At 34.3% G+C, this 57,671-nt stretch carries 53 protein-coding genes and 2 riboswitches (1 of these 55 running past the window's edge); of the genes, 44 read left to right on the top strand and 9 right to left on the bottom strand.

Going from position 1 to position 57,671, the window contains the following annotated elements:
* The 5 genes from gcvPB to J2Z80_RS04705 form a co-directional block, all read right to left on the bottom strand.
* A protein-coding gene (gene gcvPB / locus J2Z80_RS04725; protein WP_280953173.1) for an aminomethyl-transferring glycine dehydrogenase subunit GcvPB crosses the window boundary here: on the bottom strand, nt 1–699 show its 5' portion. 753 nt of this gene lie to the left of the window's left edge; the window shows 699 of its 1,452 coding nt (coding positions 1–699); the start codon lies at nt 697–699; its stop codon lies off the left edge, out of view.
* Complete coding sequence (gene gcvPA, locus J2Z80_RS04720) at nt 689–2,044, bottom strand: aminomethyl-transferring glycine dehydrogenase subunit GcvPA (RefSeq protein ID WP_349292576.1); 1,356 nt, start codon at nt 2,042–2,044, stop codon at nt 689–691. The genes gcvPB and gcvPA overlap by 11 nt, the downstream gene beginning before the upstream one ends.
* 30 nt (nt 2,045–2,074) lie before the next feature.
* Nucleotides 2,075–2,449, bottom strand: a complete 375-nt coding sequence (gcvH, locus tag J2Z80_RS04715) for a glycine cleavage system protein GcvH (RefSeq protein WP_209453367.1) — start codon at nt 2,447–2,449, stop codon at nt 2,075–2,077.
* Between the two features lie 12 nt (nt 2,450–2,461).
* Nucleotides 2,462–3,562: a glycine cleavage system aminomethyltransferase GcvT gene (gene gcvT / locus J2Z80_RS04710; protein WP_489884378.1), complete on the bottom strand. Its 1,101-nt coding sequence runs from the start codon at nt 3,560–3,562 to the stop codon at nt 2,462–2,464.
* 68 nt (nt 3,563–3,630) lie between these two features.
* Nucleotides 3,631–3,699, bottom strand: a riboswitch (glycine riboswitch).
* 3 nt (nt 3,700–3,702) lie between these two features.
* Nucleotides 3,703–3,803: riboswitch (glycine riboswitch) on the bottom strand.
* Between the two features lie 135 nt (nt 3,804–3,938).
* Nucleotides 3,939–4,184: a helix-turn-helix domain-containing protein gene (locus tag J2Z80_RS04705; RefSeq protein WP_209453365.1), complete on the bottom strand. Its 246-nt coding sequence runs from the start codon at nt 4,182–4,184 to the stop codon at nt 3,939–3,941.
* Nucleotides 4,185–4,630: 446 nt separating this feature from the next.
* Here J2Z80_RS04705 and J2Z80_RS04700 point away from each other — a divergent pair, with 446 nt between their 5' ends.
* The 20 genes from J2Z80_RS04700 (at nt 4,631) to J2Z80_RS04605 (ending at nt 29,360) form a co-directional block, all read left to right on the top strand.
* On the top strand, nt 4,631–7,405 hold the full coding sequence (locus J2Z80_RS04700) for a cation-translocating P-type ATPase (protein ID WP_209453364.1): 2,775 nt from the start codon (nt 4,631–4,633) through the stop codon (nt 7,403–7,405).
* A gap of 9 nt (nt 7,406–7,414) precedes the next feature.
* Entirely contained in the window at nt 7,415–8,062 is a 648-nt protein-coding gene (locus J2Z80_RS04695) for a potassium channel family protein (protein ID WP_013298397.1), read from the top strand.
* A 70-nt stretch (nt 8,063–8,132) separates the two neighbouring features.
* Entirely contained in the window at nt 8,133–8,795 is a 663-nt protein-coding gene (locus J2Z80_RS04690; RefSeq protein ID WP_015312061.1) for a potassium channel family protein, read from the top strand.
* A gap of 175 nt (nt 8,796–8,970) precedes the next feature.
* On the top strand, nt 8,971–11,106 hold the full coding sequence (locus J2Z80_RS04685) for a sodium-translocating pyrophosphatase (RefSeq protein WP_209453363.1): 2,136 nt from the start codon (nt 8,971–8,973) through the stop codon (nt 11,104–11,106).
* 294 nt (nt 11,107–11,400) lie between these two features.
* Nucleotides 11,401–13,479 carry a ribonucleoside triphosphate reductase gene (locus J2Z80_RS04680; protein ID WP_209453362.1) on the top strand — a complete coding sequence of 693 codons (2,079 nt, stop codon included), beginning with the start codon at nt 11,401–11,403 and terminating at the stop codon, nt 13,477–13,479.
* The gene (locus J2Z80_RS04675) at nt 13,476–14,159 is read left to right on the top strand and encodes an anaerobic ribonucleoside-triphosphate reductase activating protein (protein WP_209453361.1); all 684 of its coding nucleotides are present in this window, start codon (nt 13,476–13,478) and stop codon (nt 14,157–14,159) included. Before J2Z80_RS04680 ends, J2Z80_RS04675 begins: the two co-directional genes overlap by 4 nt.
* A gap of 253 nt (nt 14,160–14,412) precedes the next feature.
* Nucleotides 14,413–14,865 carry a VOC family protein gene (locus J2Z80_RS04670; RefSeq protein WP_209453360.1) on the top strand — a complete coding sequence of 151 codons (453 nt, stop codon included), beginning with the start codon at nt 14,413–14,415 and terminating at the stop codon, nt 14,863–14,865.
* A gap of 25 nt (nt 14,866–14,890) precedes the next feature.
* Nucleotides 14,891–15,592 carry an SDR family oxidoreductase gene (locus J2Z80_RS04665; RefSeq protein WP_209453359.1) on the top strand — a complete coding sequence of 234 codons (702 nt, stop codon included), beginning with the start codon at nt 14,891–14,893 and terminating at the stop codon, nt 15,590–15,592.
* Between the two features lie 15 nt (nt 15,593–15,607).
* A complete protein-coding gene (locus J2Z80_RS04660; protein ID WP_209453358.1) occupies nt 15,608–16,255 on the top strand; it encodes a ThuA domain-containing protein in 648 nt (215 codons plus the stop codon).
* Nucleotides 16,256–16,460: 205 nt separating this feature from the next.
* The gene (locus J2Z80_RS04655) at nt 16,461–17,477 is read left to right on the top strand and encodes a LacI family DNA-binding transcriptional regulator (RefSeq protein ID WP_209453357.1); all 1,017 of its coding nucleotides are present in this window, start codon (nt 16,461–16,463) and stop codon (nt 17,475–17,477) included.
* Nucleotides 17,478–17,556: 79 nt separating this feature from the next.
* Entirely contained in the window at nt 17,557–18,741 is a 1,185-nt protein-coding gene (locus J2Z80_RS04650) for an AGE family epimerase/isomerase (RefSeq protein WP_209453356.1), read from the top strand.
* Nucleotides 18,725–19,900 (top strand): glycoside hydrolase family 130 protein, encoded by a 1,176-nt coding sequence (locus tag J2Z80_RS04645; RefSeq protein ID WP_209453355.1) that lies wholly within the window; start codon nt 18,725–18,727, stop codon nt 19,898–19,900. Before J2Z80_RS04650 ends, J2Z80_RS04645 begins: the two co-directional genes overlap by 17 nt.
* A gap of 38 nt (nt 19,901–19,938) precedes the next feature.
* The gene (locus J2Z80_RS04640; protein ID WP_209453354.1) at nt 19,939–20,931 is read left to right on the top strand and encodes a glycoside hydrolase family 5 protein; all 993 of its coding nucleotides are present in this window, start codon (nt 19,939–19,941) and stop codon (nt 20,929–20,931) included.
* Nucleotides 20,932–21,194: 263 nt separating this feature from the next.
* Complete coding sequence (locus J2Z80_RS04635) at nt 21,195–22,241, top strand: LacI family DNA-binding transcriptional regulator (protein ID WP_209453353.1); 1,047 nt, start codon at nt 21,195–21,197, stop codon at nt 22,239–22,241.
* Between the two features lie 66 nt (nt 22,242–22,307).
* Entirely contained in the window at nt 22,308–23,645 is a 1,338-nt protein-coding gene (locus tag J2Z80_RS04630) for an ABC transporter substrate-binding protein (protein WP_015312051.1), read from the top strand.
* A 90-nt stretch (nt 23,646–23,735) separates the two neighbouring features.
* Nucleotides 23,736–24,725: a carbohydrate ABC transporter permease gene (locus J2Z80_RS04625; protein WP_150200429.1), complete on the top strand. Its 990-nt coding sequence runs from the start codon at nt 23,736–23,738 to the stop codon at nt 24,723–24,725.
* A gap of 18 nt (nt 24,726–24,743) precedes the next feature.
* On the top strand, nt 24,744–25,616 hold the full coding sequence (locus J2Z80_RS04620) for a carbohydrate ABC transporter permease (protein WP_015312049.1): 873 nt from the start codon (nt 24,744–24,746) through the stop codon (nt 25,614–25,616).
* 46 nt (nt 25,617–25,662) lie between these two features.
* Nucleotides 25,663–27,531, top strand: a complete 1,869-nt coding sequence (locus tag J2Z80_RS04615) for a cellulase family glycosylhydrolase (RefSeq protein ID WP_209453352.1) — start codon at nt 25,663–25,665, stop codon at nt 27,529–27,531.
* Between the two features lie 14 nt (nt 27,532–27,545).
* Nucleotides 27,546–28,454: a beta-1,2-mannobiose phosphorylase gene (locus J2Z80_RS04610; RefSeq protein ID WP_209453351.1), complete on the top strand. Its 909-nt coding sequence runs from the start codon at nt 27,546–27,548 to the stop codon at nt 28,452–28,454.
* Nucleotides 28,455–28,466: 12 nt separating this feature from the next.
* Nucleotides 28,467–29,360 carry a 1,2-beta-oligomannan phosphorylase gene (locus tag J2Z80_RS04605; RefSeq protein WP_209453350.1) on the top strand — a complete coding sequence of 298 codons (894 nt, stop codon included), beginning with the start codon at nt 28,467–28,469 and terminating at the stop codon, nt 29,358–29,360.
* A gap of 65 nt (nt 29,361–29,425) precedes the next feature.
* Here the strand turns inward: J2Z80_RS04605 and J2Z80_RS04600 are convergent, their stop codons facing one another.
* On the bottom strand, nt 29,426–29,857 hold the full coding sequence (locus J2Z80_RS04600) for a nucleotidyltransferase domain-containing protein (protein WP_209453349.1): 432 nt from the start codon (nt 29,855–29,857) through the stop codon (nt 29,426–29,428).
* A gap of 127 nt (nt 29,858–29,984) precedes the next feature.
* Here J2Z80_RS04600 and J2Z80_RS04595 point away from each other — a divergent pair, with 127 nt between their 5' ends.
* From J2Z80_RS04595 to J2Z80_RS04575, 5 genes are all read left to right on the top strand, one after another.
* A complete protein-coding gene (locus J2Z80_RS04595) occupies nt 29,985–30,398 on the top strand; it encodes an EamA family transporter (protein ID WP_209453348.1) in 414 nt (137 codons plus the stop codon).
* A 152-nt stretch (nt 30,399–30,550) separates the two neighbouring features.
* Nucleotides 30,551–31,975, top strand: coding sequence for a PTS mannitol transporter subunit IIBC (locus J2Z80_RS04590; protein WP_209453347.1), 1,425 nt, complete (start codon nt 30,551–30,553; stop codon nt 31,973–31,975).
* Between the two features lie 20 nt (nt 31,976–31,995).
* Nucleotides 31,996–34,038, top strand: a complete 2,043-nt coding sequence (locus tag J2Z80_RS04585; protein WP_209453346.1) for a BglG family transcription antiterminator — start codon at nt 31,996–31,998, stop codon at nt 34,036–34,038.
* Between the two features lie 13 nt (nt 34,039–34,051).
* A complete protein-coding gene (locus J2Z80_RS04580) occupies nt 34,052–34,492 on the top strand; it encodes a PTS mannitol transporter subunit IIA (RefSeq protein WP_209453345.1) in 441 nt (146 codons plus the stop codon).
* A complete protein-coding gene (locus tag J2Z80_RS04575; RefSeq protein ID WP_209453344.1) occupies nt 34,492–35,652 on the top strand; it encodes a mannitol-1-phosphate 5-dehydrogenase in 1,161 nt (386 codons plus the stop codon). The genes J2Z80_RS04580 and J2Z80_RS04575 overlap by 1 nt, the downstream gene beginning before the upstream one ends.
* A gap of 63 nt (nt 35,653–35,715) precedes the next feature.
* On the opposite strand, the gene J2Z80_RS04570 is transcribed toward J2Z80_RS04575, so the two are convergent.
* Complete coding sequence (locus J2Z80_RS04570) at nt 35,716–36,279, bottom strand: Uma2 family endonuclease (RefSeq protein WP_209453343.1); 564 nt, start codon at nt 36,277–36,279, stop codon at nt 35,716–35,718.
* Nucleotides 36,280–36,470: 191 nt separating this feature from the next.
* Between J2Z80_RS04570 and J2Z80_RS04565 the strand changes: the two genes are divergently transcribed.
* From J2Z80_RS04565 to J2Z80_RS04530, 8 genes are all read left to right on the top strand, one after another.
* Nucleotides 36,471–39,395 (top strand): sigma 54-interacting transcriptional regulator, encoded by a 2,925-nt coding sequence (locus tag J2Z80_RS04565; RefSeq protein ID WP_209453342.1) that lies wholly within the window; start codon nt 36,471–36,473, stop codon nt 39,393–39,395.
* A 53-nt stretch (nt 39,396–39,448) separates the two neighbouring features.
* Entirely contained in the window at nt 39,449–39,928 is a 480-nt protein-coding gene (locus J2Z80_RS04560) for a PTS sugar transporter subunit IIA (protein WP_209453341.1), read from the top strand.
* A 21-nt stretch (nt 39,929–39,949) separates the two neighbouring features.
* The gene (locus tag J2Z80_RS04555; RefSeq protein ID WP_245301146.1) at nt 39,950–40,234 is read left to right on the top strand and encodes a PTS sugar transporter subunit IIB; all 285 of its coding nucleotides are present in this window, start codon (nt 39,950–39,952) and stop codon (nt 40,232–40,234) included.
* Between the two features lie 10 nt (nt 40,235–40,244).
* Nucleotides 40,245–41,492, top strand: coding sequence for a PTS galactitol transporter subunit IIC (locus J2Z80_RS04550; protein WP_209453339.1), 1,248 nt, complete (start codon nt 40,245–40,247; stop codon nt 41,490–41,492).
* A gap of 92 nt (nt 41,493–41,584) precedes the next feature.
* The gene (locus J2Z80_RS04545) at nt 41,585–42,436 is read left to right on the top strand and encodes a class II fructose-bisphosphate aldolase (RefSeq protein ID WP_209453338.1); all 852 of its coding nucleotides are present in this window, start codon (nt 41,585–41,587) and stop codon (nt 42,434–42,436) included.
* 12 nt (nt 42,437–42,448) lie between these two features.
* Nucleotides 42,449–43,138 (top strand): triose-phosphate isomerase, encoded by a 690-nt coding sequence (locus J2Z80_RS04540; protein ID WP_209453337.1) that lies wholly within the window; start codon nt 42,449–42,451, stop codon nt 43,136–43,138.
* A 16-nt stretch (nt 43,139–43,154) separates the two neighbouring features.
* Nucleotides 43,155–43,676, top strand: coding sequence for a YjbQ family protein (locus J2Z80_RS04535; protein ID WP_209453336.1), 522 nt, complete (start codon nt 43,155–43,157; stop codon nt 43,674–43,676).
* Nucleotides 43,677–43,819: 143 nt separating this feature from the next.
* Nucleotides 43,820–44,107, top strand: coding sequence for a hypothetical protein (locus tag J2Z80_RS04530; RefSeq protein ID WP_209453335.1), 288 nt, complete (start codon nt 43,820–43,822; stop codon nt 44,105–44,107).
* 52 nt (nt 44,108–44,159) lie between these two features.
* On the opposite strand, the gene J2Z80_RS04525 is transcribed toward J2Z80_RS04530, so the two are convergent.
* Both J2Z80_RS04525 and J2Z80_RS04520 read right to left on the bottom strand, forming a co-directional pair.
* Complete coding sequence (locus J2Z80_RS04525) at nt 44,160–44,543, bottom strand: nucleotidyltransferase domain-containing protein (protein ID WP_209453334.1); 384 nt, start codon at nt 44,541–44,543, stop codon at nt 44,160–44,162.
* Nucleotides 44,503–44,934, bottom strand: coding sequence for a HEPN domain-containing protein (locus J2Z80_RS04520; protein ID WP_209453333.1), 432 nt, complete (start codon nt 44,932–44,934; stop codon nt 44,503–44,505). Before J2Z80_RS04520 ends, J2Z80_RS04525 begins: the two co-directional genes overlap by 41 nt.
* 452 nt (nt 44,935–45,386) lie before the next feature.
* On the opposite strand from J2Z80_RS04520, the gene J2Z80_RS04515 reads away from it, so the two are divergent.
* From J2Z80_RS04515 to J2Z80_RS04465, 11 genes are all read left to right on the top strand, one after another.
* Nucleotides 45,387–46,091 (top strand): N-acetylmannosamine-6-phosphate 2-epimerase, encoded by a 705-nt coding sequence (locus J2Z80_RS04515; protein WP_209453332.1) that lies wholly within the window; start codon nt 45,387–45,389, stop codon nt 46,089–46,091.
* A complete protein-coding gene (locus J2Z80_RS04510) occupies nt 46,075–46,926 on the top strand; it encodes a MurR/RpiR family transcriptional regulator (RefSeq protein ID WP_209453331.1) in 852 nt (283 codons plus the stop codon). The genes J2Z80_RS04515 and J2Z80_RS04510 overlap by 17 nt, the downstream gene beginning before the upstream one ends.
* Nucleotides 46,927–46,943: 17 nt before the next feature.
* Nucleotides 46,944–47,831, top strand: coding sequence for an ROK family protein (locus J2Z80_RS04505; RefSeq protein ID WP_209453330.1), 888 nt, complete (start codon nt 46,944–46,946; stop codon nt 47,829–47,831).
* Entirely contained in the window at nt 47,832–49,127 is a 1,296-nt protein-coding gene (locus J2Z80_RS04500) for an ABC transporter substrate-binding protein (RefSeq protein ID WP_209453329.1), read from the top strand. It abuts the gene before it with no gap.
* 61 nt (nt 49,128–49,188) lie between these two features.
* Entirely contained in the window at nt 49,189–50,070 is an 882-nt protein-coding gene (locus tag J2Z80_RS04495) for a carbohydrate ABC transporter permease (RefSeq protein WP_209453328.1), read from the top strand.
* 1 nt (nt 50,071) lies between these two features.
* The gene (locus tag J2Z80_RS04490) at nt 50,072–50,932 is read left to right on the top strand and encodes a carbohydrate ABC transporter permease (RefSeq protein ID WP_209453327.1); all 861 of its coding nucleotides are present in this window, start codon (nt 50,072–50,074) and stop codon (nt 50,930–50,932) included.
* 11 nt (nt 50,933–50,943) lie between these two features.
* Nucleotides 50,944–52,164, top strand: a complete 1,221-nt coding sequence (locus J2Z80_RS04485; protein WP_209453326.1) for an alpha amylase family protein — start codon at nt 50,944–50,946, stop codon at nt 52,162–52,164.
* Nucleotides 52,165–52,176: 12 nt separating this feature from the next.
* Nucleotides 52,177–53,541 (top strand): FAD-dependent oxidoreductase, encoded by a 1,365-nt coding sequence (locus J2Z80_RS04480; protein ID WP_209453325.1) that lies wholly within the window; start codon nt 52,177–52,179, stop codon nt 53,539–53,541.
* Between the two features lie 25 nt (nt 53,542–53,566).
* A complete protein-coding gene (locus tag J2Z80_RS04475; RefSeq protein ID WP_209453324.1) occupies nt 53,567–54,487 on the top strand; it encodes a GNAT family N-acetyltransferase in 921 nt (306 codons plus the stop codon).
* Entirely contained in the window at nt 54,484–56,019 is a 1,536-nt protein-coding gene (locus J2Z80_RS04470; protein WP_209453323.1) for a DUF4127 family protein, read from the top strand. The genes J2Z80_RS04475 and J2Z80_RS04470 overlap by 4 nt, the downstream gene beginning before the upstream one ends.
* 2 nt (nt 56,020–56,021) lie before the next feature.
* On the top strand, nt 56,022–57,611 hold the full coding sequence (locus J2Z80_RS04465) for a glycoside hydrolase family 84 protein (RefSeq protein WP_209453322.1): 1,590 nt from the start codon (nt 56,022–56,024) through the stop codon (nt 57,609–57,611).
* Nucleotides 57,612–57,671 lie beyond the last annotated feature (60 nt).

Here is a 57,671-nt window from a genome sequence, read left to right as displayed (position 1 = left end):
TAGCTTAGCTATTTCTATGATGTTTTTTTCAAAAAGTCCAAGGGTGTTTGGATTTGTCAGCATCAATCCTGCTACATCATCGCCAAGAACTGATTTTAATGCCTCCATATCTATAAGCCCATCGCTTCCAGATTTTATCTCTATTACATCAAACCCCGCTGTTGCGGCGCTGGCCGGATTTGTGCCGTGGGCAGAATCAGGTACTATTATCTTTTTCCTATTGTATTCACCGATGTCTTCAAAGTATGCTTTGATTATCATCATTCCAGTAAGTTCTCCGTGAGCACCAGCAGCAGGCTGAAGTGAAATCCAATCCATTCCTGTTATCTCTTTTAGCATTTCTTGAAGATCGTACATAAGCTTTAAAGCACCTTGGACAGTATTTTCACTTTGCAGTGGATGTATGTTTGTAAATTCTTTAAAGTTTGCAATATCTTCATTTACTTTTGGATTGTATTTCATCGTGCAAGACCCTAATGGGTAAAACCCTTTGTCAACGCTGTAATTTTTATATGACAAATTTGTATAATGCCTTATAACTTCTACTTCGCTGACTTCTGGAAGATTTAATTCTGTATGGCGAAGAAGTTCGTCTGGAATTACATCTTCCAACTGTATATCATCAACATCTAATGGGGGAAGGTTGTATGCTATATGTCCTACTTTAGATACTTCAAAAATAAGCTTATCATAGCTCATCAACTACACCTCCCATAATACTTACAAGTTTGTCGATTTCTGCCTTTGTCCTTTTTTCAGTTACGCAAAGAAGCGCTGCATTTTTGTACTTTTTGTAGTCTTTCTCCAGATTGTACCCGCCGATTATGCCATTATCTAAAAGAACATTGTTTATATCATCTACGCTTTTACCATTGCACACTACTGCAAATTCCATAAAAAATGGCTTATCAAATAATGGTTTAAATTTACTTGTTTTTATTAATTGCTGAAAAGCATAATGAGACTTTTTAAAGCACTGCAGTGCGACTTCTTTGATGCCTTTTTTTCCAAGAGCTGTCATGTATATAGCAGCAGTCAGTGCATTTAATGAGTGATTTGTACATATATTTGAAGTGGCTTTTTCTCTTCTTATGTGTTGTTCCCTTGCTTGAAGCGTCAGTACATATCCTCTTTTGCCGTCAACATCATTTGTTTCACCGATGATCCTTCCAGGTAATTTACGCATAAGTTTTTTCGTTGTTGCCATAAAACCAAGATGTGGACCGCCGAAATTGAGGCTATTTCCAAGAGGCTGACCATCACCTACTGCTATATCTGCACCTATTTCTCCGGGTGTTTTTAATATAGACAAAGATATTGGCTCTACGTACATTATAAGAAGCGAACCATTCTTATGGACCATTTCTTCAACATCTTCAAGATCTTCTATTATGCCAAAGAAATTCGGATTTTGAACAATAAATGCTGCTGTATCACTGTCAAGAGATGATTTTAGAAGCTCTAAATTTACTGTTCCATCTAAATCGTCGATTTCAATTAATTCAATACTGCTGAATCTCATGTATGTATGAAGTACTTTTTTTACTTCAGGATTAAGTGATGAGGACACAAGGACTTTTTTTCGGTTTATTGCATTGGAAGCCATTTTTGCTGCTTCACTGCAGGCAGTGGCTCCGTCGTACATAGATGCATTTGATATGTCCATTCCAGTCAGGTTACAAATCATAGTCTGATATTCAAATATTGCCTGCAAAGTCCCTTGGCTTATTTCAGGTTGATATGGAGTGTACGCTGTATAAAACTCTGGCTTTGATACTACATGTTTAACGACAGATGGTATAAAGTGGTCATAAACACCTGCTCCTAAGAAGCAAATAAGCTCATCTGTCGTTTTAATATCTTTAGTTAATTCTTTTATGCTTTTTATAAGCTCTGCCTCTGACAAAGGCCCTGATATATTAAGCTCTCGTTTTAGCCTTATGTCTTCTGGAATATCTACAAATAAATCTTCAATTGATTTTGCATTTACAGATTCCAGCATTTCTATTTGTTCGGCTTTAGACGCTGGGATGTATTTGTGCACGATACCCACTCCTTTTGGGAAAAATTTTTACTAGTTGCAAAACTCTCTGTATTCACCAGGTGACATAAGCTGTTCTAATTCGCCTTTATCAGTCATTTCAATGCAAATCATCCAGTTTTCGTATGGATCGCTGTTTAAAAGTGATGGATCGTCTGCAACAGATTGATTTACTTCAACGACTTTTCCGCTTATAGGGCAGTAAACATCAGATGCTGCTTTTACTGATTCAACGGTGCCTAATGTATCTCCAGCATTTAATACTGTATCTATTTCCGGAAGTTCTGCATAGACTATGTCGCCTAACGAGTGCTGAGCAAAGTCTGTTATTCCAACGTATGCTTTGTCACCTTCAACTTTTACCCATTCGTGGTTTTTTGAATAGTAAAGACCTTCTAAAATTTTCATAAAAACAACCTCCTATTTTTTGTAATTTTTCTTATAAAAATTTTTGCTTGTCACAAAAGCCTTGTAAGGCTTATTGCGTATTATTATATTTATTTCATTGCCATTGATGGCAAATTGACTTTTTATTAATGCCATGCCTATGTTTTTCTTTAAGGAAGGTGATTGATACCCTGTAGTTACATATCCGATTTTTTCACCTTGTGCGTATACATCATAGCCGTGGCGGGGTATGCCGTTATCTATCATTTCAAAACCTACTATCTTTCTTTTAAGTTCCTCTTGCTTTTGTTTAAAAAGAGCATCTCTACCAATAAAATCTTTCTCTAATTTTACAAAAAAACCTAATCCAGCTTCAAATGGGGTTATATCTTCTGAAAGCTCGTTGCCGTAAAGAGGAAGACCTGCTTCAAACCTTAATGTATCTCTTGCACCTAAACCAGCAGGTTTAATTCCAAATTCCTCTCCAACAGCCAAGACTTTTTCCCACATTGATTGGGCATAATCATTTTTCAAAAATATCTCAAAACCATCTTCGCCTGTATAACCTGACCTTGAGATCAAACAATCTACTCCATCTAGATTGATTTTGTCAAAGTGGTAGTATTTCATGTTGTCCAAGTTGTACTCTGTCATTTTTTCAAGTATCTCTTGAGACTTAGGACCCTGCAATGCCAATTCAGAAATCTCATTTGATATGTTTTTTACATCAATATTGTAGCCGCTTTTATTCTCAATTATCCAGTTGTAATCCTTATCTATGTTACTAGCATTGACCACTAACATGTATTTTTCATTAGAAAATTTGTACACCAATAAATCATCTACTGTTGTGCCATTAGAATAGCACATAGGGGAATACATCGCTTGATAGGCACTAATTTTTGTAATGTCATTTGTAACCATGTAGTTTATGAATTTTTCAGAGTCTTTACCTTCTATTATTATTTCACCCATGTGTGATACATCAAAAAGGCCTGCATTTTTTCTAACAGCCTCATGCTCTTTAAGTATACTTTCATACTGTACAGGCATTGAAAAACCTGCAAATTCTATCATCTTTGCCCCGTATTTCAGGTGTGTATCGTATAATGGGGTTTTTTTAAGGCTATCCAACCGGATCATCCCTTCCTAAGTGAATTTGTCAATAAAAAAGGAATATGAAGACAAATGTCATCATATTCCTCTGTCTCTAGACCTGAGAGTTTCTACACAAAGGTATTGCCCCATCGGTGCCATACGGCTTTCCAGAGTCCCATCAAATAGCGATTAATTTGCCTGAGAGATTTTATGAAGCCATGACACACTTCATATTGCTCCTTCGGCCACCATAATAGGTGTCTCTCGCTATTTTCATCTGGATTTTATTTAATTTCTACTGCTACTATAATTATAGTGTAGTAACTTTATTAATTCAATATAGCGTAATGGAAATAAAATTGATTTACAAAAAATAAAACAAATGATATAATGTTCTAATAAAGAACAAAAATTATTTTTCCAGTCCTAACAACCAATTAGGGCTCACTTTAAGTATTTCAGATAAAGCAAGTAATTCAAAATCGGTAACGATGCGTTTTTGTTGCTCAATTTTAGAAATACTTGCTCTATCTATGTATACTGCCATTGTTTCTAGTTTTGCAGATAATTGTTGTTGGGTTAATTTGTTTTTTAGTCTTATAGCTTTTAAGCGAGGTCCAATAATATTTCGGTTATCATTGTCGAGTATTAATTTCATATTAATCACCTTTGTGCTTAATTAGAACATTTTAAGTGTACCTCAAAATTTACATTTATATGTTCTAATAAAGCACATAATTATTTTTGAAGGAGAATGAAAGATTAATAAAATGTCAACTATAGTAAATCTAATGCTAATAAGTATAGATGTATTTTTCTATAGTTGATTTTTTTATTTTGCATGATTAAGCATTCATGCAATAAATCGAGATTAATAGACAAAATATATAATAGATATCGAATGAATGAAAATGTATAGCTTTAATTGAGCTTTATATGGCTAAATTAAAGCTTTAATATGTCAATTAATAATGTTATACTGGAGAAAAATGTATGAGGTGATTTTTATGCCGTTATGAACTTGTCGTTCCATGCGAATTTTTATATAGAGAACATATTAAATTATAAGGAGGTGTGAAACCTGTTTAATACAGGTTTGCTGCTTTGAAGATTGATGATATATTTAGAATGACAGAAGATGAACTATTTAGTGAACTGAACACATCCATAAAGGGTCTTTCTACAGACGAAGTAAATGAGAGGCTTCAGAAATATGGATACAATGAAATAAAAGAAGTCAAGAAATCATCAATGCTGTCTAGATTCATAGCAAATTTTACACATTTATTGGCGATACTTCTTTGGATAGCCAGCATACTTTCCTTTATAGGTGGCATGCCGCAGCTTGGTTGGGCAATAATACTTGTCATAATTGTAAATGCTTTATTCAGTTTTTGGCAGGAGTTTAAGGCAGAGCAGGCTACAGAAAGCCTTAAAAAGATGTTGCCATCGTATGTGAAAGTGATAAGAAATGGTCGTCAGGAGCAAATTTTAGCACGGGAGTTAGTACCTGGTGATTTGATTTACCTTGAAGAAGGCGATCACGTGCCGGCTGATGCTAGACTTATAGAGGCTTTTGAAATGCGGACTATTAATGCTGCATTGACTGGAGAATCTGAGCCTGTTAGAAGAACATCTGATGTAGTTTTAGATGAAGATGTCTCACTGTTGCAGTCACCAAATATAGTGTTTATGGGAACAAATGTAGCATCTGGTTCTGGAACGGCAGTAGTTTATGCAACAGGCATGAATACTCAATTTGGTAAAATTGCCTCTTTAACGCAGACAATAAGTGTAGAGCAGAGCCCACTTCAAAAACAGTTGACGAGAGTTGCAAAGGTTATTGCACTTTTATCTCTTGTGATGGGTGTATTCTTTTTCCTCTTGGGCTTATTTATGGGAAGGTCCTTAGTTGATACATTTATGTTTGCAATAGGCATTATTACTGCTAATGTTCCTGAAGGATTGCTGCCGACAGTTACATTAGCACTTGCCATGGGTGTACAGCGAATGGCAAAAAGACATGCTTTAGTGAAGAAGCTTTCCAGTGTTGAGACATTGGGTGGAGCGACTGTCATTTGTACAGATAAGACAGGTACGCTAACGCAAAATGAGATGACAGTCAGAGAAATCTGGACTAAAGCTTCATTTTACAATGTAAGCGGTGTAGGATACGAGCCGAAAGGCGATTTTTATGTGGATGACAAAAAGATAGATGTCAAAAATCTTCCTAATGATCTGTCATTGCTTTTAAAAATAGGTTTGCTGTGCAATAACAGCCGGTTAGTTAGGCCTACGGATGAGAATCCTTCTTGGAGTATAATTGGTGACCCAACAGAAGGTTCATTGGTGGTACTGGCGGAGAAAGCAGGATTTACATTAGAAGAAATGTTGAGGGAATATCCAAGGATATCTCAACTTCCATTTGATTCCAGGCGAAAAAGGATGACTTCTATTCATAAGTATGGGAAAGAAATCTACGTATTTACTAAAGGTGCACCAAAAGAAACACTTTCAGTTTGCAATTACATTTTAAGCGACGATGGTGTTAAAAAACTAGAACAGCCGGATATTGACAACATAGTTAAACAGAATGACAAATTTGCTGAATCAGGACTTAGAGTACTTGCAATGGCATATAAAATAATGGATAATGAGAATAAAGAATATACAGTAGAAGATACAGAAACTGACTTAATCTTCGTCGGATTAGTAGCTATGATGGATCCGCCGAGGCCTGAAGTTGAATTGGCTGTTAAGCAGGCTCATAAAGCTGGCATAAAGATTATCATGATAACGGGTGACTACGGATTAACAGCAGAATCTATTGCTAGGAGAATTGGCATAGTAAAAGGACCTAGACCAAGGATAATAACTGGCAATGAACTTGATAAAATGTCAGATGAAGATTTGAAGAAAGAATTGAAGAATAAAGAAATCATATTTGCCAGAGTTGCTCCAGAGCACAAAATGAAAGTTGTTGCTGCATTAAAAGAGATGGGTGAAGTTGTTGCTGTTACTGGTGACGGGGTTAATGACTCACCTGCATTGAAAAGGGCTGACATAGGTATTGCGATGGGCAAATCAGGTACTGATGTTGCAAGGGAAGTTGCAACTATGGTCTTGACAGATGACAATTTTGCTAGCATAGTTAATGCTATTGAAGAAGGTAGAGCGGTTTACGACAACGTAAGGAAATTTATAACATACATTTTTGCGCATTTGACACCAGAGGCTATACCTTATATACTGTTTTCTCTATTTAATATTCCTGTCCCAATAACGGTAATGCAAATATTAGCAATAGATTTAGGAACGGAGACGCTGCCGGCTCTTGCACTTGGAGTTGAGCCGCCTGAACCGGGTGTTATGGATAGGCCCCCTAGATCACCTAAAGAAAAATTATTAAACTTGTCCCTATTCCTAAGAGGGTATGTTTTACTAGGAATAATTAGCTCGATAGCAGTTCTATCAGGTTATTTTTGGGTTTTGTACAGCGGAGGTTGGCACTGGGGCCAGACGCTTCCACTGACAGATCCACTGGCAAGAAAAGCTGCTACAATGAGCTTCTTAGGGATAGTTATTATGCAGGTGGCTAATGTGTTTGCCTGCCGCACTGAAGTTGCTTCTATGTTTAGCGTCAGTTTCTTTAAAAATAGATTATTAAATATTGGTGTAGTATTTGAAATAGTACTTACAGCATTGCTTATATATGTGCCGTTTTTGCAAAAAATATTTGACACATACCCAGTTTCATTAAAGCACTGGTTGTTTTACGTAGCATTTATGCCGATACTTATTGGGGCAGAGGAGATAAGGAAATATATACTTCGCAGGAAAATCGCATCAAATCAGAAGGAGGTGAATGGCTCTATATGAGCCTGATTTATGAATATAATTGTTGCAGGATGTGGCAGGCTTGGAGCTGAGTTAGCTCAGATATTAGATTCTGACGGTAATCATGTTGCTGTTATAGATAGAGACAAAGATGCTTTTAAAAGATTGAAGTCGTCTTTTAAAGGCGAATTTATAGAGGGGATTGCATTTGACAAAGCTACTTTAATAAAAGCTGGCATTGAACATGCTGATGCTGTTGCTTCTACTACTAATGGCGATAATACAAATATTGTTACAGCTTTGATTGCAAAAAAGAAATTTAAAATTCCAACGATAGTAGCCAGGATATACGATCCTATTCGAGCGGAAATATACAGAAAAATGGGTATAAATACGGTTTCACCTACTTTGTGGGGCGCAAATAAGATAAAAGATTTGATATGTCATCCTGATCTTTTTAGAGTATCGTCGTTTGGAAGTGGTGAAGTAGAAATAATTGAAACGGAAGCGACAGCATTCTTGGATGGCCGTCATGTAAGAGATATAGCTATACCATCTGAAATAAATGTAGTCAGCATAGTAAGAGACGGCATAGCACTTATACCAACGCATAGTACGACTTTTAAAAAAGGCGATAAAATATTTATAGCTTTAACAGCTTTCGGGAAGACAAAGATAAAACAAATGCTTATGTCGTAGAGATTTTAATAGGAGGTGAAAGAACCTGACGGGAACAATGCAATAAAGTTTCCAAATAGCAGGTTACGATATGTCGATAATGATTGTTGGTGCTGGACGATTAGGTTCATACCTAGCTCAATTGATGGAGGAAAGAAATGAGAAAGTCGTTGTTGTTGAAAAAGATGAGTCTAGAATTGAAAAACTTAAAAGAGAATTAAAGTGCAATATTGTAGTTGGAGATGGCTGTAATTCAGATACATTAAAAAAGGCAGGGATTATCGGTACTGAGATAGTTGTTGCGGCAACTGGCCATGATGAAGATAATCTTATAATATGTCAGCTTGCCAAATATGAATTTGGTGTATCAAGAGTAGTATCTAGGATAAACAATCCAAAAAATGAGTGGCTTTTTACAAGGGATATGGGCATTGATGCAGCCGTCAGCAGTGCCAGAATTATTGCAAAATTAATTGAAGAGGAGACAGAAATCAGCGGGCTTACGACTGTAATGAATCTTGCAGAAGGGAAAATATCCATTGTCAGAAGCATGGTGGAGAAAGATTCAAAGGCTGCAAATAAGATGATTAAAGATTTGATGCTTCCTGGTAACTGTGTGATAATGTCGATAGTCAGAAGTAATAAAGTTTTGTTGCCAAATGGCAGTACGTATATTTTGCCTGGCGATGAGGTTTTAAGCGTTGTTAGCGATGAGAGCAAGGAAAAACTGAAAGATTTGTTTGATGTGCAATAAAAATAAAATTAAGGTTGATAGCACTTATTTGCTATTAACCTTTTTTGTTTTTGTATGCTGACTGGTCATTAAAAATTTTAAATAATTTATAAAAAAACATGGAGGAATTTTCTTATGTTTGTAGAAATAATACTTAAATAAATATATTAATTAAATATTAAAGGAGATGGTCTAATTGAATTCCTATCTATTTCTAATCTATGGAGTTGTTATTATTGCAGCTCTTGCCATCATTGGTTTTATTAGGTTTATTTTTACACAAGATAAAGGTGACGAGAAGATGCAGCAGATTTCAGACTCCATAAAGGAAGGTGCAATGGCTTTTCTAAACAGGCAGTATAAAACGATAACAGTGCTAGCTTTGATTGTGGCTGTTTTAATCATAATAGCAAATTATTACGGTCATCAATCAGAGGGAGCAGGTGCTGCTATTAGCTATGCATGGCATGTAGGATTGGCCTTTATATCGGGAGCTTTGTGCTCAGCTATATCAGGCTACATAGGCATGTACATGGCAGTTAATTCAAATGTCAGAGCAGCAAGTGGTGCAAGAAAAGGTCTTAATAAAGCATTGCAAATTGCTTTAAGAGGAGGGGCGGTGACAGGCCTTGCAGTGACTGCGCTGTCTCTCTTTGGTGTTGCTACTTTGTTCTTTGCATATGGCGGAGCTTCAGGACAACAGGAATTGGTTAAAAATGCTCCATCATTGATAGTAGGCTTTGGATTTGGTGCTTCATTTGTAGCATTGTTTGCACAGCTAGGCGGTGGTATTTATACAAAAGCTGCTGACGTAGGTGCTGACCTTGTCGGCAAGGTAGAAGCAGGTATTCCAGAGGATGACCCAAGAAATCCTGCAGTAATCGCTGATTTGGTTGGCGATAACGTTGGAGACTGTGCCGGAAGAGGAGCTGACCTTTTCGAGTCAACAGCCGCTGAAAATATAGGTGCAATGATATTGGGTGTAGGCTTGTATCCTGTCTTTGGCTTAAAAGGCATACTATTTCCGCTTGTAGCACGTGCTATAGGTATCATTGCTTCCATCATCGGCATTGTATTTGTAAATACAAAAGACGAATCAAAAGATCCTATGATAGCTTTAAACAAAGGATATTTTATTACGACAATAGTAAATCTAATTGTTCTCTTCTTTGCAGTAAAGGTTATGCTTTCAGGACATTTATCAAATGGTACTGAAGTCAACTATTTACTTCTCTACGGTGCAGCCGTTGCAGGCATACTTTTAAGCTACGTATTTGTATTTTTGACAAATTACTACACATCTATGAGCAAAAGACCAGTTCAAGAAATCGCAAAGGCTTCAACAACAGGTGCTGCGACAAACATTATCACTGGTATCTCAGTAGGTATGGAGTCACCAGCACTTCCAGTCCTGTTTATTTCAGCAGCAATAATTATTGCATATAGGCTTGGTGAGCTTGCACTTCCTAATATAGCAACAGCAGGCTTTTATGGTACTGCTATAGCTACAATGGGAATGTTATCAACAACTGCTTATATATTAGCAATGGATACATTTGGACCTATCACTGACAATGCCGGTGGAATCACTGAAATGTCTGAAGCACCTGAGTCAGTAAGGCTTGTGACAGATAGACTTGATGCATGTGGAAATACGACAAAGGCTTTGACAAAAGGTTATGCAGTAGGATCTGCAGCTTTAGCTACTTTCCTCCTTTTCTCTGCATACCTTGATGAAGTAAAGAAGATACTCGGTAAACCTATCGATTCCTGGTTTGCTGTAGATATAGGTAAACCTGAGGTTTTCATAGGAGCATTTATAGGTGCTATGATAGTATTTCTCTTCAGCTCCACAGCTATAAGGGCTGTTGGCAAAGCGGCCCAATACGTCATACTGGAGGTAAGAAGGCAATTTAAAGAAAATCCAGGCATAATGGAAGGCACATCAAAGCCAGACTATGCAAAAACAGTGGACATTGTTACAAAAGGCGCATTGAAAGAAATGGTTATCCCTGGCCTTATAGTCGTTGTTGCGCCTATATTAGTGGGGATTTTACTTGGCAAAGAATCTGCAGCAGCGTTTTTGATGGTTGGCACTATATCTGGTGTAATAATGGCGTTGTTCCTGAATAATGGCGGCGGTGCTTGGGATAATGCTAAAAAATATATTGAATTAGGTAATTACGGTGGCAAAAAGTCAGAAGCTCATAAAGCAGGTGTCGTAGGTGATACAGTAGGTGATCCATTTAAAGATACGGCAGGTCCTTCCTTGCACGTTTTGATAAAACTTATAAGCACTATCACGTTGGTATTTGCGTCTTTGTTTAGATAAAAATTGCAAATATATTGCAAAAATAAAGGTGGAGTTTAAATGCTCCACCTTTTTATGTTGTACTAATCAATTAAACTGGAGATGAATGTGGAAATGTTTTTTTATATTTGTATTGACGTACCTATATAACAATGATATACTATATATTGATGCTGCGATATTTATATACACAATATATAGAGTTAAAATTAAAAAATTTCAGATATGTGTGCTTATTTAATTAAATGGGTAAATACGGTGCAGCTTTCATGAAGGGATTATTTTTACAAAAGATAATTTAATGGAGGGTTTAAATTGGAAAACATTATGAAGGTTATAAAGAGAAATGGTATGGAAGAAGAATTCAACAAGGAAAAGATAGCTAATGCAATCTATAAAGCGTTTAAAGCAGTTGATGAAGGAGAATACCATGAAGCTATTATGATAGCGGATGAAGTCACAAAGTACATAGAAGAAAATTTTGATGGACATGCAAATGTGGAACAGATTCAGGACATAGTTGAGCAGTTTTTGATAAGGGGTGGCTTTGCAAAAGCAGCAAAAGCATATATCTTATATAGAAAACAGCACCAAGACATAAGAGAATTTAAAAATATGTTTATGGACATTGAGAAGATGGTAGATGAATATATAGGCAAATTGGACTGGAGAGTAAATGAAAACAGCAACATGAGCTACTCACTTCAAGGGTTAAATAACCATATAGCAAGCACGATTACAGCAAATTACTGGTTGAATAAGATATATCCAAAAGAAGTGAGAGACGCACATGTAAATGGTGATTTGCATATCCACGATTTAAGCCTTTTATCAGTATACTGCTGCGGATGGGATTTGAAAGATTTGCTTATTTCGGGTTTTACTGGTGTAGAGGGAAAAGTTCAGAGCAAGCCACCTAAGCATTTTAGGTCAGCTTTGGGCCAGATAGTGAACTTCTTCTATACGCTTCAAGGTGAAGCTGCAGGTGCACAAGCATTTTCTAATTTTGATACTTATTTAGCTCCATTTATATATTACGATAAGCTGTCGTATAAAGAAGTAAAGCAGTCATTGCAGGAATTTATATTTAACATAAATGTCCCAACTAGAGTAGGTTTTCAAACTCCATTTACAAATATAACGATGGATCTCGTTGTTCCTGATATATTAGCTGATGAGCCTGTAATAATTGGCGGCAAAGCCATGAATAGATCATATAAAGAATTTCAAAAAGAAATGGATATGTTAAATATGGCATTTGCTGAAGTCATGATGGAAGGTGACGCAAATGGAAGGATATTTACTTTCCCTATACCGACATACAATATTACAAAAGATTTTGATTGGGAAAGCCCTGTTATAGATAAAATTATGGAGATGACTGCAAAATACGGCCTTCCTTATTTCAGCAATTTTGTCAACAGCGATCTAAATCCTGAAGATGCTCGCAGCATGTGCTGCCGCCTAAGGCTTGACAATAGAGAGCTGAGAAAGCGGGGTGGAGGACTTTTTGGTGCAAATCCTCTTACTGGATCGATAGGTGTTGTAACGATAAACATGCCTAGAATTGGATTTTTATCAAAGACAAAAGAAGAATTTTTCAAAAGATTAGAAAAGCAGATGGATGTAGCTAGGAAGAGCCTAGAGATAAAGAGAAAGGTACTTGAGAATATGACTGAAATGGGTTTATACCCATACTCAAAGTTTTACTTGAGGGATATAAAAAAGAGGTTTGGTTCTTACTGGCAAAATCATTTTAATACAATAGGATTAATTGGCATGAATGAAGCACTTTTAAATTTCATGGGTGTCGGCATAACAAGCGATGAAGGAAGAAATTTTGCTATAGAAGTATTGGATTTTATGCGGCATAAACTGGAAGAATATCAGATGGAATCAAATTATCTTTATAACTTGGAAGCATCACCAGCAGAAGGTGCATCATATAGATTAGCAAAGAAAGACAAAGAATTGTACAAAGGTATAATAGTAGCAGGTGATGATGTGCCGTATTACACGAATTCTACACAGCTTCCTGTCGACTTTACCGAAGACATATTTACGGCTCTTGATTTGCAGGATGAACTGCAGACAAAATACACAGGTGGGACTGTATTTCACGGATTTATCGGTGAAAGCATAAGCGATCCTAAAGTCTGCAAAGAACTAGTAAAGAAGATAGCATACAATTATAGGCTTCCTTATTATACCATTACACCCACATTTTCAATATGTGACAACCACGGTTATATATCTGGAGAGCATTTTAACTGTCCGCAATGTGGCAATGAATGCGAAGTATACAGCAGAGTTGTTGGCTACTATAGGCCACTTCAAAACTGGAATGAAGGCAAGAAAAAGGAATTTGCAGACAGGAAGGAATTTGTAATATGATGTATGATTACATGATGGTGTCGTTGGTAGATTATCCTGGAAAGGTTGCATCTACTGTTTTTACAAGTGGATGCAACTTTACCTGTCCTTATTGTCACAACAGCCAATTGATTGATTTGCAGAAATCTATAAAAAGTGAAGAAGAATTTATAGATTATCTAAAGAAAAGAAAAAATCTCATAGATGGCGTTTGCATAACAGGCGGAGAGCCTACACTTTGGAAAGACTTGAAAAACTTCATTAAAACAATAAAAGATTTGGGATTCAGCGTCAAGCTGGATACAAATGGCTCCAGGCCTAATGTAATAGAAGATTTGCTTAATGATAATCTTTTGGACTACATTGCTATGGATGTAAAAGCACCTAAAAATAAATACGGTTTATTCGTAAAAAACAATGAAGATATAGAGAGAATTGTAAAAAGCATTAATTTAATTAAAAACTCTGGAATAGATTATGAATTCAGGACGACTGTAAATAAAAAATTGCTTTCTACAGATGATTTTTTATCTATAGCAAATATGATATCTGTTTGCAAAAGATATGTACTGCAAAGATACAAATACTCAGAAGGCGTACTAAATAAGGATTTGTGCGGTAAAGAGCAGTGCGACATTGAATATTTGCTAATGATAAAAGAGATGATAAATGATAAAATCGAGGAAATACTAATAAGATAGCATTGTTTAAAAGGAGATTATCTCCTTTTTTTGTTTTAGAAAAAAATCATAAATGGTGTATAATCTAAGTAGATGGTTAAGTTTAAAATTAAGGTTACAAAAACGTGATTTACTTCTATATTTTTTAATGACATTTTTTGAGCATAGTGAAGAAATCGTTATTGAACTTTGATTTATGTGGAATTTTCTCTTAAAATATTGAGAGAAAATCCTTTGAATACATTTAAAATAATTTTCATAGGGGGATGAAATTATGGATAAGAATTTGTTAGGCACTAATATCGTCACACAGATAGGCATAATAGTAAAAGACATTGAGAAAGCATCACAGACTTATGCAGACTTTTTTGGAGTTGAGAAGCCTAAGTGGAATTGGACAGATGGCTACGAGAAGTCACATGCTGAATTTAATGGGAAACCATCTGATGCTCGTGCAAAGCTTGCCTTTTTTGATATGGGTCAGCTTCAAATAGAGCTTATTGAGCCAGATGAAAACATAAGCACTTGGAGAGAGTTTTTGGATACACACGGGGAAGGTGTACATCACATAGCGTTTCAAGTAAAAGACATGGATGAAAAGATAAAAGCATTAGAGAAAAATGAGATGAGCCTAGTCCAAAAAGGCGATTACGAAGGTGGAAGATATGCTTACATAGATACTTTTTCGAAGTTAAAGGTAATCATAGAGCTTTTAGAGAATTTTTAAATGAAGTTGCCAAGGAGGCATCAATATGAACATATTGATAACAGGTGCTAACAGAGGACTTGGAAGACACTTAGTCGAAAAAGCACTTTTAAATAACCATAAAGTATATGCAGGAATTCGAAAAATCAATGATGTTGCATCCGAATTAAAAGCTTTAAAGGATAGATATGAAAAAAAGATGAACTTAATTGAATTGGATGTAAGCGATGAAGAATCTATAAAAAGAGCAGCTATACATGTAAGCAAAGAAGAGGATTCTTTAGATGTTATAGTAAACAATGCAGGTATATTAAAAGGAAGAGGAAAAGAAATAGAAGATTTAGATTATACTGATTTAGAAGATACACTTAAAATCAACTTGATGGGTCCAATGATGGTTGTAAAATATTTTCTGCCGTTATTAAAAAAGGGCAGAGATAAGGTGATAATTAATATATCCTCGGAAGCTGGAAGTTTTGCAAATGCTTATGGTGGTGATTATCCGTATGCTGTATCAAAGGCAGCACTAAATTTCTTTACGGCACAGCTAAAAGATGCCATGAAGGACTACAAAGGGAGAGTTTACGCCGTACATCCTGGATGGATGAAGACAGACATGGGCGGAACATCGGCTCCATTAAGTCCTGAGATTTCTGCAGAAGGAATCATGAAAATTATAGAAGGAGACATTAAAGTTGATGCCAACCAGTTTTTTATAGATTTTAAAGGACAGCCGATGAAATTATAAAAAAGGGGTGATATTGTGAAAGAGATAGTTGCGATTTTAGGTGATTTTTACCACAATGAGGAAATTATAAAAAGATCTCTACATAGAGCTATAAATAATCTTGGCGATGTAAATCTTAGATTTATAGACATTGATGAGTTACAAAAGGAATTAAAATCAAAACCTGATTGTGTAGTATTATTTAAAGAAAATAGATTAAATCCGCAATCGGAGAGTGTTGACCTCTGGATGACAGAAGAGATAGAAAAAGAAATAGTAAACTACGTAAAAGACGGCGGAAGCTGGCTTGCATGGCATTCTGGTCTATCATCATATCCGGAAGATGGAGAATACAATAAAATGCTAAAGGGATATTTTTTACATCATCCTGAAAAAAACGATGTTGTACAGTACGCACCGCAAAAAGATATGCTAGGGGAATTTGAAAGTGCCATCGAGCCATTTGAGTTTGTTGATGAACATTATTTTGTCAAATGCGAAGAAAATGATACAAATGTATTTTTGCGTTCCTTCTCTAAAGACGGACAATCCATAGCAGGATGGTATCATCACTTTGGGAAAGGCAAAGTATGCTGCTTGACTCCTGCCCACAGGGAAGATGGACTATTAAACGAGTTGTTTTTGAAGACGTTACATGAGTGCGTAAATTGGTGTATAAAATAGTAAATACTTTTAAATGAAAAGGCAAGATAGGCTGTGCTAGATAATAGCCAGTCTATCTTTTAATTTTTTTATATTTTATACGATAAATACAATACGATTTCTACAAATCAAATTTTAAAATCGTATTGACACTAAATAAAAGTTACATTATACTTAAATTAAGTAAAAAAATAAAGTACAAATCAAACGGATATAGGTGATAAATGTGAAAAAAGTAACCTTACAAGATATTGCTGAAGTTATAGGCGTATCGAAAAATACTGTATCCAAAGCACTGAGAGGTGCTGAAGGTGTAAGTGCAGAAATGAGAAGCAGGATATTGGAGACAGCAATGAAGATGGGATACAAAAAGATAAAAGACATTCCTAATAAGATATTAAATGTAACCATACTTTGCAGAGCGGACTTCCTTATTGAGTCAACTTTTTGGTCCAATGTCCTGTATGGCATTGAAAGTGCCGCCAGAAATAATAATTTGAAATTAAGCATTACAGGTATTGATGTAGAAGGTGAAGAAAATCTAAGCATTCCTAGTACAATTACGAAAGATACCACAAACGGAATCATAATAGTAGGTACTTTGAATGATGAATTTATTAAAAAGGTTAAAGCAACAAAAATACCATTTGTTGTTGTAGACCATTACAGCAATGCAATTGATTGTGATTATATAAATACAGCAAATGAAAATGGAATATATAAAGCAGTAAAATATCTTTACGATAATGGACATAGAAAGATAGGATTCATAGGCAATAATGAGTGGGCCTTCAGTTTCAGACAGAGGTATTACTCATATGTAAGAAGTATGGAAGAGCTGGGAATGTATGTTGACAGCGATTATGTTTGGCTTGACATAAATCTAAAAGGTGCTGAATTTTTCAGAGATCCAGAATATTTTAAAAGAAAAATTTCTATAACTGAAGATTTTCCTACCGGCTGGGTTTGTGCCAATGATAAAATTGCATTAGCATTTATGAGAAGCTTGGAAGATCTGGGTGTAAAAGTACCTGAGGAAGTTTCGGTTGTGGGATTTGACAATATTGAAATGAGCGCCTATTCTCATCCTGGACTTACGACAATAGATATACCTAAAAGCTCACTTGGAGAAAAGGCTGTCAATCAGCTTTTGTACAGGATGAATAATCCTGAAAAACCATACGAAGATATAAAGCTATATACGCAGCTTGTTATTCGCAGTTCAGTAAAGGAGATAATTTAAAGTTTATAATTTGTGGGAGGTGGTAAACGAGGCTTAAAATTTATTTTGGCATTAAATTTTAGGTGAGGGGACGTGTCAAATGGAGAAAATAGCACAGGAAATGTATAAAGAGTTGAAGGATAGAATTTTTCCTTTTTGGAGCAAATTGAAAGACGAAAAAAATGGCGGTTTTTACGGATATGTTGACTATGACTTAAATATTGACAATAAAGCCTTGAAAGGTTCGATATTGAATTCCAGAATACTGTGGTTTTTTTCAGCATTTTACTGTTTAGATAAAGATGAAAAAGCACTTGAACTGGCGCATCATGCTTATAAATTTTTAAGAGATAATATCTTGGATAAAGAAAATAAAGGTCTCTATTGGATGGTAGATTATAAAGGAAAGCCTGCGGATACTAGAAAACATACCTACAGTCAGGCTTTTGGCATATACGGATTGGCTCAATACTACAAAGCGACAGGCAATGAGGAAGCTTTAAATATTGCAATCGATTTATTTAACATCATTGAAAGAAATTGCAGAGATGAAAATGGATATTTGGAGGAATTTGATCGCAATTGGAATCTTAAAGAGAATTACGAACTTAGTGAACATGGAGTAATATCCAGCCGTACAATGAATACGCATCTTCACATATTGGAAGCTTACACATTGCTTTATGATGTTTGGAAGAACAGCAATCTTAAGAAAAGCATAATATATCTTCTAAATCTCTTTAAAGATAAAATATACAGTGAAGATGGAAAATATCTAAAAGTATTTTTCGACGACAATTGGGACACTACCATCGACATAAAATCATATGGACACGACATAGAAGCAAGCTGGCTTTTAGATAGGGCTGTGGATGTATTAGGTGATGAAGGAATAAAAGATACAACAAAAAAATACACTATGGAAATTGCTGAAAACATATTAAATAATATATATTCACCAGACGGCATAGCAAATGAGACTGTTGAAGGTAAAACTGACTTATCAAGAGTATGGTGGGTTCAAGCAGAATCTGTAGTGGGATTTTTTAATGCATATCAAAAGACAAATGATGTTAGATTCATGGAAGCTTCAAAGAACATCTGGGAATATATAAAGGGGTATTTGATTGACAAAAGAGATGGAGGAGAATGGTACTGGAAAGTGGATGAAAATGGGAAACCATTTGAAATGCCTATAGTGGAGCCGTGGAAGTGTCCTTATCACAACAGCAGGATGTGCATTGAGATTATAGAGAGGGTGAAAAATAATGAAGTTTCAGGATAGATATGAAATAGAATTGCGAAAGTATGAGGATCTGATAAACAGAAAGAATGAGAAAACCGAAGACTACAACGGCATATTTGACAGGTACAAATATCCTGTATTGACGAGGGAGCATACACCGCTATTTTGGAGATACGACCTTGATGAGAGGACTAATCCTTACTTTATGGAAAGGCTTGGTGTGAATGCTGTATTTAATCCTGGTGCGATAGAATTAGATGGAAAGTTTTATCTTGTTGCTCGTGTTGAAGGATACGATAGGAAATCGTTTTTTGCTGTTGCAGAAAGCGACAGCGGCGTAGACGGGTTTAAATTCTGGGATTACCCTGTAGAATTTGACGATTTATACCCTGAGGAAACAAATGTATACGATATGAGGCTTACAAAGCATGAAGATGGATGGATTTATGGCGTATTCTGCTCTGAAAGCAAGGATCCAAATGCTCCTCCAGGTGACTTATCATCTGCTATTGCCAGTGCAGGGATAGTTCGCACAAAGGATCTTAAAAAATGGGAAAGGCTTCCTAATCTTAAGACGAAATCACCACAGCAGAGGAATGTTGTCTTGCATCCTGAGTTTGTAAATGGGAAATACGCATTTTACACAAGACCTCAAGATGATTTCATAGAAGCCGGAAGCGGCAGTGGAATTTGTTTTGGTTTGTGCGACGACATAGAAAATCCAGTTATAGACGAAGAAAAACTTGTAAGTCCAAGAGTTTATCATACTATTACAGAAGTGAAAAATGGTGCTGGATGCGTTCCTATAAAGACTGAAAAAGGATGGATACACATAGCACATGGTGTCAGAAACACTGCTGCTGGATTGAGATATGTTATATACTTATTTGTAACAGATCTATATGATCCAAGTAAAGTCATAGCAGCTCCAGGAGGGTATTTGATTGCACCAAGAGGCGAGGAGAGAGTTGGTGATGTTTCTAACGTAGTATTTACAAATGGAGCAATTGCAAGGGATAATGGCGATGTGTACATCTACTATGCTTCATCAGACACCAGAATCCACGTTGCAACTACGACTGTCGATAGACTTCTGGATTATGCTTTTAACACACCACCAGATGCTCTAAGGTCTATAGATTGCGTAAAGCAGAGAAAAGAGCTTATTAAGAAAAATCTCCAGTTAAACATGAGATAAAAAGCTTTATATTTAATAAATTTTAGGAGTTGAATTTGATGAAAAAATATGGATTTAATTTCCAATGGATATACGTATGGGATGAAGGCAAGTCACCTTTAAAGCCAGACTTAAAAGCTTTGGATTTTTTGGTGGAGACAGGCTTTAATTTCGTAAGGATACCGACAGATTATAGATTTTGGATAAAAAATTTTGATTATTTTAATCCTGATGAAAGCGTTTTTGAATATATAGATTTGTACTTAGAAGAGTGTAAAAAGAGAAATATTCACATGTGCCTAAATATACACAGAGGACCTGGATACTGCATTAACCGCAATGACATAGAGAGAGATAACTTGTGGCTTGACAGGGTTGCTCAAGACGGATTTGTATATCAATGGCAGGTATTTGCTAGAAGGTACAAAGGAGTGCCAAGTAAATATTTAAGCTTTGACCTTTTAAATGAGCCGCCAGATATAGGGCAGTATGGCATGACTCGCGAGATACACGCATCACTGATTAAGCGCACTGTTGAGGCAATACGCCAAATTGATCCTGAAAGAGAAATAGTCATAGACGGTCTAGGCGGTGGAAACATAGCGATGCCGGAATTAGCTAATATTGGCGTGATACACAGCGGGAGAGGATATCAGCCAATGGCTTTAACACATTATGAGGCAACATGGTGGAATGGTTACAAGGGATTGCCAGTGCCTACATATCCAGATCTTGTTTGGGACGGGAAGGTGTGGAATAAAGATACCATAAGAGAATACTACAAGCCATGGCGAGATGTGGAAGAAAAAGGCGTTGAGGTGCATATAGGTGAATTTGGATGCTTCAATAAAACACCAAATGATGTTGCTTTAAGATGGTTTAAGGATCTCTTAAGTTTGTACAAAGAATTTAAATGGGGCTATTCCCTCTGGAACTTTAAAGGGCCATTTGGAATCATAGAACATGGCCGTGATGGTGCCAAATATGAAGATTACTATGGATACAAGGTTGATAGAGAGCTTTTAGATCTTCTTATAGAGAATAGAGTTTAAGATAAAGCCATAAAGCCGGTTAAGTAAAAGCCGGCTTTTTTGTGTACATTTTTAAATCTAATAAAATATTTACTTTAATTACTTGAATTATAAATTTTAAATAAAGCTTTTTAATCAAAAAGTGTCTAAGTAATCGTTATTTGAATGGCATAGATATGTAATTCAAGTAAAACGTTATTAAATTCAAGTAAAAATTGCTTGAAAGTTATATAAGCATAACGTATAATTAAATTACAAGAAATAATTACACCGAGGTGTTTAGATTGCCGGCAATCAAGAAGAAAAAGGTTACAATGAAAGATATAGCAGAAAAATTAAATATATCTGTAAATGCAGTATCAATAGCGCTAAATGATAAAGTTGGAGTAAGTGAAGAAACTAGAAACTTGGTTTTAAAAACTGCTGATGAAATGGGCTATTTTGACGAGAATCCATCATTTATCATTAAAAATCACTTTAAAAATATTTGTCTCTTGATAGAGGAGCGAAATTTTCGCGATACTCATTTTTACACAAAGGTAATACTTGGAATAGAAAATGAGGCTAGAAAGAATAATTTCGATATTTTAGTCAATTTTATGAATAAAGACGATTTTCAGATTCCTAAAAGCGTTGAAAGCAGAAAGGTGTCAGGTATACTAGTTGTTGGCACGATAAAAGACGAACACTTAAAAATGCTTTTAGATTATGGCATACCGATAGTGCAAGTTGATCACTCATCATTTTTAATAAATACTGATGCAGTTTTGACTCAGAATATACCTGGCTCTTATATGGCGACAAAATATCTTATTGATAAGGGGCATACGCAGATAGGATTTTTTGGAGAGATAGACTTTTCTCTGAGTTTTAAAGAGAGATGGCTTGGCTTCAATGAAGCTATGAGAACATCAGAACTAAATGTTGACCCCATATTAAATGTAAATCCTGGTTACTGTGTAATCGGCAGCGTTGAAAAATATGTTTTAAGCAAAAACTACAAAGAAGTTGCAAATATTGTTTCAAAGATGGATAAGCTGCCGACTGCATGGGTATGCTCAAACGACAGCGCTGCTATAACGCTATACAATGCATTAAATATTTTAGGATTGAAAGTGCCTGATGACATCTCAGTTGTAGGCTTTGACGACATTGATATATGCAAAATTGTCAATCCTCCATTGACGACAATAAGAGTAAACAAGGAGTTGATGGGCATTAAAGCTGTCCAAAAACTTTTGTGGAGGATGAATAATATTAAAGAACCGTATGACCATATAAGAATGGAAGTTAAATTAATTGAAAGAGAATCTGTAAAAGACTTGAGATAGGTAAATGAGCAAATTTATGTAAACGTGCTTATCTCGTAAAAATGATTATAGGAGGTAGCGATCTTTATGAAAAAGAGAATATCAATTTTGATATCTACGATAATGATTTTATCAATACTTGTAAGTGGTTGCTCCAGCAGCTCAAATAAGCAAAATACTTCTTCAAAGAATACAACTAATACAAACAAAAAGGTAACCATCAAATTATCTACATGGGCTGGTGCAGATGAATCTAAACAACTTCAATCGATTATAGACAAATTAAATGCTAACTCTAAAGATTATGTTATAGAACAAAATTCAAACCCTGCTGACTATGATACGAGGATTACAACTCAGCTTTCAGCAGGTGATGGTGGACCTGATTTGTTTTGGGTATCTGCTCAGAGGGCAACACAACTTGCAGCACAGGGTGCATTGCTTGATATAACGGATTATTTATCAAAATCCAGCAATAAAGCTGCAAATGTATCTGATTATTACGAAAATGCATTAGCACCATTCAAATATCAAAACAAAATATACGGATTGCCATGGGCGGAAAATCCAGTAGTACTGTATATTAACAAAGATATGTTTGATAAAGCTAAAATTCCATATCCTGATGGGACTTGGAATTGGGACAAGTTCTTAAGCGTCGCTCAGCAATTGACAGTTGATGCAAATGGTAAACATCCAGGAGAGGCCGGATTTGACAAAAACAACATCAAACAATGGGGCTTTACATTAAATGGGTGGCCACCAGTTCAAATGTTTGTATGGCAAAATAACGGCGAAGTTATAACACCGGATTTCAAAAGCTCACCAATAGATACTCCTGAAGCAAAAAAGGCATTTGAGTTTTATTCTGAATTGATCAACAGTCCTGCAGTTCCTTCACAGCAGACGATTAAGGATCAAGGCTTTGATACAATGTTTAAGAATCAGGAAGTTGCTATGTTTATGGGAGGAGCTGCTGACAGCCTAGAAACACAGGTTAAGTTTAACTGTGGTGTTTATGAAGTTCCTTCTGGACCTACAGGTAAAAAGGTTACTTTCGGAGATTTGTACGGAATGGCAATAAACGCAAAGACAAAGAATCCAGATGCAGTGTTTAAAGCATTTATTGATTTAACGAATGCTATTCAAGAATGGAAAGTAGTGCCTCCGCTAAAATCAGAAGTAAATGTAGATGCATTGAAAAAATTGCATTCAGATAGAAGTACAGAGACATTGGATACAATAGTAAAATCTATGTCTTATGCAGAAGGATTTAGATACTTTGTAAATTATCCTGACTGGGATAATATATTCTGGAATCAACTTATGGATCCTATAATAAATAATAAAGCAAATCCTGATACTCTCATACCTAAAGTAAAACCTCAGCTAGATAATGTTTTAAAACAGTATAGCAGCAAATGAAATTGAAAGGAGGCTTGTCCTCCTTTCTTAGAGATAAGCACGTTAAATATAAAAGAAATTTATGTATTCCTTTTAAAAGGAGGAATTTTAATGGAACAGTATATTGGAACTACAGAACGATGGCTTTTAACACCTGTAGTTCTCATGTTTCTTGCATTGATAATATATTTTTTACTTAGAAAAATTGGATGGAAAGTAAGGGCTGCTACTGGCTTTGCTTTAATATCTCCATGGCTTATAGGATTTATTATTTTCACAGCATTTCCACTTATCTATTCACTATATTTGAGCTTTACTAATTACAGTTTATTTGGAACACCTAAATGGATTGGGCTTAAAAACTATATATACATTTTTACTAGCGATTATGAATTTTGGCCGTCAGTAAGACTTACTTTGCTATATGCTGTATTCACTGTACCAATAGGTGTTATAGGTTCATTGTTGATTGCTATGTTATTAAATAATCGCATAAAAGGAATAGGTGTTTTTAGGACAATTTATTATTTGCCTGCCGTTATGCCTGATGTTGCTGTTGCATTAATATGGAGATGGCTTTTTAATAGTCAATCAGGTCTTATTAATTACGCTCTTTCGCCATTTCTTAAGTTATTTCATATTGGGAAAATAGACTGGTTTGGCGATCCAAAATATGTTTTATGGGCGTTTATAATAATGAGCGTATGGGGCATATTTGGGACAAACACAGTTGTTTTCCTTGCTGGACTTCAGGGAGTTCCTAGAAGCCTTTATGAAGTTGCTGATTTAGACGGTGCAAGTCCGTGGATAAAATTTTGGAATATAACAATTCCTCAGATATCACCGGTAATACTTTTGCAGGTAGTAATGGGAATTATTAGTGCACTGCAGATATTTACTGTGGCAATGTTTGTAAGGCCTACAACAGGAGCAGGTATATTTATGAATCAATTGATTTACAATAGAGGTTTTACACAGCTACACATGGGGCAAGCGTCAGCAATTGCATGGGTATTGTTTTTAATCATTTTAGCATTTACGCTTTTAGTCTTTAAATCTACACCTGCTTGGGTACATTATGAAGGGGAAATTAAGAGGTAATTAAGGAGATGTTAAACTATGGTGGATATATTACACGGATATAGACAATCAAATAGGATTCGAAATGTTACAAAGAAAATTATTTTGTATGTTATTCTTTCAGCAATAGCCATAGTGATTTTGATGCCCTTCTTTTGGATGTTATCAACAGCATTAAAATCTAATGCAGATATATTTGCTTGGCCGCCTGATTTTTTCCCAAAGCCTGCATTATGGGGAAATTTTGTAAAAGCATGGCATGCGATGCCATTTAATATTTACCTTATAAATAGTATTTTTATAGTTGTTTTGGGAATGGTAGCTGAAATAACCAGCGAAACTTTGGTTGCGTATGGATTCGCAAGATTTAAATTTCCCGGTAGAGATTTGATATTTTTTATACTTTTAAGCACAATGATGCTGCCATTTCATGTGACATTGATACCAACTTATTTGATATGGCAAAAATTGGGGCTAGTTGGTCAATTTGATCCTTTGGTAATAAGGGCGTGGACAGCGTGGGGACCATTTTATATATTTTTATTGAGACAGTTTTTAATGGGTATACCAGTAGAATTGGATGAGGCAGCTGAAATTGACGGAGCGACGCCATTGCAAACTTTCGTTCATGTAATTTTGCCTCAGATTAAACCAGCTCTTCTTGCAATTTGCATATTTGCTTTTAGAGGATATTGGAACGACTTCTTAGGTCCTGTTCTTTACCTCAATGATATGAATAAATACACGATGACGCTTGGAATGTACTTCTTCATGGGTGGTGTAAATGAACAGCCAAGTTGGAACTATTTGATGGCTATGTCAATTGTAATAGCTCTGCCAATGTTAATATTATTCTTTATTGCACAGCGCTATTTCATAGAAGGTATCACATTTACTGGCTTGAAAGAATAATTATGTTTAATGAATTATAGCAAGAATTGAAGGAGAGGACAAGAGAATGGATACAACAACAAATTCTATATTCGACAAATTTGTAATTGGTGCTAATTACTGGCCAAGAAATTACGGTGTTGATATGTGGAAGCAGTGGGACAAAGATGAGATCAAAAAGGAGTTTAAAGAGGCAAAGTCATTAGGATTAGATGTATTGAGAATAAATCTCTTGTGGGAAGATTTTCAGCCACATCCTGACATAATATCGGAAGACGCGATTAAGAAATTTGATGAACTTATTGGAATATGCCACGATGTTGACATAAAAATTGTCCCTACGTTTTTCGTAGGTCACATGAGCGGAGAAAATTTCGACATTCCGTGGAGAAATGGTAAAAGCATATACAATGATCCTTTTATGCTGAGACATGAGATTAAACTGGTAAGATTTTTTGCACAAAGGTATAAAAACGAAAGCTCCATTTTATTCTGGGATCTTTCTAATGAGCCAGATAACTACGTAAAAGCAGAGTCCAATCATGATGCATGGCTTTGGAATTACGTTTTGTCAAGCGAGATAAAAAAGCACGACAAAAATCATCCTGTGACGTTAGGGATACATCAGGCGTCTCTTCTTTCAGACAATAAATTTTGCCCAGAAGATATGGGTGAAGGCAATGACTTCTTATGTATGCATGCGTATCCTATTTACACAGATACATGCATTGACCCTGTAAATTCTATAAGGAGCACTTACATTGCACCTTTTGCATCAAAGCTTACAAAGGCCCTTGGAGGCAAAGATGTACTGTTTGAAGAATTTGGCGCAACGACACTTATGATGTCTGAAGAAATAGAGGGGAAATATTATAAAACAGTTTTATACAGCCTATTTGCAAATGAATCATTAGGTGCATTGGCATGGTGCTTTGGAGATTTTTCAGTTGGCAATAATCTGCCGTACAATACGACGCCTTTTGAAACGCATTTTGGGATAACATCATCTGATGGGGAACCAAAGCTAGCAGGACTTGAAATAAAAGCTTTTTCAGAATTTATAAACAGATTTGAATACAAAGAGTTAATTCCAAAAGAATGCGATGCTGCTATTGTTATCCCAGATAAATATTATAGTGCATTATTTGTAGGAAGTGATTATACACCTGAAAGGCATTTTAGAATACTTTTAAATAGTTTCATACTTGCGAAAGAAGCTGGCATAGATGTAGAGATGGTAAAAGCTTCTGAGAAGGATTTTAGCAAATACAAGATGTTGATAATTCCATCTGCATATAGGAAGGGTCACCTTAATCACGACCAGTGGATGAGAATAATGGATTATGTAAAAAGTGGTGGTACATTGTATGCGTCATACGATGGAATCTCCGTTGATGGATTTGATGAACTTTTTGGCATTGAAACACAGTATTCAATGGTGCCGAAGGATAATACAGCTTCAATTTATATAGAAGACAGAAAGATTAAGTTAAATTACAGCACACTTAAATTTAATAAGCGTCTTATCGCAAAACCTACGACATGCAGTGTGATTGGATACGACAATGAAGGAAATCCCGCAGTAGTCATAAATAAATTCGGTAAAGGCAATGCAGTCCTTGTGACGTATCCTGTTGAACTTTATTTAAGCTACATGCCGGACGTATATAAAGACGATAAAACTTATAAAATATACAAATTGGCAAAAGAATTATCAAATATAAAGCCGAAGATAGAAGTAGGATCGCCATTTGTAGAGGTTAAAGAATTTAAGTATAAAGGTAAAGAACTTGTAATATTTATCAATCATGAAGATATTGATGTAAAGATTGATGTAAATATTTCTGGAAAAATAAAAGATTTAATAAGCAATAAAGAATTTGATTTGGATAATTTCGTTATAAAAGCTGATGATGCAGTTGCATTTTTGATGTAGAAGGGGGTATTATAATGTTTAGGCTAAGGAGGCTTACAGATAAACCAATATTGTCGCCTGTTAAAGAGCATGAATGGGAAAGAAAAGCTGTGTTTAATGCCGCATCAATATATGAAGATCACAAGTTTCACCTTTTTTACAGGGCTTCTAACAATGGATTTGTGTTAAACACAGAGAAGCCAGAAGAAAAGCATAAATTTGTGTCATCAATAGGCTATGCGGTAAGCAGTGATGGCATCAATTTTGAGAGATTTGATAAACCTATTATGGTGGGTGAAACGGAGCAGGAAGAATGGGGTGTTGAAGATCCTAGAATAACAAAAATTGATGATAAATATTACATGCTTTATACAGGCTTTGGAGGCAAAGACTGGAATAATTTTAGAATATGTATGGCTACATCATATGATTTAAAAAGATGGGAAGGTCATAGGGTGGTCCTTGATGAACCTAATAAAGATGCAGCACTTCTGCCTGAAAAAATAAATGGGAAGTATGTCATGTTTCACAGAAGAGAACCAGATATTTGGATAGCATATTCAGATGATTTGATAAACTGGACTAATCATAAGATAATAATGAAGCCTATTGAAGACACATGGGAGTCTAAGAAGATTGGCATAGCAGGGCCTCCTATAAAAAGAGATGATGGATGGCTTCTTATCTACCATGGAGTTGACAAAAATAATGTGTACAGGTTAGGTGCAGCACTTTTAGATTTAAAAGATCCTTCAAAAGTGGTAGCAAGGCAGAAAGAGCCTATTTTGGAGCCTGAACTTGATTGGGAAAAAGAAGGTCTTGTACCGAATGTAGTGTTTAGCTGTGGTGCAGTTGAAGCAAATGGAATGTACTACGTTTATTACGGTGGTGCAGATACACATATAGGTGTCGCAGTAGTGGAAAAAAATAAAATATCATTTTAAGGAGTGGATAAATTGATAAAGCTAAAAAGGCTAAGCGACAAACCAATTTTAGAACCAGTGACAGAGCATGAATGGGAGAGAAAAGCTGTATTTAACTGTTCTGCTATATACGACAATGGATTGTTTCACCTTATCTACAGAGCGACAGATTTAGGACCACACAAAAAATACGGCAAGTATATATCAAGGCTAGGATACGCTGTAAGCAAAGACGGAATTAACTTTATGAGGCTTGATAAGCCCGTTTTAAGCAATGACGTAGAGCAAGAATTGAGAGGATGTGAAGATCCAAGGATAGTCAAGATAGATGACACGTACTACATGATGTATACAGGCTTTGGAGATAGGACAGATGATGACTACAGAATATGCCTTGCAACTTCAAAAAATTTGATAAATTGGGAGAGGAAAGGTGTTGTGCTAGATGAACCAAACAAAGATGCCACACTGTTTCCTGAGAAAATAAATGGGAATTATGTAATGTTTCACAGAAGGTATCCAGATATATGGATAGCATACTCCAGCGATTTGAAGACATGGTTTGGACATAAATCAATAATAAAACCTATCAAAGGAACTTGGGAAAGCTCAAGGGTAGGTGTGGCTGGACCACCTATTAGGACAAAAGATGGATGGTTTCTCATTTACCATGCTGCAGATGACGACAATGTATATAGATTAGGTGCAGTGCTTCTCGACATAAATGATCCATCGATAGTCTTAGCGAGGCAAAAGGAGCCGATTTTGGAGCCAGAGCTTGAATGGGAAAAGAACGGCTTTATATCAAATGTAGTTTTTAGCTGCGGCAACGCAGTAAAAGGCGATGATATATATGTCTATTACGGTGGCGCAGACACTGTAATAGGTGTTGCATATATAAACATGAATGACATAAAATTTGAATAAAAACAAAACCCCTCACATCAAGAGAGTATATATGATGTGAGGGGATACTACTCACCATACTAACATCAATATTTTTCTAAAACTTCTTCATTGTATTTATCAAGAACATATTTAAAATCTGCCGCTTTCTGCAAAATTTTCATTTCATACATGTCTTTGTACGTCTCTGAACAATAATATAAACATACACCCTTTAAGGCTTCACATTGAAAAACCGAATTTTTTTCTTGTAAAAAAATTAGATCCAATTTGTACGGCACAAAAATATCTTCCATTTCATTATAAATTTTTGCATAAAGCTTATATCTATCGTTAATAAGCTCAATATCTTGTTTAAAAACAATCCCAACATCGATATCAGACAATGGATCGATGACAGTTATTTTTTCATTATTTAATAATTTTAATGCATTTTCTTTTTGCGAGCCGAAAATGTATAAAAGCCCTATATCATATTTTTTACAAATGTCTATTAAAGCATTTGATAAATTATACATTTAAAATCACCATTTACATTATATCACAAAATTTATCATTATACCAATTATAGACAAACATTATTAGCAGTTATATAATATAGTGTGTTGTTTTAAATTTATTTTGACCATTTAGGGGGTATAAATCGTGTGGAAGCTTTATGCAATATTGTCTGCTTTATTTGCGGCACTGACATCTATCTTAGCAAAAATTGGCATAAAAGGTGTAGATTCAAACCTTGCAACAGCGATACGCACAAGTGTCATCATATTTTTATCATGGGGTATTGTTTTTGCCACAGGTGTGCAAAGCGGCATGAAAGTATTGACGCGGCAAAACTGGCTTTTTTTGATTTTATCAGGTCTTGCTACAGGTCTTTCATGGCTTTTTTATTATAAAGCCATTGCGCTGGGAGATGTTTCAAAAGTTGCTCCTATAGATAAGTCCAGCATAGTCATAACACTTGTCTTGTCATACATAATTTTAGGTGAGCATTTTGACTTAAAGACAATAATTGCAGGAATATTGATAACGGCAGGTACATTTGTCATGATTATGTAGCGTATATGCCTTGTAATATGCCATCTTTTACCCTTCTTAAAATTTGTCACAGAAAACAGATGACAGAAATGAAATTGTTTAAATTGAAAAGGTGTAAATGCTGTCATACAATAGAATTAGAAAAAATAATAAATTTAAGGAGGGTAAAAATTATGGACAGAAACATGGCTTTGACAAATAAAGGCGGAACTGCAAAAGCAAAACTTCAAAAACTTGGCGGATTTTTAGCTGGAATGGTTCTTCCTAACATCGGTGCATTTATAGCATGGGGTCTTATAACAGCGTTTTTCATTCCTACTGGTTGGACGCCAAATGCCAACTTAGCTAAATTGGTAGGACCTATGATAACATACTTGCTGCCTATCCTTATCGGTTATACAGGCGGTAAACTTATATACGATGTAAGAGGTGGCGTCGTAGGTGCTATCGCTACAGCAGGTATTGTAATAGGTTCATCGATACCAATGTTTTTAGGCGCAATGATAATGGGACCACTTGGAGGGTATATAATTAAAAAGTTTGATGAGGCAGTAGATGGAAAAATACCGACAGGATTTGAAATGTTGGTAAACAATTTCTCAGCAGGTATATTAGGTGCAATATTAGCAATCTTAGCGTTTATTTTCATCGATCCGGTTGTTACAGGTGTATCAACAGGTTTAGGTGCAGCAGCACAATGGGTAACTGTAAAGGGAATACTTCCTTTGATAGCAATATTCATTGAACCAGGCAAAGTATTATTCTTAAACAATGCTATAAACCATGGAATATTGGCGCCACTTGGTATACAGGAGGCGAAAGAATTTGGGAAATCTATATTCTTCCTTTTAGAGACGGATCCAGGTCCAGGACTTGGCATACTCATGGCCTACTGGATTTTTGGCAAAGGCACAGCAAAGCAATCAGCACCAGGTGCTGTGATTATCCACTTCTTTGGCGGAATACATGAGATATACTTCCCATATGTTTTAATGAATCCAATACTGATATTGGCTGTAATAGGTGGCGGAATAGCAGCAGATGCTACATTCGTCTTGACACATGCAGGCCTCGTTGCAACACCATCACCAGGAAGTATCATAGCTGAAATTGCTATGACACCAAAAGGCGGACTCTTGCCAGTATTGACAGGTATAACAGTAGGTGCTGTAGTATCATTCTTAATAGCTTCTGTATTTGTAAGAAGGGCCAGCGAAGATACAATGAGTGAAGAAAATATGGCATTTGCTAAGTCAATGGTAAGCAATCTGAAAGCACAAAGCAAAGGACAAGTTCCTGTATCAAATATTGCAAAGGCAGAACCTAAATTAATAGTATTTGCTTGCGATGCAGGCATGGGCTCATCTGCCATGGGTGAATCAATACTCAAAAAGAAACTTAAAGATGCTGGGCTTGATATCACCGTTAAACACTCTGCAGTAAACCAGATACCAAAAGAGGCTGACATAGTATTTACACAGGAAAGCTTGGCAGAAAGGGCATCACAGGTGGCACCATCAGCACAAATAGTGAAAGTAAATAATTTCCTTGATGGCAAAGTGTATGACGAGTTTATTTCAACGATTAAGAAGAAATAATAAAAACGGTGAATGATAATATGAAGGATTTAAGCGATCGTCAAAAATTCATAATTAAATCTTTAATAGAGAAAGGTCCTTTAAGTATAGAGGACCTTTCCAAATTAATGAATATCAGCAAGAGAACAATTGATAGAGAAGTCCATGAAGCGAATAAGATCTTGAAAAACTATCGCTGTGTTATAACTGAAAATGAGTCAAAGTATGAAATACACGGTGGAAATGAAAGTTTAGAAGAAATAAGCAAAGAAATCGGCCCTATATCGTATGGCAGCATATTAAGCCAAGAGCAGAGGCAGATATATATGACTTTAAGCATGCTTTTGTCAAAAGAGCCATTAAAATCGACTTATTTTAGCTATCTTTTCAATGTATCAGAAGGCACAATAAGTATGTACCTTGACAAAATAGAGATATGGCTTAAGGTGAGAAACTTAGAGCTTATAAGGAAAAGAGGCATAGGCATAAAAGTTGAGGGGACAGAGATAGACAAGAGAAAAGCGGTAATAGAGCTAATGTATAGTTATCTGCCATTGGATGAAATGCTTATGTACGTGTACGGCGACAAACAGGATAAGTTCATTACGGAGTTTTTTAATAATATATTTAGCAGTGAAATTATAAATACTGCTAAAAAATTGGTGAAGCTTATTAATGAGACAGTCGTAAAGATAAATGACGACAACAATTATTTCGCTTTGTTTTTGCATGTGGCGACAGCTATATATAGGTACATGCAAGATGAAAGCATAAAATTAAACAAAGAGACTGTGGATGATATACTGTCGTCAGAACAGTTTAGCTTTATCTATAAAGTAGATGAAATAATGAAAGAACACGGCATAAATCTAACAGATGATGAGCTGGCATACCTGGCAATACACTTAAATGGCAAAAAGTATATTTACAAGAAAGAAGGTTTCATTGAGCTTGGAATAACATTAGACGACCTTTCTAAAGAGCTTATCGAAGAAGTCGCAAAGATATTGAAGACGGAGATAAAGTGCGATGATAAGCTTATATACGGCTTGTCGCAGCACATAGAGACACTTATTTACAGGCTTAGTATGGGACTTCAGTCCAGAAATACTTTGATAGATCAAATAAAAGAGTATTATGGGGAATTGTTTGAAGCGGTAAATAAAGCTTGCAGGCTTATATTTTCAAAGTACAACATAACAGTGCCTGCAGAGGAAATAGGTTATATAACGATGCACGTAGGTGCTGCTATTGAAAGGCAAAAGGCAGAGAAAAGGTTGAGGGCTTTAGTAATATGTCCTAACGGCATAGGAACTGCAAAGATACTGTCAGAGAAATTGAAAAGCGCTTTCCCTGAGATAGATTCTATAGAAATTGGTTCAATACGCAATAAAGACGATGGTAAAGATTATGATATAATTATCTCTACAGTAAAGCTGTATGAAGATAAAGATTCTTTAGACAATGCAATAACGGTGTCGCCTTTTTTAACTTCTGACGATATACGAAAAATAAGAGACTTAATCGATAAGATAGGCTTTAATGAAGATGACAATTACCTTTTGCCACTTAAGTTAAATGACATAAGCAGATCAGAAAGCGAAAGCAGCATAACTAAGTATTTTGGTGAAACTTTAAAAAATTTGAATATAAGCAAGATAAGCGCAAATGGCTTAAATGAGCTTATAGATGTAATTGTAGATGAAATATCTAAAATAAATGTCATGTCAGATAAAGATGAAGTGGAAGAGCTTATAAAAAAGCGGGAGATGATGGGCAATACAGTCATACCAGGCACAAGGATCGCTCTTTTACACACAAGAAGCAACAAGATGATCATACCGTACATCGGAATATACAGGCTAAGTAGTCCTATTAATATGAGAAGCATAGGATTTTCCTATGAGGAAGTTGATACGATTCTTGTCATGCTGGCAAGGAAGAAAGAGGATAACACTGTACTGGAAATGCTGGGTGAGATAAGCATTGCACTTGTAGAAAACGACGATTTCAAAGATGCCTTAAAATATGGTAATATTGATGATGTAAAAAATATTATTATTAACGTATTAAAAAAGTATTAGGAGGATTATTACAATGAACAGTGAAATCTTAAATGAAAATAACATCGTATTGAATGAAGCTTCAGAGCCTAAATTTGACGCTATTAAAAGAGCTGGAAGACTATTAGTCGATAGAGGATATGTTGAAAAAGAATATATTGAAGGCATGATAGAGAGAGAAAATGACGTCACAACTTACATTGGCAATGGCATAGCAATTCCACACGGTGTATCCCAGTATGTGAAATATATAAAGAAATCGGGAATAGTTGTGATACAGTATCCAGATGGAGTGGATTTTGGCGATGGCAATATGGCATACGTTGTTATAGGCATTGCAGGCAAAGACGATGAGCACTTAGAGATACTGTCAAGCATCGCCTTAACATGCCAGTATGAAGAAAATGTAAGAAGGTTGAGAGACGCAAAGTCGCCACAGGAAATAATCCAAATACTTAAAGAAGGTGGAGAATAATGAAAAAAGCTGTACACTTTGGAGCAGGCAATATAGGCAGAGGATTTATAGGCAGTTTACTATATAAATCAGGCTATGACATATACTTTGTGGATGTATTTAAAGAATTGGTGGATAACATCAATAAATTTAAAAGCTACAATATATTCATATTAGGAAATGACATCAAGAAAGAAGTTGTAGATGGGGTCAAAGCGATTCACATAGATGATGAAGAAAATCTCTTAAAGGCCATTGAAGATGCAGACGTAATAACGACATCTGTAGGTGTCAACAATCTTTACGGCATTGGTGAAAAATTGGCGTATTATCTAGAAAGAAGATTTGAGAAAAATGATTTGCCACTAGACATAATGGCCTGTGAAAATGCCTTGTTTGCGACAAATATTTTAAGAGATAGCATTTACAATAATTCCAGTGAAAATTTAAAAGCATATTTAGATGAAAAAGTCGGTTTTCCAAATACTGCTGTGGACAGAATAGTGCCAAATGTAGACATAGAGAAAGAGACTCCTATAGACGTGGCAGTAGAGGAATTTTTTGAGTGGGACATTGAGAAAGATGCTGTAAAAGGCGACTTTGATATAAAAGGCTGTGAGCTTGTTGATGACTTAGAACCTTATATAGAAAGGAAGCTTTTCCTTCTAAACGGTTCACATGCCACGACAGCATATCTCGGCTACTTAAAAGGGTATAAGTACATTCATGAAGCAATATTAGACGATACAATAGATAAAATAGTGAGAAACCTTCAGTTAGAGGCTTCTTTCGGGCTTAACAATAAGCACAAGATAGGGATGGATAAGCTTAAGGAATACTCAGACAAAGTCATAGAGAGATTTAAGAATCCTCATTTGAAAGACGAAGTGGTAAGAGTAGGTAGAGATCCAGTGAGGAAACTTTCAAACGGTGATAGACTTGTATCGCCTGCCAAGTTAAGCTTTGAGACAGGTTTGATGCCTGAAAACATACTTTACGGCATAGCTGCAGGATTTGCATTTGACTATAAAGACGATCCAAAAGCCATGGAAATACAAGAAAGCATAAGTACGTTAGGAATTGAGGAAACAGTGAAGAAAGTGACAGGGCTTAATGAAACTATCCTTATAGATAAAATAGTAAAAAAGTACAAAGAACTTAAATCCGGCAAGATAAAATAAACTTTTTAGCCATGGTCTTAAACTTTAATTGTATGGTTTTAGACCATGGCTTTTATTGTAACATCAACTAAAAACATCTTTCAAATCTATAGAGAGATCATCAAAGATAGAAACTTTAATCTTATCCTCTTCAGTATAAATTTCAGGCCTGCCATATCTATTATTTTCCTGCAGTGCAAATACATTGACTATTTTAAGATCGGGTTCTACTATCCAGTATTCCTTTACTCCATATTTCTCATACAAATTAAACTTTTCTACTCTATCCCTTCTTACAGTTGAAGGAGATGTTATTTCGACAATCAAATCGGGAGCACCTTTGCATCCATCATTGTCAAGTTTCGATTTATCACAGATAACTACGATATCAGGTTCTACAACAGTTTTAATATCTTTTTCGCTTTTTTCAGTAAACTTTACTCCAAAAGGTGCACAGAATGCTTCACATTTTTTGCCTTTTAAGTATACTGAAAAAACTGTGAATATTTCTCTTAATATTCTTTGATGCATTGTTGATGGAGGAGCCATCAAATAGATCTGTCCATCGATTAACTCAATTCTTTGATCATCTGTCCAATTTAAGTAATCATCGTAAGTGTATACTTCTTTTTTATCAGGTAATTCCATAATTGACACCTCTTTATTATATCTTTATCAAGATAGAAACTATCTATGTATTAATGAAAATTTTCCCTTATCAACTTCATTGTATCATGCGTATATTATATATGCAATATATGATATAATATATCACGTACATTTTATGCCATCCAATATGGCATATTTTTTGCATTATTTTGTAGTGGGAGGATGATAATGTGGATGAAATCGTAAAGATAATAGAAAATGAAGATAAGAAAAATCCTCTGACAGATGAAAAAATTGCTTCTATACTAAATGTCAATAGAGAAGAAGTGACACAATATAGACTTGAAAATGGTATACCCGATTCCAGAGAGCGGAGAAAGCCATACCTTTATGAAGATGCAAAAAAGATTTTAAGCGAAGATAAAGAGATCTCTGATAGGAAATTTACAAAGAGATTAAACGATTTAGGCTACGACATATCGAGATTTGCGGCGTCGCAGGTAAAGAAGGAAATCTTAAGTTCAGAGATTATAGTGGCTGATAATGTAAAAGATGACAATGGTAAAGATGATGAGATAAGTCGAGAAAGTGATTTTATGTCTTTTAAAGAGATAATAGGATACGATGGAAGTTTAAAGACACAGATAAGTCAAGCCAAAGCCGCCATTCTATATCCACCACATGGCCTTCACACATTAATACTGGGACCGTCTGGCGTTGGGAAAAGCCAACTGGCAGAAGCTATGTACGAATTTGCGTTGGAATCAGGCAGGCTAAAGGCCGGCAGTCCTTTTGTCGTCTTTAACTGCGCAGACTATGCGGATAATCCACAACTTTTAATGTCACAGCTTTTCGGATATGTAAAAGGAGCGTACACAGGTGCAGAGTCGTCAAAAGCTGGTTTGGTAGAAAAAGCCGACGGTGGCATACTATTTCTTGACGAGGTCCACAGGCTTCCCAGTGAGGGACAAGAGATCTTGTTTTTTTTACTTGACAAAGGCAAATTCAGGAGGCTTGGAGAGACTGACAGTGAAAGAGAAGCTAACATAATGCTTATAGCGGCTACTACAGAAAATCCGGAATCATCGCTTCTACTTACATTTAGGCGCAGGATCCCTATGGTTATAGAGCTACCACCTATAAGCGAAAGGCCACATACAGAGAGATTTGAAATTATAAAATTCTTCTTTAAAAAGGAAGCGTTTAGAATAAATAAGCCAATAAAATTAAAGCCAGATGCGCTTAGGGCCTTAATGCTTTATGATTGCCCCGGAAATATAGGTCAAATGAGGAGCGATATACAAGTAGCATGTGCAAGAGGTTTCTTGAAGACTTTAGATAATAGAGATGGCGAAATAACGATAAATCTTGCCGATTTGCCAAACCATGTAAGGATGGGGCTTTTGAAAGTCAGCAAAAGAGAACCTTATATAGAAGAATATTCGGATAAGGATGTCATCATATATCCAAACAACGTAAGCAAATTGCTGCCTAAAGAAGATAGGTATATTTTGCCAGATGAAATATACCAGTTTATAGAGGATAGATTTACTGAGCTAAAAAATGATGGGTTAAAAACCGACGAAATCTACAAGATCGTTGGAAATCAAGTAGAATCAGAGCTTAAAAAATTTGCCAACGATATACGAACAAAAAATTTTGTTTCAAAAAAGGAATTAAAGGAAATCGTAGGCGAGAAAATATTGTATGCCGTTGAAGAAGCCATAGACATAGCAAAAGAAAATTACAAAAATATAAAGGACAATCTTTTCTATGCACTGGCTATTCACCTAAGCGCAGCTTACGAAAGGGTGAAAAGCGGGAAATCTATATTTAACCCGCAGCTTGAAAGCGTCAAAAGCGAGTACATGAGGGAATACGTTGTGGCGAAAAAGATGGTTGACAGAATCAATAAAATATTGGATATTGAGCTTACAGACGATGAGGTTGGTTTTGTAGCCATGTACTTGAGAACATTTTCAGCTAGTGAAGGTGGAAATAAAGGGAATGTGGCTGTTATAGTATTAACACATGGACATGTAGCCTGTGGCATGGCAGATGTGGCAAACAAGCTTTTAGGGGTAAATATAGCTCACGGGGTAGAGATGGCACTTGATGAAAGCCCAGAAGATGCCCTTTTGCGTACAATTGAAGTCGTGAAGAAGGTGAATGAAGGGAAAGGATGTATAATACTTGTTGATATGGGTTCACTCATCACTTTTGGTGAGATAATAACAAAAAGGACAGGCATACCTACAAGGACCATTGGAAGGGTAGACACTGTAATGGTCTTGGAAGCCGTAAGGCGGGCTATTCTGCCAGATGCCACCATTGACGAAATAGCTGATGCATTAGATGAAAATAAATCTTACGTAGGACATGTGGAAGGTGTGAAAGATTCAAACAAACTTCCGAAAGCCATAGTAACCATCTGCATAACTGGTGAGGGAACTGCGCTTAAGATAAAGAAATATATAGAGGATAAGATACCTGAGATAAAAAGTGGATTAAAGATAATACCTTTAGGTCTTTTCAGCGAAAGAGAACTTGATACGGAAATAAATAAGATAAGGAGCAAAAACAATATTCAAGCTTTTGTGGGAACCATCGATCCTAAAATAAGTGATATTCCATATATCTCTGTTGAGGAAATAATGAATGGGGAAGGGTTAAAAAGGTTAAAGAAACTAGTAAACATAGATGTTGTGGAAGAAAGCCGCTTAAAAGAAGTATTAGACGATGATCTAATATTATTTGATGTTGATGCATCAATGAAAAGCGATATTATAGACAAAATGGTGTATATGCTTGAGGATAGAGGATACGTTGATGAGAAATTCATACTAAGCGCATATAAACGAGAATCGATGGGTGCTACATGGATGAAAGGGGGAGTTGCGATACCACATGGCGACACAAAATATGTCACAAAACCTGCCATAGCCATAGCAAAGTTGAAAGAACCCATCTATTGGGAAGGAGATTTTAAAACAGACTTAATTTTTATGTTGGCTTTGAAAGAAGATGCTAAAGATTACATGCTTGATTTGTATAAGGTCTTATCGAATGAAAAAATATTAAAAGACCTAAAAGAAGCCAAAAGTAAGGAAGAAATAAAAGAAATAATCATGAGAAATACAATACCGTCCAATTAATTGGCACGGTATTTGCATTATATAAAGGTGTAAACAATGAGGAGGTAGATTATATGAAGATATCGGAGTTTTTCAACAAAGAATTAATTATTACAAATTTTGATGCCATAAGTCAAGACGATGTATTTGATGTGCTTTACAAAAAACTATTTGAAAACGGATATGTCAAAGAGACATATTTGGAAGCAGTAAAAAAGAGAGAAAAAGTTTTTCCGACAGGTTTGCTTTTAAATAAGTACAATGTTGCGATACCACACACAGATCCAGAACATGTAATAAAACCTGCGATAGCAGTCGCAACACTGAAAAAACCAGTTATCTTCAAAAACATGGCAAATCCGTTGGAAGATGTTTTAGTAAATATAATCTTTATGATTGCTTTAAACGAATCTCACAGTCAAGTTGAAATGCTGCAGCAACTAATTCAACTGATACAAGATGATTCATTACTGGAGAAGATCATTGGTGAAGACGGAGGTGATGAAATTATTGAGATCATAAAAAATTGTACTTTAAATGATGAAACTGTTTAAAATATTGAAAGGAGAATGAATATGACAAGAAAGACTGTTATAGTCGCGTGTGGAACAGGAATTGCTACATCGACAGTTGTCGCTGAAAAGATAACAGAAGCATGTAAAAGGGAGAATCTCCATGTAAACATAATCCAATGCAAAGTTACAGAGATCAAAGGATATGCGGAAAATGCAGATCTTATCGTAACTACAACGATTTTAAAAGACAATTTTGGCAAAAAAAGCATCAATGCTCTTTCCTTGATAACAGGTATAGGCGAAGAAAAAGTACTTGAAGAGATCGTAAATGAATTGAAAAAGTGAGGTGTTATGAATGAGTGTAATAAAATATTTGTTGGATCTTGGCGCAGTTGTAATGCTTCCTATAATAATTTTCATACTTGGTATGATTTTAGGTGAGAAGCCTGGCAAAGCTTTTCGTTCAGCTTTAACAATCGGAATAGGATTCATTGGAATAAATCTTGTTATAGGCTTGCTTGTTAATAATCTAGGACCTGCAGCACAAGCAATGGTCAAGAACATGGGCGTAAAATTAAATGTGATTGATGTCGGTTGGCCGGCATCGTCAGCAATCGCATTTGCATCGAAAGTAGGAGCTTTTGTAATACCATTAGGACTTGCTATCAATATCATAATGCTTGCCACAAGATTGACGAAGACTGTAAACGTAGATTTCTGGAATTATTGGCATTTTGCTTTTACTGGTGCTCTTGTTACTGTAGCTACAGGGAACTTAACATTAGGTTTAATTGCAGCAGCAATTAATGCAGCTATAGTGTTGAAGCTTGCAGATTGGACAGCAAAAATGGTTCAGGATTTTTACGGATTACCGGGAATATCCCTACCGCATGGTTTTTCAGCAGCGTATGTACCAATAGCTATACCATTGAATAAATTAATTGACAAGATACCTTATGTTAACAAAATTGAGGCAGATCCTGACACAATTAATAAGAAATTTGGCATATTTGGAGAGCCTGTTGTATTAGGTTTAATCTTGGGATTGATATTAGGTATATTAGCAAAATTTGATGCAAAGACGACTTTAAATCTTGGAATGTCTATGGCTGGTGTAATGTTTTTGATGCCAAGGATGGTAAAAATACTCATGGAAGGCCTTATACCAATTTCCGAAGCCGCAAAATCATTTATGCAGAAAAGATTTGCAGGTAAAGAATTCTATATAGGGCTTGATTCTGCAGTTGCGGTTGGTCATCCTGCAGCAATATCTACAGCGTTAATTTTAGTACCTATTACGATATTGATTGCGGTAATACTGCCAGGTAACAATGTTTTGCCATTTGGAGATTTAGCTACAATACCGTTTATGGTGGCGATGATAGCGCCTATTACTAAAGGAAATGTGTTTAGGTCAGTATTAATAGGAGCAATTGTAATTGGTGTAGGACTTTTAATTGCAACTAATGTTGCACCACTTCTTACGCAGGCTGCAACGGACGCTGCATTTAAATTCCCAAGCGGCGCTTCTCAAATATCAAGTATATGTGATGGTGCTAATCCATTAACATGGATAATTTTAAAGATTATGAATCTGTTTTAAATAATAAAAATCTTAATGGGAGTTTTAATGCTCCCATTAAGATTTTGAAAATGTTATCTATCATAAAATATTAAATATAAGGAGATGATCTCTTGTTAGTATCATCAAAAGAATTATTTAAAATTGCAAGGAAATATAATTTCGCCATACCGGCTCCAAATTTCGTAGATCAGAACTCTATAAAAGCATATATTGAAGTTGCGGAAAAATTAAATCTACCTATTATTTTGGCATACGCAGAGGCACATGAAGATTTTTTATCACTTGATGAAGCACTATATTTGGGTAAATACTATGGTGAAAAAACTAAAATTCCGGCAGTATTGCATTTTGACCATGGTACAAAAAAAGAGTTGATCATGAAAGCAATAGACAATGGATTCAATTCAGTAATGATAGACGCTTCTATGGAACCATTCGAAGACAATGTTAGAAAAACAAAAGAGATAGTAAAATACGCTCATTTAAGAGGAGTGGTTGTAGAAGCCGAAATTGGGCATGTTGGCAACAGTGAAAATTATAGAAATAATGACAATAGTGATAGTATATATACTACCGTTGAAGATGCGAAAAGATTTGTGGAGCTTACAGATGTAGATTCTTTAGCGATTTCTATTGGCACCGCTCACGGACATTATAAAGGGAAACCAGTTATAGATTTTAACAGATTAAGAGAAATTAGGAACGCTGTGGATGTTCCTCTGGTACTTCATGGAGGCTCATCTTCTGGAGATGACAATTTAAAAAGATGTGCCACTGAAGGAATAAGCAAGATAAACATTTATACCGATTTGGTAACTGCTGCATGTGAGAAAGTGAAAAACACTCAATTTAACGATTATTATGAACTGATTTATGCTCAAAGAGAAGGTATGAAGGAATGCTTAAAACATTATTATGATGTTTTTGAAACAAACAAATACAGACAAGCTAATGTCATATGAAGAGGTGATAACATGGGCAAAATAAGAACACCATTTTTTGTAGTCAATCCCAAGTCATATTTATACGGTGAAGAAAGTTTGCAATTAGCACTTGCTGCAGACAAGTTTGCTGAAGAATATGATGTCGACATATTTTTTACAGCGCCATTTGCAGATTTATATTATATTAAATCTAATACAAAAAACATCAAGATTACAGCACAGCATATGGATCCATTACTACCTGGACGTGGTATGGGCTATGTACTGCCTGAATCGATAAAATCATCGGGCGCTGAAGCAGTATTTTTAAATCATGCTGAACATTCATTAAAATTATCCGATTTGGTTAAAACAATAAAAAGAGCGAAAGATTTAGGACTTATTACAATTGTATGTGCTGATTCTGTAGAAGAAGCTACAGCTATAGCTATGTTGAAGCCTGATATACTATTGTGTGAACCAACTGATTTAATTGGTACAGGGAAAACCAGTGGTTACGAGTATATAAGAGAAACTACAAAAAAGATAAAAGATATAAATGACAATATCTTAGTCATGCAGGCAGCGGGAATAAGTTCTGGGGAAGACGTTTATCAGACGATAATAAATGGTGCAGATGGGACTGGAGCGACAAGCGGCATAATCAATGCGCCGGATAGAATAAAAATGTTAGAAGAAATGATACAGGCTATTGTAAAGGCTAAAAATGAATTAAGATAAGGAAGGAGGCATTAGAATGAAAATATATAAAGAACAAATTTATTTAACATCTCATGGAGGAACACCTAGCTTTTTTAATATAACTCCTTCTGTTAAGGAAATAATCAAAAAAAGCGAGATACAAAATGGCATCTGTGCTGTGATTTCTCCTCATACTACTTGTTCTGTGTTTTTTGAAGAATTTGTTCACGATTATACTGAAGATGGTGATGAATATCTTCAAGCTGATTTAAACAATGTCCTTAAAAAGATAATTCCAGATCAAGTTGAAGAAGGACAATATAATTATCCCGGTGAAAAACATTATGAAGCAGTATTATCATGGCCTGATGTAGAAGACTATCTTCCAAATGGTGACCGTTCAGCACTTCTAAACTGTGATGCACATTTAAAAGCTACATTGATTGGTTCCAGCCAAATATTTGAAGTTGATAATGGGAAATTAGGGGTAGGGCCAACAGGCTATATTTACTTTGTGGATTTTGATCGCACAAGACCACGCATTCGAAAATGCAAGATAATTGTTTTGGGAGAATAATTTTCAGATTGAAATTATTAGATAAAATGGCTGGGAATGTCGAAAATTATTGTATATGCAAAACTCCACTTTATTAAGTAAATATAGGTGGAGTTTTAGGCTATACATTTTAATATCAAGAATAGTTTACAAGAGGTGTTTATATGATAAAGTATATGGAAGCCGACCTGTTTTGCTTACACTGCGATAAAAATACTAACCACGTGATTTACTACAATGGCGATGAAAAAATAATTAGAATAAGATGTCAAGATTGCAAGACCGAAATAGAGTTGAAAGATGACTTTATATCAAGAAATAAAAACATTGGATTATTAGAGAAATCTTTCAAAATAACAGAAGAATTGATAAGCGAATTAAATAAATTTTTATTTTCAATACCAATTAAAATCCTAAAATCGCCAAGCGATTTTATAAATAAAAAGAATTAAAGAAAGTATTGATTGCGGCTATGATAGCCGTTTTTTACTGGATTTCTCCAACCTAACCTGAAACAATATCTTTTTTTAGTTTATCCCATATTCCGTCATCATAAATTACAATACCCTTTTCAATTGCTTCAATAGAAATGGGATTATTTTTAAAATATAGTTTTTTAAATTCCTCAGTGTTATAGCCTTTTGGTTCGATCACATCGAAAACATAATCGTATAATAGTTTCATTCTTTCTTTATAATTGATAGGCATTTTATCTGATATTATTATTACGTCGATATCACTGCTATCATTAAAATCTCCTCTGGCAACTGAACCGATTATAATTGCACACATAGGATGTAAAACATCGCTAATAATTTGCGAGTATTTCTTGCCTATACCTATTAGATTATTCCTTTTCTGCTCCCTTATTATCATTGCTGCATTCATTTATATACTCCTCCACATAATTTAGGATATTTTGGGCGTATTCCAATGATATTTTTGCATCATTTTCATCATAATATTCGTAAGGACTTCCTGATGGGTAAGCATCCGGGTATCGTGGTTGAATGTAATCTCTGTCAAGTTTTCTAGCCCACTTATTATAATCATCAGGTTTATTAATTCCAGCATTATCAAGATCATTTGCTAATTTAACAAGTGAATGGCCTACTATAGAAATGCCAAACGCTCTTAAAAGTGCTTTAACAGCATATTCCGCAGCTTGTTGTGCTTTAAAACATGACCATGAATAATCTCCATCTTTATAATCTCTATAAGCTGATTTCAATGTGTGAATTGCTTGATTAAACCATCTGTTGAATTCATCCATATCCATACTGTTCACCACCAATACAATTTACTATTTTAATTATACATTAGCATTTTTGGATACACAACTACAAGTAAAATCGTGAATTATATCGAATATTTTTAGTTTTTTTAAATCTTATATATCAAATATTCTAAATTATCAAATAACAACTATTGACAAATTTTAGTATTAATGTTCTTAAAAAGGGGAAAATTTTTTTAATCATGCTGTAATAATTTGAGAAAAAATATTTTTATGGCTCTAAAAAGTAACATTATAATTTGAGAATTTTGGAAATGATAAAATGGCTAATTTGAAAATTGATAATAAATATAAAACTATAGCATATAGGAAAGAAACTCAAATTATTAACTAAATTTTACAAAAAAATTTTTCTTTTTTTATTAAAATAAAGAAGGAATTTTTTAATTAATGTCAAATATATTAATATAACAAAAAGAAAAGAGGAGATGCCAATGAAGGTATTAGATGATATAAAAAATGGACTAATAGTTTCATGTCAAGCACTTAGTGATGAACCACTTCACAGCCCTTTAATAATGGCAAAAATGGCTAAAGCTGCAGAAATGGGAGGAGCTGTGGCTATAAGGGCAAATGGTTATGAAGATATAAAAGCTATAAGAAGAGAAGTGAAACTTCCTATTATAGGTCTTATTAAAAAAAATTATGAAGGGTATAAGCCATATATAACACCTACTATAGAAGAGGTAAGTGCAGTTGTTAAAGCTGGCGCGGATATTGTAGCAATTGATGCCACTAAGTTGATTAAACCAGGAGATATATCAACAAAAGATCTTTTAAGGGAAGTTAAAAAATTATATCCGAATATTTTGGTAATGGCTGATATATCTACTTATAACGAAGGAATTGAAGCTGAGAAAGTCGGATTTGATATTGTATCAACAACACTTTCTGGTTATACAGATTATAGTCCAAAGCTCGATGGACCAGATTTTGAATTAATTGAAAAGTTATCAAAAGTGTTGAAGATTCCACTTATCGCTGAAGGAAGAATATGGACTCCAGAAGAAGCTATTAAAGCATTAGAGCTTGGAGCTTATGCAGTTGTTGTTGGAACAGCTATAACAAGACCTCAAGAGATAACAAAGCATTTTGCTGAATCAATAAGAAAGGCGGTAAAATATGCAGGAACAAAATAGCGTCGTATTAAAAATTAGAAGTGTATATAATTCATTGACAAATGCTGAAAAAAAAGTAGCTGACTATGTTCTTGAGAACTCGGAAGAAGTACTTTATTCTTCAATAACAGAACTTGCAGAAAAAATTAATGTAGGGGAAACAACAATAATTAGATTCTGTAGACATATTGGATTAACTGGCTTTCAGGATTTCAAATTAAATATTGCAAAAGAGACAACGAGCCCAGAAACAAGTATACACGAGAATATAACTTTTAGTGACACAATTGATGTACTTTTGCAAAAAATAACTACTGAAAATACATTGGCTATTTCAAATACTACAAAAATGTTGTCAATCAGTGAACTTGAGAAGGCTGTCGAAGAGATCATAAAAGCAAATAAGATAGAAATATACGGTGTTGGTGCATCTGGCTATACTGTACTTGATGCAAAGTACAAATTTATGAGGCTTGGTTTAAACGTTGATGCTAATTTAGATCCACATATACAGGCCATATCAGCGGTTAACCTTAAGGAAGGTGATGTGGCAATTGGAATATCTTTTTCAGGTAGTACAAAAGATACTGTAGAAACATGTAAGTTAGCTAAAGAAGCTGGAGCAAAAGTTATTTGCATTACAAATTATGCAAGATCGCCTATTACTGCAGTAGCGGATATAGTATTGCTAACATCTGCAAAAGAAACGCCATTAAGAAGTGGTGCTTTAACTTCTAAAATAGCTCAGCTTCATATACTTGATATTTTATATACGTGTATAGCAGTGAAAATGAAGGATAAAGCAGTTCAAAATCTAAACAAAACTGCTAAAGCAGTTTTAGATAAATTGTATTGATTTAAGGTGTTTATGAAATGAAAAAAGTTATTGGTATAGATATTGGTGGTACAAAAATTTTAGGTGGGGTTATTGGTTCAAATGGAGATTTAATTAAATTTAAAGAGACTTCAACAGATGCTAATTTAGGCAGAGATCACATATTGAAAAAATTATTCGGTGTATTAGATGATTTATTTGATACTGATATAGAAGGAATTGGTATTGGTTCAGCCGGTAGAATTAATTTTAATACAGGTGAAGTTATTTATGCTACAGATAATTTACCAGGGTGGACTGGCATAAATTTAAAAGAAATTATTTCTCAAAAATATAGGACAAAAACAATAGTTGAAAATGATGTTAATGCGGCAATTGTTGGTGAAAATTGGCTAGGCTCTGCTAAAAGTTTTAAAGATATTTTAATGATAACTTTAGGGACAGGTGTTGGGGGTGCAATAATACTAGATGGTAAATTGATAAGAGGAAGTCATTTCAGCTCAGCGGAAATTGGCCATACTATTTTGTATCCTGGTGGCAAAAGATGCAACTGCGGGCAAAATGGTTGCGTTGAACAATATATATCGGGTACTGCAATATATAAAAGATACAATGAAATAGCAGGCTCCAATTTGGTGAATAGTGCGAAAGATGTTTTTAAATTGTATATGAAAAACGATAAAATATCAAAGTTAGTTGTGGATGAATTTGTAAAATCGCTCTCATTATTAATTTTTAACATAAGAAATTTTATTGATCCTGAAATAATCATTCTCGGAGGTGGTGTAACAAATTCAAAAGATCTGTGGTGGGAATATTTAAAATCACAAATAAAATGTGATTTAAATATTTCTGTTGCAGGACTTAATAACTTTTCGACAGTATATGGGGCTGCAAAATTAATTTTAAATGAGGGGGTTGTTTAAATGATTAAAAGTAAGATATTGAAAACAGTAAGTATGTTGCTGGTGCTAGTTATGATTGTAACAGCATTTACTGCTTGCGGAAACAGTTCATCAAAGTCCAATTCCAATAATGCCAAGACTTCTAATAATACTGCCGAAAAAATAACATTACAATTTTGGACTATATCCTTAAGACCAAAGTTTGATAACTACTTCAATGATTTATTTGCAAAATATAAGAAGCTTCATCCAAATGTTGAGATTAAATGGACAGATTTACCATATGACGCAATTCAAAATAAGTTAGTGGCATCAACTGCAGGTAATGATGTACCAGATGTTGTCAACTTAAATACAGATATGGCATTGCAGTTAGCAGCAAAAGGAGCTTTGGTTGATTTAAATAAAGAAGCAACAGATGAACAAAAAAGTATATATATAAAAACATTATGGGAATCAACAAAAATAAAGGATGGGATATATGCTTTTCCATGGTATGGTGCACCTTCAGTTATGATTTATAATAAAGCGCTGTTTGAAAAAGCAGGAATGAATCCACCAAAGACATATGATGATGTATTCCAAATGGCGAAAGAATTTAAAGATAAGACTGGAGCTTATTTATATGTTCCAGACTATTTCCACAATGAGGCATACTGGGGTTATGGTATAAATATCCTTAACGAAGATAAGACAAAAGCTGCTTTTAATACACCTGATACATTAGCATTGTTGGAAAAATTTAAAGAATATTATCAGAATGATATTTTCCCATTAGATGCAGAAGGTAACTGGACAAAAATGCTACAACTTTATTCAACGGGAAAACTTGGGCTTATAAACTCTGGAGCACAATCTTTATCCCGTATAAAAGATGAGGCACCTGATATTTACAAAAATACAGATATTACACAACCATTGGTAGGTAAAAGTGGAGTTATAGATAATCCAATAATGGATTTAGTAGTAATGCAAAAAAGCCAACATCATAAAGAAGCTATAGATTTTGCAAACTTTGTAACTAATGATGAAAATCAGCTTGAATTTGCGAAGGAAGCAAAAGTTTTTCCTTCGACAATAAAAGCATCACAAGATTCTTATTTCAAATCTGATACATCAACTCTAGAAGGCAAAGCCATATCTATTGCAGCAGATTTTCTAAGCAAATCAACTGACAAAACGCTAGGTGTGCCTAATAGTGGCGACATAACATCAGAATTAATCAAAGAAACTGATGAAGCATTTCATGGACAAAAGACGCCTAAACAAGCACTTGATGATGCTGAAAAGAATGTAAATCAAATGTTATCAGGTTAGTAATAGTAGTAATAATTTTGAGCAAGGCTTAAAAAGCCTTGCTCCTTAAGGGGTTTTAGAAATGGAGAATAAGTTAAAAAAATCATTGATAGCTTATTTGTTTATTCTGCCAGCTATGATTTTTCTTGTGATTTTCGTTTTTTATCCAATAGTGGCAAGCATACCATTAGCATTTTATGATTATTCTGTTGTTGGGCAATCAAAATTTGTTGGGCTGGCTAATTTCTCAAGAGCTATACATGACCATGAGTTTTGGGTTTCAGTAGAAAATTCAATATTATTTGTTGGAGTTGTCCCACCGCTTCAGCTATTGTCAATCCTATTAGCTATATTTGTAAATAGAAAGATAAAAGGCATATCATTTTTTAGAGTTTTATATTATATACCTGTTGTTACTTCTATGGTTGCAGTTTCAATTACATGGGGTTGGATTTTTGATCCACATGGGTTACTTAATACATTTATGATTGAGCATGGTATTTTTAGTAAACCAATATCTTTTTTAAATGATCCTAGATTTGCACTATTATCATTAATGTTTATTACTATGTGGCAAGGACTTGGATATTATATGATGATATACCTTGCAGGACTTCAATCAATTCCTAAAGAATTAGAAGAGTCAGCTTATGTTGACGGAGCTACAAGAACCCAAACATTATACAAAATTACTATCCCGCTATTAAAACCATATATATGGTTATGTACATTTATGAGCATTTTATCTGCAGTCAGAGTATTTGATGTTGTATATGTGTTAACAAATGGGGGACCAGGAGATGCAACTATGGTAACAAGTGTTTATCAATTCCAGAAAGCATTTACGGATTTTAACTTTGGTTATGCATCAGCGATAGGCTTGTTAGTTGCTATTTTGACAACAGCATTAAGCATATTAGTATTCATATATGGTGGTAGAAAAGGAGGAATGAGTTATTATTAATATGGAAACTTTAAATAATAAATCTGTAAATTACAAAAAAGTAAAATCTATAAAAAAGATATTTTCATTAACAATAACTTACTTAATATTGATAATAATAGCAATATTTTTAGCAGGACCTTTTATTTGGCTTGTATCTTCATCATTTAAAACAGGCCAAAATATTTACACAATGGATTTAATTCCACATCCATTTACATTAGCTAATTATATAGGTGTGATTAATTTTATATCAATACCTAAATATATTTTGAACACAGTAATAATAACAGTTTCAGGAATAGTGCTTGATGTTGTGTTAGCTTCACTTGCAGCATATCCTTTGGCTTGTATGGATTTTTATGGCAAAAATTTAATATTTTCTGCATTAGTTAGTACCATGATTTTGCCGGCTGCTGCAGGGCTAATTGTTAACTACCTGACTATATCAAAAATGGGCTTACTTGATACTTTGACTGGTGTTATTATCCCAGGTGCGGTATCTGTTTTTAGCATAATACTTTTAAGGCAATCTTATTTGACTGTACCAAGGGAATTAATTGATGCTGCTAAAATAGATGGTGCATCAGAATTTAAGATATGGTATAAGATAATGCTTCCGGAAGTTATGCCAGCAATCTCTACGATTGTAATATTTGACTTTATAGGTCTATGGAATTCATTTTTGTGGCCTATAGTTGTGTTACAAGATCCGAATAAATATCCTTTAGCAACGGCTCTAAAATATTTATCTGGCCAGTTTAATTATAAATTTGGCTATGTAGCTGCAGGAACAGTATTATCCATAATTCCAGTTATAATAGTATTTCTAGCTTTTCAAAAATATTTCATTAATGCTGTTGCAGGTGCTATAAAAGGTTAGGAGGAGTAAGTTTGGATAAAGATTATTATCTATGGATAGAAATTCATGCTAACAAGAATATAATTCTCGATAATAAATACTTCGAAAAAATACTTGATAAATGTGTTAAATATAGAATTGGTTCTATTGTACTAAGTGTTAAAGATCCATCAAGTTTTTGCATATACAAAAGTGAAATAGCACCACATTATAGTTGTTATGATTCAGAATTTGAAAAGGATAAAGATTATCTTGAATTATATATAAAACAAGCACATGATAGAAATTTAAGGATATATGCCGCTGTAGATGTCTTCTCGGAAGGAAATAAGGAAAATAAAAGCAATTTGTCAAAAGGCTATGAACACCCATATTGGCAAACATATCTATATGGAATTAATAATGAAGGTAAATCGTCTATAAAACCAATTACGGATATAGATGAATTAAAAACGTTTGATTCTATTGATGATTTTTCTGACGTTTTTGTCAATCCCGTAAGAGAGGATGTTCAGCAGTATGAGGAAAGCGTGATAAATGAATTGATTAATAATTATGATATTGATGGTATTGTGCTTGACAGAGTCAGATTCATAGGACTTGCAGCAGATTTTAGCGAATATACTAAAGATAAATTTGAGGAGTTTATAGGAAAGAAAGCGTACAATTGGCCTACAGATATTTATGAACTTAAAGTAGATGATAATGGTGATAAACAAGTTATCTATGGGGATCTTTTTGGGGATTGGATAACTTTTAAGGCATCAAACATCAAAAAATTCATTATAAGAGTTAGAGAAACAATAAACAAATCAAACAAAAAAATTGAATTTATAGATTATGCAGGAACGTGGTATCCAATTTATTATCAGGTTGGAGCAAATTGGGCTAGTGAAAAGTATATACCAGAAGATTATCCGTGGGTAGGAAAAGAGTATTCAAAAACTGGTTATGCTGAATGTCTGGATAAACTGATGTCTGGATTTTATTATCCTGATGTAACAATAGATGAGGCGATTAAAAATGGTAAACCTGCATATTGGTATAGCGTGGAAGGCTCTGGGATAATGGCTAGTAAAGTAACAATGAATGTGGTGCCTATCATTGGAAGCCTTTTTGTGAAACAGTATGAAGGCAAACCAGAGAACTTTAAAAAAGCAGTTGATATGTGTTTTAAGAAATCACAAGGATGTATGTTGTTTGATCTAAGTTATATTGAAGAGTATGATTGGTGGAGATTACTGATTGATTAGGGAAGTGTCATCATGAAATATTATTTATATAAAAATAATAAAATACCGATTTTAGATGATGAATATGATGTTATAGTTGTTGGAGGTGGTACAGCAGGCTCTATTGCTGCAATTGCATCTGCTAGAGAAGGAACCAAAACATTAATAATAGAAAAATATGGGTTCATTGGTGGTTCATCAACTGCTGCTCAGGTTACACCAATGATGCATGTTAATATTAAAGGCAATCCGGCTTCATCTATAGATAAAGAAATTCGTAGAAGGCTTATAAATTATGGGTATGGTGCAAAAGACTCAAGTGGAAATGACGGATGGTTTAATCCGGAAATGATGAAATTTGTTCTTGAGGAAATGATGTTAGAGTATAATGGTTCAATTTTCTATGATACTTTCTTTTTAGACAGTATAGTAGAAGACAATACGATAAAAGGCGTGCTTGTTCATAATAAATCAGGAATAAGCGCAATACTTGGAAAGCTTGTTATTGACTGTACTGGCGATGCCGATGTAGCATTTTCTGCGGGAGTACCATGCTTTATTGGTGATGAGAGAACTGGTAAGAATCAGGCAATTTCTTTAAGATTTATGGTTGGAAATATTGATCTTATAAAATTACAATCATTTCTTAAAGATCTTGGCCAAAATTGGGGTCTGGATTATCCGCTTATTGAAACTGCAATGGTATGGAATGGTAATTTTCCGCTTGAAAATGTCTTTAAAAAGGGTCTTAATGACAAGGTTATTAATTATGAAGATGGAGTTTATTTTCAAGCATTTTCGATACCAGGAATGCCCGGTGTAATGTCTTTTAATTGTCCGGAGATACCAGAAATCAGGGATGTTCTTAATGTAAAGGAAATATCTTATTCATATCAAAAAGGTAGAGAAATGATACAAAGACTTTATAAGTTTTTAAAAAAATATATACCAGGCTTTGAAGAAAGTTATATATTAACTGTTGCTCCTATGATCGGGATTAGAGAATCAAGAAGAATAAAAGGAAAGTACATTTTAAACGTTGATGACTATAATAACAGATCAAAATTCGATGATGCAATTGCAAAAACGGCGTATCCAGTTGATGTGCACGGTATAAAAACCGAAGTTAAGATTGTGCCTATAGAAAATAATGAATATTTTGAAATACCATTTAGATGCCTGGTTCCACTAAATATAGAAGGATTATTAGTTGCTGGAAGATGTATATCTTCAACTTTCATAGCTCAATCATCAATAAGAATACAGCCAACGTGTAGAGCAACAGGAGAAGCTGCAGGTATTGCTGCTGCATATAGCATTCAAAAAGACATGAAGGCCAGCGAGATAGAAGGGCGTGAAATTAGAAAAATTATGCGTGATTATGGCTATGATATATAATTTAAACTTTGAGAGGTAATATAATATGTTTGAAAATATAACAAAACAAGATGTTGATGGGGTAATAAAATTATGGGGATATAATTTTGATAAAAAATATCATATAGATAGAGATAGATTTATAAAAAATGTCTTTGATGATGTTGATTTTTATAGTAATGGTTCATTTATTTTAAAAATCGACAATGAAGTTGTTGGGCTTATAATAGTAAAATTAAATAATAGAAAAATTGAGGAGTATGAAAATTGTGCATGGTTGAATATATTGCTAGTTGACAAAAAATTTAGATGTCATGGCTATGGAACATCACTTTATAAACTCTCAGAAGAAAAACTGATAAATTTGGGAGTTAGAAAAATCTTACTTGGCGGTGATATAAATAATTTCTTTTCTGGCATTCCTGAACCATCTCATGAAGTAGAGCGATTTTTTAAAGATTTGGGCTTTCAATTAAATGAACCACATTATGATTTAATGGCGGATGTTTCAAAATTAGATTTTAGTAAACTTAATGTTAAAATAAATATGGATAGCAGCTATATAGTAAAAGAATTTCGATTAAATGATATTAATTCTCTTAATAAATTTTTTGACAAGAATTTTCCTGGCAGATGGAAGCATGAAATCAATAATTATATCGAAAATAATGGTGACTTCCAAAATATAATATTAATGTGGAGCGACAAAAGTGTAATAGGATTTTGTAAGATAAATGTGGATGCAACTGGAAATGGATCGCTTGGACCAATAGGCATTGACATAGATTATAGAGGTAAAAAACTAGGAAATAAATTATTACTTGAATCGCTTAATCTATTGAAAATGAGGGGAACGAGAAATGTTGTTATAGATTGGACAATTCTTAAAGAGTTTTATGGACAATTTGGATTTAGGCCATATAAATTCTATAAAAGTGGATTTAAAGAACTGGGGGATAATCAATGAATAAAAAAGTAATGTATATTCCGCTTGATGAAAGGCCTTGCAATTATATTTATCCTAAAATGATAATGGATATAAGCGATATAGAAATGATTGAACCTCCATTAGATATACTTGGTAATAAAAAAAGTGCAGCAGATGTAGATAAACTTAAAGATTGGATAATCAATAACATCAACGATGTAAGTCATCTTGTAGTGTCAATTGATATGTTATTATATGGAGGAATTGTTCCATCCAGACTTCATAGAATGACATATAATGAATGCATTAAGAGGCTTGAATTAATCAAAGAGTTAAAAACTATGAATAGAAACTTAAGAGTTTATGGATTTAATCTTATTATGAGATCGCCATCATATAATAGTTCTGACGAAGAACCAGATTATTATGAGGATTATGGTGAGAAAATATTTCAATATGGGGTTTTATCTGATAAATTAGAACTTAATGTTGCAGCGGATGAAGATATAAGTGAATATAATAAAATTAAAAATCAAATTCCTATGGATGTATTAAATGATTTTTTAAACAGAAGACGTGTAAATCATCTAATAAATTTGAAAGTTGTTGATCTTGTAAAAGAGGGGATAATTGATTTTTTGATTATTCCAATGGATGATTGTTCGAAGTATGGGTTTTCTGCAAGAGAGCGCAGAAAGATTATGAAATATATAAGTGACCTAGATTTGACAGATAGGATATATTCATATCCGGGCGCAGATGAAGTAGGGTGCACACTGATCGCGAGAGTTTTTAATGAACTGAAGAATAGAAAACCAACAGTTTTTATAAGATATTCATCTGAAATAGGTTCTACGTTAATACCGAGATATGAAGATAGAAGTCTTAATGAGACAGTTAAATACCATATTATTTCGGCTGGAGGGATAATAATAGATAATAGCTCTGATGCTGATTTCATTTTGATGGTTAATCCGCCATCGGAACTTACATTAAAATTGTCTGAAAACTGGGATTCTATATTAAGCAAAATTGATATCATTGATCCAGAAAGAAATTTAAATGAATTTGTAGAAGCCATCAATTATTATATTAATAAAGGTAAATTATGCTCTGTGGCGGATGTTGCAATGCCAAATGGCTCAGATAATCAATTAATGCAATTAATTAAGAAGTACAATTTACTAAAAAAACTTCTTTCTTACGGCGGATGGAATACATCTTCAAATACATTAGGCACAGTTATATCACACAGTATGATTTCGTCTTATTATTCTAGACAAAATATATCTTCACAAGACCAATTGATTGCTTCGGAAAAATTTTTATATCTTAGATATCTAGAAGATTGGGGATATCAACATTTTATAAGATCTTCTGTAACAGACTCATTAGACACTTATGGCCTCAATTATTTTACCCTAAAGGATAAAGGAAAATTAATATCTGAAATTATTAAAAAGAAACTTTATGAATTTAGTGAAAAAAATTTAAATGATTTTCATTACAATTTTGATGTTTATATGCCTTGGAATAGGATGTTTGAAGTAGGAATAAAGATTGGAGGATAAAAATGATTGATATTGTACCAGAACCTAAAGAAATATTTTTCACTGGTGATGAAAAGATATACAAAAAATTGGTAAATATTACGGTTGAAGAAAAAATTGATGAGTTTGATTTACCTGAATTTATAAAAATAGTTAGAATGGATGGCGATTTAAAACTAAAAACATATAAAAATGAGAAAATACCAAGTGAAGGATATAGAATAAAAATAAAAGATGATATATTAGTTGAATATAGTGACTATAGGGGTTACCAGTATGCAGTTGATACTGTCTTTAATCTATTCAAGAAGAAAGGTGACTATGTCATCGTACCTGAGGTGGAAATAATCGATTGGCCTTCATTCAAAATGAGAGGAATAATAGAGGGCTTTTATGGCGAGCCGTGGAGTTTTGAAGATAGGATTGATATGATATCATTTTTGAGAAGACATAAAATGAATACATATTTTTATGCGCCAAAAGATGATCCGTATCACAGAGAAAAATGGAGAGAGCCATATCCAATAGATTTACTTAATAAGTTGGATGGTCTAATAAATAAGTGCAATGAAAAAAACGTTGATTTTGTGTTTTCTGTTAGTCCTGGAAACTCTATAAAGTATACAGATGATTATGATTTTAAGCTTTTATGTGAAAAATACGATATTATTGCAAATAAAGGCGTAAGAAAATTTGCTTTGTTATTAGATGATATAGACTATAAATTAAAATATGAAGATGACATTAAAGAATTTTTGATACCAGGAAATGCACATGCATTTTTGTGCAATAAAGTTTTTTCCTATCTAAAAGATAAATACAATGATATTGAATTTATAATGTGCCCGACAGAGTATCATCAGGAAGAAGATTCCGATTACAGAAGAAGTCTTAGGGAAAAACTTGATAAAAATATATTAGTTTTTTGGACAGGAATAGGTGTAACTGCGCCAACAATTACTAATTCTGATGCTGACAATATATCTAACATATATAAGCATGAGCTTGTATTATGGGATAATTATCCTGTAAATGATTATTCCAAAGATAATTTATATTTAGGTGCAGTAATAAATAGAAGCCGTGGATTATATAAACATAATTGTAAGTATATATTATCAAATCCAATGAACCAAGCCGAAGCGTCTAAGATATCACTAATTACTTATTCATATTATATGTGGAATCCAGAAGCATATAACCCGTATATAGCTTTAGAAAAAGCTTATAAAGAGATAGGTGGAGATGGTTGGAAATATGTTAAATTTTTATGTGAGAATGCTGAAAATCCTCCAATGTGGCCTTTTAAGACTTGTGTAAGTAAGTTAATAGAAGAATATCAACTAACAAAAGATGACATCATTTTGGAAGAACTTGATAAGATATTTGAATCAATTTATGAATTGCCAAATAATTTAGAAAAAATTGTTGACAATAAGAGATTTTTGAAAGATATTAGACCATGGTATAAAAGGATAAAAATAGATGGTAAAATAGGAAGAATAGCTATAAACGTATTAAAAGATAAAGAAAATATTGATGTTTTGGAAGAATTGCTAGATGAAAGCAGAAAAATTGAAAATAAACATCATGCTTTGACAGCATCACGATAAACGAAAACTATCACGATAGACAGTAGGAATCGTGGTATAATTAGAGTGTACGGCACAGAG

This window comes from Thermoanaerobacterium butyriciformans (assembly GCF_017874545.1).
Taxonomy (GTDB): domain Bacteria; phylum Bacillota; class Thermoanaerobacteria; order Thermoanaerobacterales; family Thermoanaerobacteraceae; genus Thermoanaerobacterium; species Thermoanaerobacterium butyriciformans.
This window is presented reverse-complemented; position numbering and strand designations above follow the sequence as displayed.

Coding starts and splice junctions, on each gene's coding strand:
- gcvH (WP_209453367.1), bottom strand. CDS start 2,449: ATGAAAATTTTAGAAGGTCTTTACTATTCAAAAAACCACGAATGGGTA.
- J2Z80_RS04705 (WP_209453365.1), bottom strand. CDS start 4,184: ATGAAATTAATACTCGACAATGATAACCGAAATATTATTGGACCTCGC.
- J2Z80_RS04695 (WP_013298397.1), top strand. CDS start 7,415: ATGAATATAATTGTTGCAGGATGTGGCAGGCTTGGAGCTGAGTTAGCT.
- J2Z80_RS04690 (WP_015312061.1), top strand. CDS start 8,133: ATGTCGATAATGATTGTTGGTGCTGGACGATTAGGTTCATACCTAGCT.
- J2Z80_RS04675 (WP_209453361.1), top strand. CDS start 13,476: ATGATGTATGATTACATGATGGTGTCGTTGGTAGATTATCCTGGAAAG.
- J2Z80_RS04670 (WP_209453360.1), top strand. CDS start 14,413: ATGGATAAGAATTTGTTAGGCACTAATATCGTCACACAGATAGGCATA.
- J2Z80_RS04665 (WP_209453359.1), top strand. CDS start 14,891: ATGAACATATTGATAACAGGTGCTAACAGAGGACTTGGAAGACACTTA.
- J2Z80_RS04650 (WP_209453356.1), top strand. CDS start 17,557: ATGGAGAAAATAGCACAGGAAATGTATAAAGAGTTGAAGGATAGAATT.
- J2Z80_RS04645 (WP_209453355.1), top strand. CDS start 18,725: ATGAAGTTTCAGGATAGATATGAAATAGAATTGCGAAAGTATGAGGAT.
- J2Z80_RS04640 (WP_209453354.1), top strand. CDS start 19,939: ATGAAAAAATATGGATTTAATTTCCAATGGATATACGTATGGGATGAA.
- J2Z80_RS04630 (WP_015312051.1), top strand. CDS start 22,308: ATGAAAAAGAGAATATCAATTTTGATATCTACGATAATGATTTTATCA.
- J2Z80_RS04625 (WP_150200429.1), top strand. CDS start 23,736: ATGGAACAGTATATTGGAACTACAGAACGATGGCTTTTAACACCTGTA.
- J2Z80_RS04620 (WP_015312049.1), top strand. CDS start 24,744: ATGGTGGATATATTACACGGATATAGACAATCAAATAGGATTCGAAAT.
- J2Z80_RS04615 (WP_209453352.1), top strand. CDS start 25,663: ATGGATACAACAACAAATTCTATATTCGACAAATTTGTAATTGGTGCT.
- J2Z80_RS04610 (WP_209453351.1), top strand. CDS start 27,546: ATGTTTAGGCTAAGGAGGCTTACAGATAAACCAATATTGTCGCCTGTT.
- J2Z80_RS04600 (WP_209453349.1), bottom strand. CDS start 29,857: ATGTATAATTTATCAAATGCTTTAATAGACATTTGTAAAAAATATGAT.
- J2Z80_RS04590 (WP_209453347.1), top strand. CDS start 30,551: ATGGACAGAAACATGGCTTTGACAAATAAAGGCGGAACTGCAAAAGCA.
- J2Z80_RS04585 (WP_209453346.1), top strand. CDS start 31,996: ATGAAGGATTTAAGCGATCGTCAAAAATTCATAATTAAATCTTTAATA.
- J2Z80_RS04580 (WP_209453345.1), top strand. CDS start 34,052: ATGAACAGTGAAATCTTAAATGAAAATAACATCGTATTGAATGAAGCT.
- J2Z80_RS04575 (WP_209453344.1), top strand. CDS start 34,492: ATGAAAAAAGCTGTACACTTTGGAGCAGGCAATATAGGCAGAGGATTT.
- J2Z80_RS04570 (WP_209453343.1), bottom strand. CDS start 36,279: ATGGAATTACCTGATAAAAAAGAAGTATACACTTACGATGATTACTTA.
- J2Z80_RS04560 (WP_209453341.1), top strand. CDS start 39,449: ATGAAGATATCGGAGTTTTTCAACAAAGAATTAATTATTACAAATTTT.
- J2Z80_RS04555 (WP_245301146.1), top strand. CDS start 39,950: ATGACAAGAAAGACTGTTATAGTCGCGTGTGGAACAGGAATTGCTACA.
- J2Z80_RS04550 (WP_209453339.1), top strand. CDS start 40,245: ATGAGTGTAATAAAATATTTGTTGGATCTTGGCGCAGTTGTAATGCTT.
- J2Z80_RS04540 (WP_209453337.1), top strand. CDS start 42,449: ATGGGCAAAATAAGAACACCATTTTTTGTAGTCAATCCCAAGTCATAT.
- J2Z80_RS04535 (WP_209453336.1), top strand. CDS start 43,155: ATGAAAATATATAAAGAACAAATTTATTTAACATCTCATGGAGGAACA.
- J2Z80_RS04530 (WP_209453335.1), top strand. CDS start 43,820: ATGATAAAGTATATGGAAGCCGACCTGTTTTGCTTACACTGCGATAAA.
- J2Z80_RS04525 (WP_209453334.1), bottom strand. CDS start 44,543: ATGAATGCAGCAATGATAATAAGGGAGCAGAAAAGGAATAATCTAATA.
- J2Z80_RS04520 (WP_209453333.1), bottom strand. CDS start 44,934: ATGGATATGGATGAATTCAACAGATGGTTTAATCAAGCAATTCACACA.
- J2Z80_RS04515 (WP_209453332.1), top strand. CDS start 45,387: ATGAAGGTATTAGATGATATAAAAAATGGACTAATAGTTTCATGTCAA.
- J2Z80_RS04510 (WP_209453331.1), top strand. CDS start 46,075: ATGCAGGAACAAAATAGCGTCGTATTAAAAATTAGAAGTGTATATAAT.
- J2Z80_RS04505 (WP_209453330.1), top strand. CDS start 46,944: ATGAAAAAAGTTATTGGTATAGATATTGGTGGTACAAAAATTTTAGGT.
- J2Z80_RS04500 (WP_209453329.1), top strand. CDS start 47,832: ATGATTAAAAGTAAGATATTGAAAACAGTAAGTATGTTGCTGGTGCTA.
- J2Z80_RS04495 (WP_209453328.1), top strand. CDS start 49,189: ATGGAGAATAAGTTAAAAAAATCATTGATAGCTTATTTGTTTATTCTG.
- J2Z80_RS04490 (WP_209453327.1), top strand. CDS start 50,072: ATGGAAACTTTAAATAATAAATCTGTAAATTACAAAAAAGTAAAATCT.
- J2Z80_RS04480 (WP_209453325.1), top strand. CDS start 52,177: ATGAAATATTATTTATATAAAAATAATAAAATACCGATTTTAGATGAT.
- J2Z80_RS04475 (WP_209453324.1), top strand. CDS start 53,567: ATGTTTGAAAATATAACAAAACAAGATGTTGATGGGGTAATAAAATTA.
- J2Z80_RS04470 (WP_209453323.1), top strand. CDS start 54,484: ATGAATAAAAAAGTAATGTATATTCCGCTTGATGAAAGGCCTTGCAAT.
- J2Z80_RS04465 (WP_209453322.1), top strand. CDS start 56,022: ATGATTGATATTGTACCAGAACCTAAAGAAATATTTTTCACTGGTGAT.